Annotated in this window: 52 protein-coding genes, 1 tRNA gene and 1 other RNA gene (2 of these 54 cut by a window edge); 21 read left to right on the plus strand and 33 right to left on the minus strand. The window is 57.6% G+C overall.

What is annotated here, in order from left to right; translation table 11 throughout:
* Positions 1 to 687, minus strand: the 5' portion of a protein-coding gene (locus tag BM316_RS01805) for a DNA polymerase III subunit gamma/tau (RefSeq protein WP_090203254.1). 1,065 nt of this gene lie to the left of the window's left edge; only the first 687 of its 1,752 coding nucleotides appear in the window; the start codon lies at positions 685 to 687; its stop codon lies off the left edge, out of view.
* Positions 688 to 870: 183 nt separating this feature from the next.
* Between BM316_RS01805 and BM316_RS01810 the strand changes: the two genes are divergently transcribed.
* Positions 871 to 1,302: a phosphatase domain-containing protein gene (locus BM316_RS01810; RefSeq protein ID WP_165606571.1), complete on the plus strand. Its 432-nt coding sequence runs from the start codon at positions 871 to 873 to the stop codon at positions 1,300 to 1,302.
* Here BM316_RS01810 and rsgA read toward each other — a convergent pair.
* The 3 genes from rsgA to BM316_RS01825 all read right to left on the minus strand — a co-directional run bounded on the left by rsgA (position 1,299) and on the right by BM316_RS01825 (position 4,432).
* The gene (rsgA, locus tag BM316_RS01815) at positions 1,299 to 2,291 is read right to left on the minus strand and encodes a ribosome small subunit-dependent GTPase A (RefSeq protein WP_165606572.1); all 993 of its coding nucleotides are present in this window, start codon (positions 2,289 to 2,291) and stop codon (positions 1,299 to 1,301) included. The two genes, BM316_RS01810 and rsgA, sit on opposite strands and share 4 nt — an antisense overlap.
* Positions 2,292 to 2,513: 222 nt before the next feature.
* Positions 2,514 to 2,611: signal recognition particle sRNA small type (gene ffs, locus BM316_RS01820), an RNA gene on the minus strand.
* Between the two features lie 39 nt (positions 2,612 to 2,650).
* Complete coding sequence (locus BM316_RS01825; protein WP_165606523.1) at positions 2,651 to 4,432, minus strand: bifunctional metallophosphatase/5'-nucleotidase; 1,782 nt, start codon at positions 4,430 to 4,432, stop codon at positions 2,651 to 2,653.
* 104 nt (positions 4,433 to 4,536) lie between these two features.
* Here BM316_RS01825 and nudC point away from each other — a divergent pair, with 104 nt between their 5' ends.
* Together nudC and BM316_RS01835 are read left to right on the plus strand one after the other, a co-directional pair.
* Positions 4,537 to 5,484, plus strand: a complete 948-nt coding sequence (nudC, locus tag BM316_RS01830; RefSeq protein WP_090203265.1) for an NAD(+) diphosphatase — start codon at positions 4,537 to 4,539, stop codon at positions 5,482 to 5,484.
* 10 nt (positions 5,485 to 5,494) lie between these two features.
* Positions 5,495 to 5,965, plus strand: coding sequence for an SRPBCC family protein (locus BM316_RS01835; RefSeq protein WP_090203267.1), 471 nt, complete (start codon positions 5,495 to 5,497; stop codon positions 5,963 to 5,965).
* Positions 5,966 to 6,008: 43 nt separating this feature from the next.
* Here BM316_RS01835 and BM316_RS01840 read toward each other — a convergent pair whose 3' ends face one another.
* Positions 6,009 to 6,854 (minus strand): prephenate dehydratase, encoded by an 846-nt coding sequence (locus BM316_RS01840; RefSeq protein WP_090203270.1) that lies wholly within the window; start codon positions 6,852 to 6,854, stop codon positions 6,009 to 6,011.
* A gap of 110 nt (positions 6,855 to 6,964) precedes the next feature.
* Between BM316_RS01840 and BM316_RS01845 the strand changes: the two genes are divergently transcribed.
* The 6 genes from BM316_RS01845 to BM316_RS01870 all read left to right on the plus strand — a co-directional run bounded on the left by BM316_RS01845 (position 6,965) and on the right by BM316_RS01870 (position 14,102).
* On the plus strand, positions 6,965 to 7,486 hold the full coding sequence (locus tag BM316_RS01845; protein WP_207493602.1) for a c-type cytochrome: 522 nt from the start codon (positions 6,965 to 6,967) through the stop codon (positions 7,484 to 7,486).
* Positions 7,487 to 7,645: 159 nt separating this feature from the next.
* Positions 7,646 to 9,565, plus strand: coding sequence for an extracellular solute-binding protein (locus BM316_RS01850; RefSeq protein WP_090207367.1), 1,920 nt, complete (start codon positions 7,646 to 7,648; stop codon positions 9,563 to 9,565).
* A gap of 20 nt (positions 9,566 to 9,585) precedes the next feature.
* Complete coding sequence (locus BM316_RS01855) at positions 9,586 to 10,659, plus strand: microcin C ABC transporter permease YejB (protein ID WP_090203273.1); 1,074 nt, start codon at positions 9,586 to 9,588, stop codon at positions 10,657 to 10,659.
* Positions 10,659 to 11,840, plus strand: coding sequence for an ABC transporter permease (locus BM316_RS01860; RefSeq protein WP_242649708.1), 1,182 nt, complete (start codon positions 10,659 to 10,661; stop codon positions 11,838 to 11,840). The genes BM316_RS01855 and BM316_RS01860 overlap by 1 nt, the downstream gene beginning before the upstream one ends.
* Entirely contained in the window at positions 11,837 to 13,435 is a 1,599-nt protein-coding gene (locus BM316_RS01865) for an ABC transporter ATP-binding protein (protein ID WP_090203275.1), read from the plus strand. The genes BM316_RS01860 and BM316_RS01865 overlap by 4 nt, the downstream gene beginning before the upstream one ends.
* A 31-nt stretch (positions 13,436 to 13,466) precedes the next feature.
* Positions 13,467 to 14,102, plus strand: coding sequence for a LysE family translocator (locus BM316_RS01870; protein WP_090203278.1), 636 nt, complete (start codon positions 13,467 to 13,469; stop codon positions 14,100 to 14,102).
* Here the strand turns inward: BM316_RS01870 and BM316_RS01875 are convergent, their stop codons facing one another.
* On the minus strand, positions 14,103 to 15,464 hold the full coding sequence (locus tag BM316_RS01875) for a D-alanyl-D-alanine carboxypeptidase family protein (protein WP_090203281.1): 1,362 nt from the start codon (positions 15,462 to 15,464) through the stop codon (positions 14,103 to 14,105). It lies immediately after the preceding gene.
* Between the two features lie 387 nt (positions 15,465 to 15,851).
* Between BM316_RS01875 and clpS the strand changes: the two genes are divergently transcribed.
* The 3 genes from clpS to BM316_RS01890 are packed head-to-tail and all read left to right on the plus strand — an operon-like array spanning position 15,852 to position 18,011.
* Positions 15,852 to 16,193 (plus strand): ATP-dependent Clp protease adapter ClpS, encoded by a 342-nt coding sequence (clpS, locus tag BM316_RS01880; RefSeq protein WP_090207369.1) that lies wholly within the window; start codon positions 15,852 to 15,854, stop codon positions 16,191 to 16,193.
* A 25-nt stretch (positions 16,194 to 16,218) separates the two neighbouring features.
* Positions 16,219 to 17,187, plus strand: coding sequence for a class I SAM-dependent methyltransferase (locus tag BM316_RS01885; protein WP_090203282.1), 969 nt, complete (start codon positions 16,219 to 16,221; stop codon positions 17,185 to 17,187).
* Between the two features lie 20 nt (positions 17,188 to 17,207).
* A complete protein-coding gene (locus BM316_RS01890) occupies positions 17,208 to 18,011 on the plus strand; it encodes an SDR family NAD(P)-dependent oxidoreductase (protein WP_090203285.1) in 804 nt (267 codons plus the stop codon).
* Here BM316_RS01890 and BM316_RS01895 read toward each other — a convergent pair whose 3' ends face one another.
* Positions 18,012 to 18,398, minus strand: a complete 387-nt coding sequence (locus tag BM316_RS01895) for a hypothetical protein (protein WP_090203288.1) — start codon at positions 18,396 to 18,398, stop codon at positions 18,012 to 18,014.
* A 99-nt stretch (positions 18,399 to 18,497) separates the two neighbouring features.
* Here BM316_RS01895 and hemF point away from each other — a divergent pair, with 99 nt between their 5' ends.
* Entirely contained in the window at positions 18,498 to 19,376 is an 879-nt protein-coding gene (hemF, locus tag BM316_RS01900) for an oxygen-dependent coproporphyrinogen oxidase (RefSeq protein ID WP_090203290.1), read from the plus strand.
* A 1-nt stretch (position 19,377) separates the two neighbouring features.
* On the opposite strand, the gene BM316_RS01905 is transcribed toward hemF, so the two are convergent.
* Both BM316_RS01905 and hemE read right to left on the minus strand, forming a co-directional pair.
* Positions 19,378 to 19,749 carry a hypothetical protein gene (locus BM316_RS01905; protein WP_131802533.1) on the minus strand — a complete coding sequence of 124 codons (372 nt, stop codon included), beginning with the start codon at positions 19,747 to 19,749 and terminating at the stop codon, positions 19,378 to 19,380.
* A gap of 22 nt (positions 19,750 to 19,771) precedes the next feature.
* Positions 19,772 to 20,803 carry a uroporphyrinogen decarboxylase gene (hemE, locus tag BM316_RS01910; RefSeq protein WP_090203294.1) on the minus strand — a complete coding sequence of 344 codons (1,032 nt, stop codon included), beginning with the start codon at positions 20,801 to 20,803 and terminating at the stop codon, positions 19,772 to 19,774.
* A gap of 95 nt (positions 20,804 to 20,898) precedes the next feature.
* On the opposite strand from hemE, the gene hemC reads away from it, so the two are divergent.
* Both hemC and BM316_RS01920 read left to right on the plus strand, forming a co-directional pair.
* Entirely contained in the window at positions 20,899 to 21,834 is a 936-nt protein-coding gene (gene hemC, locus BM316_RS01915) for a hydroxymethylbilane synthase (RefSeq protein WP_090203297.1), read from the plus strand.
* 183 nt (positions 21,835 to 22,017) lie between these two features.
* A complete protein-coding gene (locus tag BM316_RS01920; protein WP_165606524.1) occupies positions 22,018 to 22,932 on the plus strand; it encodes an alpha/beta hydrolase family protein in 915 nt (304 codons plus the stop codon).
* A 142-nt stretch (positions 22,933 to 23,074) separates the two neighbouring features.
* Here the strand turns inward: BM316_RS01920 and BM316_RS01925 are convergent, their stop codons facing one another.
* From BM316_RS01925 to BM316_RS01990, 14 genes are all read right to left on the minus strand, one after another.
* A complete protein-coding gene (locus BM316_RS01925) occupies positions 23,075 to 24,487 on the minus strand; it encodes an FAD-binding oxidoreductase (RefSeq protein WP_090203301.1) in 1,413 nt (470 codons plus the stop codon).
* 57 nt (positions 24,488 to 24,544) lie between these two features.
* Entirely contained in the window at positions 24,545 to 25,087 is a 543-nt protein-coding gene (locus tag BM316_RS01930) for a GNAT family N-acetyltransferase (protein ID WP_090203304.1), read from the minus strand.
* 45 nt (positions 25,088 to 25,132) lie between these two features.
* Positions 25,133 to 25,209 (minus strand) — tRNA-Met (locus BM316_RS01935).
* Between the two features lie 82 nt (positions 25,210 to 25,291).
* Positions 25,292 to 26,302 carry a cytochrome d ubiquinol oxidase subunit II gene (locus tag BM316_RS01940; protein ID WP_090203307.1) on the minus strand — a complete coding sequence of 337 codons (1,011 nt, stop codon included), beginning with the start codon at positions 26,300 to 26,302 and terminating at the stop codon, positions 25,292 to 25,294.
* A 5-nt stretch (positions 26,303 to 26,307) separates the two neighbouring features.
* Complete coding sequence (locus BM316_RS01945) at positions 26,308 to 27,702, minus strand: cytochrome ubiquinol oxidase subunit I (protein WP_090203309.1); 1,395 nt, start codon at positions 27,700 to 27,702, stop codon at positions 26,308 to 26,310.
* A 178-nt stretch (positions 27,703 to 27,880) separates the two neighbouring features.
* Positions 27,881 to 28,849: an aldose epimerase family protein gene (locus tag BM316_RS01950; protein ID WP_090203312.1), complete on the minus strand. Its 969-nt coding sequence runs from the start codon at positions 28,847 to 28,849 to the stop codon at positions 27,881 to 27,883.
* A complete protein-coding gene (locus tag BM316_RS01955; protein WP_090203316.1) occupies positions 28,849 to 30,750 on the minus strand; it encodes a beta-galactosidase in 1,902 nt (633 codons plus the stop codon). The genes BM316_RS01950 and BM316_RS01955 overlap by 1 nt, the downstream gene beginning before the upstream one ends.
* Before the next feature lie 47 nt (positions 30,751 to 30,797).
* Positions 30,798 to 31,619 (minus strand): SMP-30/gluconolactonase/LRE family protein, encoded by an 822-nt coding sequence (locus tag BM316_RS01960; RefSeq protein WP_090203319.1) that lies wholly within the window; start codon positions 31,617 to 31,619, stop codon positions 30,798 to 30,800.
* On the minus strand, positions 31,616 to 32,224 hold the full coding sequence (locus BM316_RS01965; protein ID WP_090203322.1) for a 2-dehydro-3-deoxy-6-phosphogalactonate aldolase: 609 nt from the start codon (positions 32,222 to 32,224) through the stop codon (positions 31,616 to 31,618). Before BM316_RS01965 ends, BM316_RS01960 begins: the two co-directional genes overlap by 4 nt.
* A gap of 4 nt (positions 32,225 to 32,228) precedes the next feature.
* On the minus strand, positions 32,229 to 33,131 hold the full coding sequence (locus tag BM316_RS01970; protein ID WP_090203325.1) for a 2-dehydro-3-deoxygalactonokinase: 903 nt from the start codon (positions 33,129 to 33,131) through the stop codon (positions 32,229 to 32,231).
* Complete coding sequence (locus BM316_RS01975) at positions 33,128 to 35,209, minus strand: alpha-galactosidase (protein WP_090203328.1); 2,082 nt, start codon at positions 35,207 to 35,209, stop codon at positions 33,128 to 33,130. The genes BM316_RS01970 and BM316_RS01975 overlap by 4 nt, the downstream gene beginning before the upstream one ends.
* Before the next feature lies 1 nt (position 35,210).
* On the minus strand, positions 35,211 to 36,059 hold the full coding sequence (locus tag BM316_RS01980) for a carbohydrate ABC transporter permease (protein WP_090203331.1): 849 nt from the start codon (positions 36,057 to 36,059) through the stop codon (positions 35,211 to 35,213).
* On the minus strand, positions 36,059 to 37,012 hold the full coding sequence (locus BM316_RS01985) for a carbohydrate ABC transporter permease (protein ID WP_090203334.1): 954 nt from the start codon (positions 37,010 to 37,012) through the stop codon (positions 36,059 to 36,061). Before BM316_RS01985 ends, BM316_RS01980 begins: the two co-directional genes overlap by 1 nt.
* Before the next feature lie 135 nt (positions 37,013 to 37,147).
* Positions 37,148 to 38,413 carry an ABC transporter substrate-binding protein gene (locus BM316_RS01990; protein ID WP_090203337.1) on the minus strand — a complete coding sequence of 422 codons (1,266 nt, stop codon included), beginning with the start codon at positions 38,411 to 38,413 and terminating at the stop codon, positions 37,148 to 37,150.
* Between the two features lie 160 nt (positions 38,414 to 38,573).
* Here BM316_RS01990 and BM316_RS01995 point away from each other — a divergent pair, with 160 nt between their 5' ends.
* Entirely contained in the window at positions 38,574 to 39,377 is an 804-nt protein-coding gene (locus BM316_RS01995; protein ID WP_242649711.1) for an IclR family transcriptional regulator, read from the plus strand.
* A gap of 3 nt (positions 39,378 to 39,380) precedes the next feature.
* Positions 39,381 to 40,442 carry an ABC transporter ATP-binding protein gene (locus BM316_RS02000; protein WP_090203338.1) on the plus strand — a complete coding sequence of 354 codons (1,062 nt, stop codon included), beginning with the start codon at positions 39,381 to 39,383 and terminating at the stop codon, positions 40,440 to 40,442.
* Positions 40,443 to 40,509: 67 nt separating this feature from the next.
* Here the strand turns inward: BM316_RS02000 and BM316_RS02005 are convergent, their stop codons facing one another.
* The 10 genes from BM316_RS02005 to BM316_RS02050 all read right to left on the minus strand — a co-directional run bounded on the left by BM316_RS02005 (position 40,510) and on the right by BM316_RS02050 (position 52,632).
* Positions 40,510 to 41,382 carry a dimethyl sulfoxide reductase anchor subunit family protein gene (locus BM316_RS02005; protein ID WP_090203341.1) on the minus strand — a complete coding sequence of 291 codons (873 nt, stop codon included), beginning with the start codon at positions 41,380 to 41,382 and terminating at the stop codon, positions 40,510 to 40,512.
* Positions 41,382 to 42,143 carry a 4Fe-4S dicluster domain-containing protein gene (locus BM316_RS02010; protein WP_090203345.1) on the minus strand — a complete coding sequence of 254 codons (762 nt, stop codon included), beginning with the start codon at positions 42,141 to 42,143 and terminating at the stop codon, positions 41,382 to 41,384. Before BM316_RS02010 ends, BM316_RS02005 begins: the two co-directional genes overlap by 1 nt.
* Positions 42,140 to 42,331 (minus strand): hypothetical protein, encoded by a 192-nt coding sequence (locus tag BM316_RS02015; RefSeq protein ID WP_090203348.1) that lies wholly within the window; start codon positions 42,329 to 42,331, stop codon positions 42,140 to 42,142. The genes BM316_RS02010 and BM316_RS02015 overlap by 4 nt, the downstream gene beginning before the upstream one ends.
* A complete protein-coding gene (locus tag BM316_RS02020) occupies positions 42,328 to 45,153 on the minus strand; it encodes a molybdopterin oxidoreductase family protein (RefSeq protein WP_090203350.1) in 2,826 nt (941 codons plus the stop codon). The genes BM316_RS02015 and BM316_RS02020 overlap by 4 nt, the downstream gene beginning before the upstream one ends.
* Before the next feature lie 11 nt (positions 45,154 to 45,164).
* Positions 45,165 to 45,929 (minus strand): sulfite exporter TauE/SafE family protein, encoded by a 765-nt coding sequence (locus BM316_RS02025; RefSeq protein ID WP_090203352.1) that lies wholly within the window; start codon positions 45,927 to 45,929, stop codon positions 45,165 to 45,167.
* Positions 45,926 to 46,861, minus strand: coding sequence for a phosphate acyltransferase (locus BM316_RS02030; protein WP_090203354.1), 936 nt, complete (start codon positions 46,859 to 46,861; stop codon positions 45,926 to 45,928). Before BM316_RS02030 ends, BM316_RS02025 begins: the two co-directional genes overlap by 4 nt.
* Before the next feature lies 1 nt (position 46,862).
* Entirely contained in the window at positions 46,863 to 47,651 is a 789-nt protein-coding gene (locus tag BM316_RS02035; protein WP_375342229.1) for a sulfite exporter TauE/SafE family protein, read from the minus strand.
* Positions 47,611 to 49,383: a sulfoacetaldehyde acetyltransferase gene (gene xsc / locus BM316_RS02040; protein ID WP_090203357.1), complete on the minus strand. Its 1,773-nt coding sequence runs from the start codon at positions 49,381 to 49,383 to the stop codon at positions 47,611 to 47,613. Before xsc ends, BM316_RS02035 begins: the two co-directional genes overlap by 41 nt.
* Positions 49,384 to 49,544: 161 nt before the next feature.
* A complete protein-coding gene (pdxR, locus tag BM316_RS02045; protein ID WP_090203359.1) occupies positions 49,545 to 51,005 on the minus strand; it encodes a MocR-like pyridoxine biosynthesis transcription factor PdxR in 1,461 nt (486 codons plus the stop codon).
* 244 nt (positions 51,006 to 51,249) lie between these two features.
* On the minus strand, positions 51,250 to 52,632 hold the full coding sequence (locus tag BM316_RS02050) for an aminotransferase family protein (RefSeq protein WP_090207377.1): 1,383 nt from the start codon (positions 52,630 to 52,632) through the stop codon (positions 51,250 to 51,252).
* A gap of 433 nt (positions 52,633 to 53,065) precedes the next feature.
* Between BM316_RS02050 and BM316_RS02055 the strand changes: the two genes are divergently transcribed.
* The 4 genes from BM316_RS02055 to BM316_RS02070 form a co-directional block, all read left to right on the plus strand.
* A complete protein-coding gene (locus tag BM316_RS02055) occupies positions 53,066 to 54,070 on the plus strand; it encodes a taurine ABC transporter substrate-binding protein (RefSeq protein WP_090203362.1) in 1,005 nt (334 codons plus the stop codon).
* A gap of 102 nt (positions 54,071 to 54,172) precedes the next feature.
* Positions 54,173 to 54,976 carry a taurine ABC transporter ATP-binding protein gene (locus BM316_RS02060; RefSeq protein ID WP_090203365.1) on the plus strand — a complete coding sequence of 268 codons (804 nt, stop codon included), beginning with the start codon at positions 54,173 to 54,175 and terminating at the stop codon, positions 54,974 to 54,976.
* Positions 54,976 to 56,310: an ABC transporter permease gene (locus BM316_RS02065; protein ID WP_242649713.1), complete on the plus strand. Its 1,335-nt coding sequence runs from the start codon at positions 54,976 to 54,978 to the stop codon at positions 56,308 to 56,310. Before BM316_RS02060 ends, BM316_RS02065 begins: the two co-directional genes overlap by 1 nt.
* 109 nt (positions 56,311 to 56,419) lie before the next feature.
* A protein-coding gene (locus BM316_RS02070; protein WP_090203367.1) for an NYN domain-containing protein crosses the window boundary here: on the plus strand, positions 56,420 to 56,881 show its 5' portion. Its footprint extends 36 nt past the window's final position; 462 of the gene's 498 nt are visible here — the first part of the coding sequence; its start codon is at positions 56,420 to 56,422; its stop codon lies off the right edge, out of view.

The raw sequence follows: 56,881 nt of genomic DNA on the forward strand, positions 1-56,881 counted from the left end.
CAACGACTGCGCGTCACGTGCAGAGCCTTCGGCCGCGCGGGTGATCAGCGCAAGCGCTTCATCCGTAATTTCGGCACCCTCTGAATCTGAAATCTTACGAAGCAGAGCGATTTGTGTCTCAGGTTCGATCCGGCGCAGATCGAAGCGCTGGCACCGAGAGAGGATTGTCACCGGGACCTGCCGGATTTCGGTCGTAGCGAAGATGAATTTGACGTGGGCGGGCGGTTCCTCAAGCGTCTTCAAAAGCGCGTTGAACGCGTTCTTGGAGAGCATGTGCACCTCGTCAATGATGTAAATCTTGTAGCGGGCAGAGGCGGCGCGGTAGTGCACGGAGTCGATGATCTCGCGGATATCACCAACGCCGGTGCGCGATGCGGCGTCCATTTCCATCACGTCCACATGGCGGCCTTCCATGATTGCGACGCAATGCTCGCACTGGCCGCAAGGGTCGGTCGTCGGTCCGCCCTGACCATCAGGGCCGATGCAGTTCATGCCCTTGGCGATAATCCGCGCCGTGGTGGTTTTTCCGGTTCCGCGGATGCCAGTCATGATAAAAGCTTGCGCGATCCGGTCTGCGGCAAAGGCGTTGCGCAGCGTTCTGACCATTGCAGCCTGTCCTACAAGGTCCGCAAAGGTTTCCGGTCGGTATTTGCGGGCCAGGACTTGATATTGTGGTGTTTCGGACATTGGAGCCTTTGGACAGGAATCGTGGTTGGTTTAGACTAGGGGCAGGGCGTAAGAAGGTCTACCGTCTGGTGTCGGCGCACCGGACCGAGTTTTGAATGTGAAGCAATAGCCGGAGCTGACGTGTTGGATGCATTTGCAATCTACGATTTTCCTTGTGGAAACGGTACGTTGGCAATTTCACCAATGCCTGGTCGGACGCGGCACTATTATACCGATTGGCTCCACCTGATGGCTTGGAAGCCAAATTTGGTTGTAACAATGACCTTGCAGGCAGAGTTGGACCGAAAGGGCGCAGGCACACTTGGTGCAGATCTGACCAATGAGGGCATTGAGTGGGTGCATTTTCCTGTCCCGGACATGGGTGTGCCCTTGAAAGATCATTGGTCTGAGACGCGCAAACAGGCCCTTCGCACATTCAATGTAGGCGGCAAGGTCCTCGTGCATTGCTTTGGCGGCTGTGGCCGTTCTGGCATGATATGTTTGCGGCTGATGATTGCCGCTGGGGAGGAACCCCAAGCAGCGCTTGCCCGTCTGAGACGGGCAAGGCCGTGTGCCATTGAGACTGACGCACAGATGGACTGGGCAACGCAGGATGACGCCCCGGAGCGGCTTTAGCGGTTTTTCTTTTTAGTCTGCATGGCGCTCTTGACCATTTTGCCGAATTTCTTGGACCGGTCGCGGGCCTGCGCAATTGTTTCTGTCGCTTGCGCATTTTCACGTTTGAGTTTGTTGAAACGCCGCAGTCTCTCTGGGTCGATTTCGCCAGACGCAATCGCCGCCTGCACGGCACAGCCCGGTTCAGTTTCATGTGCGCAGTCTCGGAACTTGCATTGCGCGGCGCGTTCGGAAATCTCGGGGAAGGTCGCATCAATACCGAACGCGACCTCAGCGACGCCCAACCCGCGCATGCCGGGTGTGTCTATCAGCCAACCACCAGCTTTCATGCGATGCAACGAGCGTGCGGTTGTAGTATGACGTCCACGGGCGTCATCCTCGCGGATGTCTTGGGTCAATGCCGCCCCACCGGTAAGCGCGTTGGCAATCGTCGTTTTTCCAACACCGGACGAGCCAGTCAGGGCGATCGTCTGGCCTTTGCCACACCAAGGCCCCAGAATTTCGGTGATGTCGTCTGACTTCGCGTCCAAAAGGATGACCTCCAGATGTCGCCCGAGTGACATGGCCTGATCGCGGTAGCCGTCAGCGTCCTCTGTTTGGTCCGCCTTTGTGATCAGAATGACAGGCGCGATCATCGCATCATGTGCCAACGCAAGGTAGCGTTCCAGACGCGCGGGATTAAAGTCGTTGTTGCAGGATGTGGTGATAAACAAAGTGTTCAGGTTGGCCGCAATCAATTGCTTGTCGCCGGTGTGGTATTCCGTTCCGCGAGAAAGCTCAGTTTGTCGCTCCAGAACGCCCGTCAACCGGTGCTGGTCTGGCAGGCACAAGACCCAGTCACCGACAGCAACGGTCGCGGTCGTGATCCCGGGGTCGAGCGTTAGTTCGAGCGGGCCAGTTTCTGAAAGGGCATTCACGCGGTCACGGTGGACTTCGGTGATGCGCGCGGGAGTATGGGTTTCCAACTCGTCGATTTCGAGTTGGGACATAAAAAAGGGCGACCATCCAAGGTCGGCAAGTGTCAGGTCAGTCAATGATCTGTCCTCGTCATAAGGGTAATCTGCGTCGACCTGAGATCAGGATCAACGGGAACCGGACGAGGATGCGGGAAATGCTCAGCGCACCCCGAACCGGAGGCAATGGCTTACGACAATCATAAACATCCTCCTGTTGCTGGATGCGGCATATCTCGCTTGCGTGCGCAAGCAGCGAGGTGAGAGGCTGACAACGACCCAAGCGGGGCTCGTTATGGCTGCTACCTTCCGGTCCTGACCAGGTTGGCGAGGCGCCTGCCCGCGCCAACCTCTCAATGGTCGATATAGTCGCGGGCATCCGAGTCTGCAAGTCATCAGAAGTTCAGGATGAAACGACCGTCAGCGTGTTCAAGAGCGATGTTTGAACCGGAAGGAATGACCTCTGTCGCCTGTGAATTTCCTTGAAACAGCGCCGAGGTCTCAGGCATCTCGCGAAATTGCCAGACGTCTTGTGACGTGAATTCTAACGTCGTCTTGGTTACAATATACTGATTGATGATATCGCGAAAACTTGTCGAAGACGTCCAGATGATGTCTTTCTCCGCAACAGGTCTGAATCCACCACCGCCGCGCGCGCGGAAGTCGGTTGTACCGACGATATATGATGCAGAGGGCAGGACTGGCTCACCGTTCAAACTGATCTCGCTTATCCGTCGCTTACGCAGTTTGGGTGGTTGCCATGTCGCGCGTGGGTTTGCCGCCTTTGAAAGGTCGATCTTGTAGCGCAGGCCATACATCGCGTCGCAGTGGTAAGCGGGATAGTCTGTGTTGAAGAGTGGCTGATCCAATAGGCCTTGTTTGATTGTGTTGTACCTGCCAGCGCTTTGCTCAAGCCATGCCGCAACCTCTGCGCCCGTTCGGCGAACGGCGCAGAGTTTATCCGAAAACGAAAACAGCCTTTGAACGTCACCTACTGTGATTTCTCCTGGCCGGATATCGATCGTCAGCCCGCCTTCGGATGCAGTCGTCGGCACAAACGGGGCAACTGCGGCGATCGCTGTGAGACCGACTTTAGATTTGACTTCTTGCCGGATGATATCTGCCAAGAGTTGTGCAACAGGATCAGGGCATACCGTCGCCAAGTGGTTGTGCAGTCTCAGCGACGTGTGGCCGACAGCCATCCTTTGTTTTTCCAAGGTTTTGCGGTGGGCCGGAAGGGTCGTCCTCTCGATTGCTCGTCTGGCAGGACTGTAAGGCAGTATGTGTCGTCCCGTTTCGTGAATCCGGACTTGATGGCCTGCGATCTGCCAGCCTTGAGGGCCATATCGCAAGTCGAGATCAATTTCCCCCAAAGATGTGCCGTAAGCGCCTGCCATCACAGCGGGTTTGCCGTGCAGCGTGCCGTCATGCTGGTTGACGATGAGAGACGATTTGCGTCGCAGGTCAGGAAACCGGTCATGGGTATGGCCCAGAAGCAGAACATCAACTTCGCCTTCGGCTGCCAGTGACAGCGCTGCACCTGCCGCATCGCCGTGGTCATTGTTGACCCCAGCATGGCAAAGGGCAATGACAAGGTCTGCGCCAGCCTTGAGCATTCTCGGAAGCGTCTCTCGCGCCGCTGTCCCAGCGTTGATGGTGGTAAATTGCTTGTCACTTCTGGCAAGTGGAGGGGCAAAACCGGTCACTCCGATTTTGATCGTGGCACGGCTTCCGTCGCTGCAAATGACATCACGAGGCAAGATCGCGAACCTGTCCCACGGAGTATCGTTTGCCGAAGCCGACAAATTTGCGCTCACGACTGCGGGGCGCAGTGTTTTGACAAAACCAGAAAGTGCCGCAATGCCATAGTCACAGTCATGGTTGCCAAGGGTTACGGCGTCGTAGTGAAGAGTATTGAGCGCAAGGGCCATCGGATGTTCAGACGTGCCTCTGCCGTCGTGCATCAGGTCGTCGGCGAGCGGTGTGCCTTGCAGAAAGTCGCCATTGTCAAATAGCAGGGTCGTGGCGCCGCTTTCAGCCCTGCGCGCAGTGATCAGATCGGCCAGTGGACCCAAACCACGATAGGGGTCGGCGCGATCCAGACCGTAATCATAGCCAACGAGATGCATGTGCAAATCAGTTGTTTCCAGAATTCTTAGGCGCGCGCTGCGGATCATTGGCATTCCTCCCGCAGCGCAACCATAGGGTGATTATCGCAAAATTCCACACGCGATTTGCATCCCAAATTGCACTTACCCTCTGACCATGGCATTTCCGCTGAATGAAAATTGCAGAGACAGTGACATTTGGCGGGTCCGGCCTTGATCGGGCTGCGCATCTCCGCGCTGACGCGGCGGGCTTGCACAAACATGCAAGCGCGACGACGCTTCTTCTGTGGCGTGGCAAACCAATGATCACGGGCGACGATCTGGTGCGCGTTGCCCTGGATCACCCTGTCCTCCAAGATGCAGTTGACGATCTTGTCTTTCTGGGACTTGAGGAAAACAATCCGGTCTTCGCGGCGGACCTTTCAGGATGGGTGCCTGCGTCACTGGATGACAGCGCACTTGACCAGTTTCTCGATCCCTCGGAACAGCACCATCCCGCAGTTGAAGGCGCAGTCTTTGCAGAACTGCGTGCGATCATGACGCGGCTAGGCCGCCGTGACGCAGAACTGGCAGCAACCGCAAAGGCTATTTTCGGCTGGCACCAGTCGCATAGGTTCTGTGCCAAATGTGGGGCGGAAAGCCATTTTGCGATGGCAGGTTGGCAACGGGACTGTGCCACTTGCGGCGGTCATCATTTTCCGCGCACCGATCCCGTCGTCATCATGTTGATCACACACGGCAATGCTGTTCTGATGGGCCGTTCGCCGGGTTGGCCTGACGGAATGTATTCGCTCTTGGCTGGCTTTGTCGAACCCGGGGAGACATTGGAGGCTGCGGTCAGGCGCGAAGTCTTCGAGGAAGCAGGGATCCGTGTTGGTGCGGTAAGCTATCTTTCAAGCCAGCCATGGCCTTTTCCGTCGTCTTTGATGTTCGGGTGTGCTGGTGAGGCGCTCGACACTCACATCACAATTGATCCTCTGGAAATCGAGGATGCAAAATGGGTGTCTCGTGAAGAGATGTCTTTGGCGTTCTCGGGAAACCATCCTCAGATGCTGCCAGCGCGCAAAGGTGCGATTGCGCATTTCCTGCTCGAGGCATGGCTCTCTGATCGGTTGGATTAGGAAAGAACTAATGAAATTTACGACCAGAGAAGATATCGAAGCCCCGATTAATGCGGTGTTCGAACGCGTGAGTGACTTCGCCACGTATGAGAAGCGCGCCATGCGGCAAGGCGCTGACGTGACACGGCGGTCTGGTGATCCCGTCAATGTTGGCACAATCTGGGACGTCAAGTTCGACTTTCGGGGCCGGCCTCGCGCACTGGAAGCAGAGATCATTCGATTGGATGACCCGACAAATCTCATGATCGAAAGCCGCTCCGAAGGTCTTGATGCCGTGACAGAGATTGATCTGGTTGCACTTTCTCAGACGCGGACGCGCGTGATGGTGTCCATTGATGTCAAAGCAAAAACGCTGACCGCTCGGTTATTGCTGCAATCACTGAAACTGGCGAAAGCTAAGCTTACCAAGCGTTTCAAGGGCCGTGTCCGCACGATGGCAGAAGACATCGAGGATGAGTATCGTCGCAGCGTGCCACGATAGCAGGGTTTGCACAATGACCAGCGCCATACCTGCAGATTTGTGATCAGTGCGCCTTTTCATGCCGGCGCGCGGCCGCTGGATAAACACCCATAATCAACAAGTGATCGGTGAAGTAAGCCAGTTCTTCCAACGCCAGCTTGACGTTGGCATCATCTGGATGACCCTCGATTTCAGCGTAGAACTGGGTTGCCATGAAATCACCGCCGACCATGTAGCTTTCCAGCTTGGTCATGTTGACGCCGTTCGTGGCAAAACCGCCCATCGCCTTGTAGAGCGCGGCAGGAATGTTGCGGACCCGAAAAACAAAGCTCGTCATCATGCCGTGATCGCCACGTCGCGTATAATCCGGATCACGGGCCATGATGAGAAAGCGGGTCGTGTTGCGGGCATGATCCTCAATGTGGCGTGCCAGCAACTCCAGACCATAGATGTCAGCGGCCAACTCTGAGGCCAGCGCGGCTTGAGACGGATCACCGCCGTCAGCGACTTCGCGGGCTGCGCGTGCATTGTCGGAACTTGTGCGGCCACGGATGCCGTGCTCTTTCAAAAATGCAGCGCACTGGGGCAGGATCACAGGATGACCATGTGCCTCTTTCACATCCGAAAGCGATGCTCCGGGCGTGCCAAGCAGATTGATGTGCACTCTGACGAACGTCTCATCCACGATGTGCAGTCCGCTTTCGGGCAACAATGAATGCACATCAGCGACACGGCCATAGGTGGAATTCTCGACTGCAATCATACCCAGATCTGCCTCTCCATCACGCACAGCCGAGATGGCAGAATCGAAAGTCGGGCAAGGAAGTGGGTCAAAATCTGGGCGGGCCGTCACACAAGCCTCATGCCCGTAGGCACCCAATTCACCCTGAAATGCGATCTTCTGCACCATCACTGTGTCCTCCTTACCCGCTAACATTAAAAAATGGGCACTTAGTCGCGGCTCTATACCTTGCAACCAAGTGTGGGAAGCGGATACATAGCCGCAAAATTGGGAACGGAATGGAACGCGACATGTTCGACACAATGACAATGACAAAAGCGGTGGGCGGTCTTTGCAGCACCTTCCTGGTCTTTTTGCTTGGCGCTTGGCTGGCTGAGGAAATTTATCACTCTGGCGGGCACTACGGAGAGCAGGCCTATGTGATTGAAGTCGCGGACGCCGGCGCTGTCGAGGAAGTGGTTGAAGAAATTCCGTTCGATGTGGTCTTTGCATCTGCCAGTGCAGAAGACGGAGAGGGTCTCTGGCGGGCCTGCCGGTCTTGCCACGCGCTTGAGGCAGGGCAGCATGGTACAGGTCCTGCACTATACGGCGTTGTGAACCGTCCTGTCGCATTCTACGACGACTTCAACTACTCCGGCGCTCTCGCAGCAGTCGCTGAGGTCTGGACACCTGATAACCTGAATGCCTTCCTCGAAAACCCACGTGGCTACGCGCCTGGCACAGCCATGAGCTACAACGGAATGCGCGATGTTGAAGATCGTGCAAACCTGATCGCCTACCTAGCAACTTTCGGCGAATAATACCGCTCAATCAGCGAACGTGATCAAGGGCTGCCTTTTGGCGGCCCTTTTCTTTTGCGCGATCACTTCATGATCACGCAAACTCAACTTGAACATTTGCCATTCTATCATTTTACTTCATCTATTCAGGCAAACATCACTCAATTCGCGGAGAAGAAGATGCAGAATCGTCCCAAGGCGCGCGCTAAGGCGGAACGGATTAATCCTCGTGAGGTATCGACCAAACAGTGGGTGATCGGATCTTTGATTGGCGTCGCGACACTCTGGGGCGCATCTGAGGTTTTTGCCGACGGGCATGAAAATGTGACCGTCAGCCATGGTTATACAAATTTCGGCGAATTGAAGTACGAGCCTGACAGCGTTCTTGATTACGTCAATCCTGATGCGCCAAAGGGTGGCGAATTCTCTCAGTGGGCCCAAGGGACATTTGACAGCTTCAACCTTTCGACACGCAAAGGTGTGCCTGCTGCTTTGTCCACGATCGGCTACGAAAGCATTTTGACAGGCACAGCTGACGATCCCTACGGCGCTTATTGCTATCTGTGCACAACGCTGGAATATCCGGACAGCCGTGACTGGGTGATCTTCAACTTGCGTGACGACGTGATGTTCTGGGACGGCACATTTATGGATGCCGAAGACATCAAGTTCACTTTTGAACTTTATCTTGAGCAGGGCATCACCGAATACCGCAGTGTCTATTCGCAGTTCATCGACAGTGTTGAGGTGCTGGACACGCACCGCATTCGTTTCAACTTCACCGATGAGGCCCCGCGCCGTGATGTCGTGACCTGGGTCGGCGGCACATCCGCGTTTTCGAAAGACTGGTTCGAAGAAACAGGTACGCGTTTGGACGAGGCATCGACAGAGCCCTTCATGGCCACTGGCCCATACCGTTTGGACGAGGTCGATATCGGGCGTCAGATCATCTATCGCCTTGACCCGAATTGGTGGGGGGCTGACTTGCCCATCAACCAAGGCCGCAACAACTTTGAAACCATCAGGGTTGAGTATTTCGCCGACAGCGCCGCTGCGTTCGAAGGTTTCAAGAGTGGCGTTTATACGTTCCGGTCCGAGAATAGCTCACTGCAGTGGGCGACGGGCTATGACTTCCCGGCAGTCCAGAATGGCTGGGTCAACGTTGAGGAGCTGCCTGATGGGTCGATTGGGACGGGGCAGGGCTTTGTTTTCAATCTCAACCAAGAAAAATTTCAAGATCCGCGCGTCCGCGAGGCCATCACATACATGGTCAATTTCGAATGGATGAATGAATCGCTATTCTACGGCCTTTACGAACGCCCCGAGTCCTTTTGGGACAATTCAGACCTGAAGGCCAATGGTGCACCTTCGGATGAAGAGGTTGCCTTGCTGCAACCACTGGTCGATGAGGGCCTTTTGGATGCCGCGATCCTGACTGACGATGCAGTCGTCGCACCCGTCTCGGAAACCACCGACCGACCACTTGACCGCCGCTCTTTGCGGGCTGCCTCCGCCTTGCTTGACGAGGCAGGCTGGATTGCAGGAGATGACGGCTTGCGGCGCAAGGACGGGGAGGTCTTGACAGTGACTTTCCTTGAACGTTCCCCGCAATTCGATCGTATCATCAACCCGATCGTGGAAAACCTGACCCGTCTCGGGGTGGACGCCAAGCTGGATCGTGTTGATACAGCACAGTGGATTGAGCGTCGCCGGTCGGGTGAATTCGATATCGTGAACGGTTCTTTGGGCCAAGGCTACGAACCGGGTCAGCAGTTGGCGCAATTCTTCGGGTCTGAGGCCGCAGATGATAGCTCGCGCAACCCGATGCGTCTCAAGAATCCGGCTGTTGATCGTCTGATTGAAATCATCGTTGACGCTGAAAACCTCGAAGAATTGACGGTTGCCACGCGCGCTTTGGACCGCGTGCTGCGGGCAGAGCGCTTTTGGATTCCGCAGTGGCAGAAGGGCGTCCACACGGTAGCCTACTACGATATGTTTGAATTCGAGGAAGTGCCGCCTCTGGCGCTGTCGCCGATTGATAACTGGTGGTACAACGCCGATCGCGCCGCAGAGCTGCGCGAAGCAGGCGCGTTCCAATAATCGCTTAGGTATCGGATCTCATGGGCGCCTATATTATCAGGCGATTGTTGCTCGTGATCCCCACACTGTTGGGGATCATGATCATCAACTTCGCATTGACCCAATTCGTCCCTGGTGGACCGATTGAACAAATCCTTGCCGAAATGGAAGGGCAGGGAGACGTGTTCGAGGGGATATCCGGTGGTGGCAGCGAAATCTCTGAAGGCGGCGGCGATGACTACATTGGCGGCCGTGGATTGCCGGCGGATTTCATTGCAGAATTGGAGCGTGAATTCGGTTTTGACAAACCACCGTTAGAACGTTTCCTGACGATGATGTGGAACTATGTCCGCTTCGATTTCGGCGAGAGCTATTTCCGATCGATCAGCGTTTTTGATCTGGTCATGGAGAAAATGCCGGTCTCGATCACGCTGGGTCTTTGGTCAACGTTGATTGCCTATCTGATCTCCATTCCTCTGGGTATCAAGAAAGCCGTCCGCGACGGTTCACCGTTTGATACATGGACCTCGGGTGCGATCATCGTAGGCTATGCCATTCCGGGATTTCTGTTCGCGATCTTGCTGATCGTGCTTTTTGCCGGTGGCAGCTACTGGCGCATCTTCCCCCTGCGGGGCCTGACATCGGCTAACTGGGAAGAATTGAGTATGATTGGTAAGGTGCTGGACTATTTCTGGCACATCACATTGCCAGTGTTGGCATCGACCATTTCTGCTTTTGCCACGCTGACGCTTCTGACGAAAAACAGCTTCTTGGATGAGATCAAGAAGCAGTATGTGATGACTGCGCGGGCCAAAGGGCTGACGGAACGCCGTGTCCTTTACGGCCACGTTTTCCGCAACGGGATGTTGATCGTCATTTCCGGCTTTCCTGCCTTGTTCATTGGCGTGTTCTTCGGCGGATCACTCATTATCGAGACGCTGTTCTCGCTCGATGGTCTGGGGCGGCTCGGGTTTGAAGCTGCGGTCGCGCGGGACTATCCGGTCGTCTTCGGTACACTCTTTGCTTTCTCGCTCATCGGTTTGATTGTCGGGATCATCACCGACCTGACCTATGTGCTGATTGACCCTCGCATTGATTTTGAGGCGCGAAACTGATGGCGTGGCTTTCCCCTCTCAACCAACGGCGGGTGCGCAACTTTAAGCGCAACCGTCGCGCCTATTGGTCGCTTGTCATCTTTAGTGTGCTCTTCGGGTTGTCACTTTTGGCCGAGTTCATAGCCAACGACAAACCCATTCTCGTTAGCTACCGCGACGAAATCCGAATGCCGATTTTCAGCTTCTATTCGGAGCAGGATTTCGGCGGGGATTTCCCGACCGAAGCCGGATATGGCGAGCCGGAGGTTGATTGCCTCATCGTCACCGGCGGGTTGCTTGAATGTTTCGACGAGCCCGAAGAGCTTATTCAGCTCGTCGAAGATGGCGGCAATCCGGGTATCGAGGGTTTCGAGCCGGGCTGGATGCTCTGGCCGATTATCCCTTACTCCTACAATACGATTGTCGATGTGCCCGGTGTTGCACCATCGCCTCCCAGCGCCGAGAACTGGTTAGGCACAGATGACACCAAGCGGGATGTTGTCGCGCGTGTGATCTACGGCTTCCGCCTGTCGATCACCTTTGCCCTGACGGTCACCGTGGCAGCCTCGATCATCGGGATCATGGCCGGTGCGGTGCAGGGCTATTTTGGTGGCTGGACAGACCTGCTGTTCCAACGCTTCATTGAAATCTGGACAGGGATGCCATCGCTTTACGTGATTATCATTGTCTTTGCGATCTTGGGGCGAAGTTACTGGCTCCTTGTATTTTTGACAGTGCTGTTCGGCTGGCCTGCGCTTGTTGGCGTTGTCAGGGCAGAATTTTTGCGCGCACGCAATCTGGAGTATGTGCGCGCGGCCAAGGCTTTGGGCGTCAAAGACCGGACGATCATGTTCCGTCACATGCTGCCGAATGCGATGGTCGCCACGGTGACAATGCTACCGTTCCTTGTCACAGGAGCTATCGGCGGTCTTGCTTCACTTGATTTCCTCGGTTTCGGATTGCCATCGTCTGCGCCCTCGTTGGGTGAGATGACCTTGCAGGCGAAACAGAACCTGCAAGCGCCCTGGCTTGGCTTCACGGCATTCTTTACTTTCGCGATCATGCTGTCGCTGCTTGTCTTTATCTTTGAAGGCGTGAGGGATGCGTTCGATCCCCGAAAGACGTTCGTCGCTGAAAGTGCCACGGCAGTCGATGAGACGGTGTTTGAAGGTGCTACAAAGATCGAGGCAAACAAGTCATGAGTGCCAAGGTCCTTGATGTGCAAAACCTGCGGATCGCGTTTCGGCAGGATGCAGCGACAACACACGCCGTTCGTGGCGTATCGTTTTACGTCGGCAAAGGCGAGACGGTGGCTCTCGTCGGCGAAAGCGGGTCGGGAAAGTCCGTTACGGCGCTGTCGACGGTGCAGTTGCTTGGCGACAGCGCCGTCATGGCCGGCTCGATCAAATACCTTGGTGAGGAAATGGTTGGTGCCGATGAGGCCGCCCTGCGCCGTGTGCGTGGCAATGATATCAGTTTTATCTTCCAGGAGCCTATGACTTCGCTCAATCCGCTCCATACGATTGAGAAGCAATTGGCAGAGAGTATCGAACTTCATCAGGGTCTTCGTGGTTCGGCCGTCAGGGCACGTATCCTCGAACTTTTGGACAAGGTTGGTATCCGCGATGCTGAGAGCCGCCTGACCTCATACCCTCACCAGTTATCGGGTGGTCAGCGGCAGCGCGTCATGATCGCGATGGCGCTGGCAAACGGTCCTGAACTGCTGATTGCGGACGAACCAACAACCGCACTCGATGTTACGATCCAGGCACAAATCCTTGAGTTGCTTGAGGATCTGAAGCGTGATGAGGGTATGTCGATGCTCTTTATCACCCATGATCTGACGATTGTCCGCAAGATCGCAGATCGGGTCTGCGTGATGAAGGATGGCGAAATTGTCGAAACAGGACCCACTGCAGAAATTTTTGAAAAGCCGCAACATCCCTACACCCAGATGCTGCTCGCCGCAGAATCAACAGGCGTGCCGGCACCTGTTCAAGATTCTGCGCCGGTCGTACTTGAGACAGATCATGCAAAGATCTGGTTCCCGATCCAGCGCGGTTTGCTGAAGCGGACCGTCGGTTACGTAAAGGCTGTGAACGACGCCACGCTATCGGTGAGAGCGGGCGAGACAATCGGCATCGTCGGCGAAAGCGGATCAGGCAAAACGACGTTGGCGCTCGCGATTATGCGTCTGATCCGGTCTGAGGGTCGCATCGTCTTTCAAGGCCGCGAGATCGACAACTACTCGCAACGGCAGATGCGGCCTTTGCGGAGCGACATGCAGATCGTTTTTCAGGACCCCTACGGCAGCCTCAGTCCACGCATGACCGTCGCCGAGATTATCGCCGAAGGTCTTGGCGTGCATGGGGTCGAACCGGGGCGGGACCGGCGCGATATGGTGTCTGAAATCATGCGGGAAGTCGGGCTTGATCCCGCTCTGATGGACCGCTATCCGCACGAGTTTTCAGGCGGACAGCGCCAGCGTATCGCAATCGCACGTGCGATGATTTTGCGCCCGAAGTTGCTTGTTCTGGATGAGCCCACATCTGCGCTTGATATGACAGTGCAGGTGCAGATCGTTCATCTTTTGAGAGACCTGCAACAACGCTATGGTCTGGCCTATCTATTCATCAGTCATGATCTGAAGGTTGTGCGGGCTCTGTCTCACAAGGTGATGGTGATGAAACAAGGGGACGTCGTCGAAGCCGGGGACGCAGATGCTATCTTTGATAGTCCCAAATCGGACTATACCCGCGCATTGATGGCAGCCGCCTTTGAGGGCAAAGTCGCCTAGACAAACATCCATTTGGGTGAAACTGTCCGGCATGGATATCCTTTCTTTGCTGCCGCTTCTCCTCGCTTTTCTTGTCGTTGCAGTTTCGCCGGGCCCGGCGAACATCGCAGTTGCGACGATTGCGACGATTGCGACGATTGCGATGAGCAATGGTCGTGCCTCCGCTATGCGGTTTGGCCTTGGACTAGGTGTCGGCCTCGCATTTTGGGGTCTCATCGCTGCGACGGGTCTTGGGGCGATCCTTCAGGGATCGGCAGTCTTTTTGACGGGGCTGAAACTCTTTGGCGGGTGTTACCTTCTGTGGTTGGCATGGAAGTCTTTGAAATCCGCACGCTCGGGAAATACGATCGCGAAGACCGCCATCAAAGGTCAGCGCTGGTTTTTGCGTGGCCTGTTACTGAACCTCTCAAATCCGAAAGCTGTCGTCGCTTGGATGGCGGCGCTCTCGATGGGATTGGGGCAGGGCGCTGAGTGGCAGATGATCGCCATTGCGACACTGCTGTGCATGGCAATTGGATTTGCCAATTACGTCGGGCACGCCTACGCGTTTTCAATCTCGGGCTTTATGGCCGCCTATGCCAGATTGCGGGCCGTGATTGAGGGAACCGTCGCGCTTTTTTTCGCCGGGGGAGGGCTGGGTTTGATTAGATCAGCGCTGTCGCGCTGATCATCCGTCAGACCCAATCATGAAACACTGCGTCCCGCGCGCTTGAAGACGCCGGCAAGCAAGGTCAGCACCTTCACGGGTCAGCCCCATAAAGTTGGCATCAAACCCGCCGCTGCGCTGAACAACCCTGCGCAACGCACCATCCAGTGAACTCATTTCGTTGAGCGCGACTTGCAGTAACACACGTTCTGCCTGAAAGCGGGAATTGTATCGTCCGACATTAATGCCCCAATGCCGGCCTCCTGACGTCGAGATACGCGTGACGACCTCTGCCGGGGCCGGGTCAAGCACATCTGCCGGCTGCGGCACAGCTGCCAGCACAACAGTCTCTGGCGCAGGCGAGGCGGTCGGGGATGGTCTTGCGATTGGCTTAACCGCTGGCTCACCCGTCGCCAGCAAACCGTTTCCCGGTTCTTCCAGTGGTGCGACGATGGCTGCAGCGACCGCCGCTGTGACAGTTTCGGCCACGAGCGCATCAATCACGTCAGTTTCGACCGATGATAACAGAATGTCAGCGGTTGGGGCTTCTGGCTGCGGTCGGGCGATGGGGCGCATGCTCGTCGATACCAGCCCGTTTGGTCGGATGGTCCGTCCGCCGTTGCCAATCATCGCGCCAGGTGGCGTCGGCCTGCGGAGGCTTGCGTTGGTTGGAGCCCGCTGGAACCCCATGTTCATCAACTCGGTGATACGGGCGTTTCTGGCAGCGGTCGACGAACCACCAAAGACAGTTGCAATCACGCGCTCCTGTCCACGTTGTGCGGATGCGACAAGATTGAAACCCGCGGCGCGGGTATAGCCCGTCTTAATGCCGTCGCCGCCGCGATAACTGTCCAGCCAACGCCGGTTGGTGTGACGGACCGTAGCGATGCCTGCATCAGCGGATCGGCGTGAGAAAAGGTTATAGTACTGCGGAAAGTCATAAATCACGTGGCGACCAAGAAGCGTCATGTCACGCGCGGTCGACATATGGCCCGATTGGGTCAGGCCATGCGCGTTGCGGAATGTCGTATTCGTCATACCCATGGCCCGGGCAGTGCGGTTCATTCGTGTCGCGAAGGCCTCTTCTGATCCTGAGATCGCCTCAGCGATAGCGGTGGACGCGTCATTTGCGGATTTTACCGCAGCCGCGCGGAGAAGGAAGCGCAGGCGGATAGATTGCCCGGCGCGCAAACCTAGCTTTGAAGGAGGCTCAGCAGCGGCGTTCCGGCTAATTCTGACAGGCGTATCGAGCGTAATTTCACCACGCTCGACTGCTTGGAAAGCGATGTATAGCGTCATCATCTTGGTCAATGATGCTGGGTGAAGGCGGGTGTCGGCGTTGCGCGAATGAAGAACCTCGCCGGTTCGGGCATCCATCACCATCGCTGCATACGGTGCAGCGAATGACCGTGCCGGGCCAATAAGAACCAGACACAAAACCACGCATAGAAATAGCCCATTACGGGCCCAATATCCCAGACGACCTGCCACGTCGTTGCCTCTTTTTCTGCCTCGGTGATCCCGGGTTTGCCCGTCGATCTTTTGTTATGACACAACGCTAACACAGGGTCTGAAATCAGAAAACACCTTATTTTCTAAGGCTTTGATCCTCGTTTCTGGATGCATGTTCTACATTTTGTGCTGAAGTTTGGGCAATATACCATATCGGCGATTATGTCGGTGGTGATCAGCATTTCCCTTTCTGATTTGGTGGGGTTTTCATGTCTGATCTGTGGCTTATATATTACGCCAGCAAACAGGGGCGTTTGGATGCAATCTGATTTCTACATGATGGCTAATCGGAAGGGTGACGACGACAGTGATGTCGGTGTCGCACTTGAGACCAAGCCAAAGACGAAGCGTCCGCCGATGTACAAGGTGCTGATCCTCAACGACGATTTCACACCGATGGAATTCGTCGTGCATGTGCTTGAACGCTTCTTTGGTTTGACGCACGCACAAGCCTTTGAACTGATGCTGACCGTGCACAAAAAAGGTGTGGCGGTCGTTGGTGTGTTCAGCCACGAGATCGCTGAAACCAAGGTCGCGCTCGTCATGGATTTCGCGCAACGTCATCAGCACCCGCTGCAATGCACGATGGAGAAAGAATAGCGCGCGACCGCTATTCCGGTGTCTGATGTCGACCTCCCGCCTGAGCACAGCCCTTGCCGACGGATCACTGCGGCTTCCGACCGGCGACGTTACCTTGATCCGCCCTCCAGCCACCTATGATGTTTCTTCGCTTCAGCGTGAGTCCGTGCGCGTTGTGCACGGGTTCTACCCCGATGCAACGGCATGGCAGGCGGCGGGTTTTCCGGTATCGCGAAACGTCGAGGGCTGTGCGGTTGCGGTCGTCATCCCGCCGCGATCAAAGACGCTTGGCCGCGCGCTGGTGGCGGAGGCCTGCCGCAACGCGGATTTGGTCGTCGTTGACGGCCAGAAGACGGACGGTGTCGATAGCTTGTTCAAGGCCTGCCGGCAGCGCCTCGGAAATCTTCTTTCGATCACCAAGGCGCATGGCCGCATCTTTTGGTTTCCGACATCCGATGAGTTCGAAGACTGGACAGCTCCGCCTCCTGCGGTTGGTCCTTATGGTTTCGTAACGACGGCAGGGGTATTCTCCGACGGCACAGTTGATCCCGGGTCCGCCTTGCTCGTTGATGCGCTGCCAGAAAAGCTTCCAGCGCGCATGGCGGATCTGGGTGCTGGTTGGGGGTATCTTTCACATCACGTTCTGAAGCGCGCCAGCGTGGCGGCGCTGGACCTGATTGAGGCCGAAGCTCTCTCGCTGGATTGCGCACGGCAGAACGTGACTGACATGCGCGCAAGTTTCCATTGGAATGACGCGAAAAGCTTCGAAGCGCCTGCCTACGATGGTATCGTGATGAACCCGCCATTCCACACCGGGCGACAGGCAGACCCTGCCTTGGGGCGTGCATTCATTGCCGCGGCAGCGCGGTTGTTGGCGCCGCAAGGCAAATTGTGGATGGTGGCAAATCGACACCTGCCGTATGAGGCAACGCTTTCAGAACTTTTCCGCAATGTGGACATCATCGGTGGAAATAGTGCATTCAAACTTTTCCACGCGACAAAACCGAAGCGCTAGGTCAGCAAAAGGATAAATCCATGTCATTTTCGATTGCAGGCAAGACTGCCATTGTGACCGGTGCCGCCAATGGTGTGGGTTTGGCCATCGGCCGCCATTTCATCGAAATGGGCGCAAATGTTGTCTTTGCCGATATGGATGAAAAAAGGCTATGCCACGAAATGGGCGATCAGGCCGACAAAGAAGAAAATGTCAGAATTTTCTCCGGCGATCTGCGTAAAAGGCTGACAATTGCAAATCTGCTTTCGGCGACCGTAGATGCGTTCGAGCGTGTCGATATTCTGGTCAATGCATCACGACAGGTGATGGAGACTGACCCACTTGATCCCGATGACACTTCTGTGGACGAGTTGCTGCAGCAAAACACGCTGACGGCCCTGCGCGTCAGTCAGGCCGTCGCGCGCCGGATGATCAAACAAGCCGACGGCGAAGACGAGGCGAATATCGGTTCCATCGTGAATATCAGTTCGATCGCGGCCCGCCGAACGCATCCTGACTTGCTGGCCTATTCAATGAGCACAGCAGCGCTTGATCAGATGACGCGTTCGCTGGCTGTTGCTCTCGCCCCGAACGGCATCCGCGTCAACGCGGTTGCCTTCGGAAGCGTGATGAGTGCCAGCCTTAAGGGTTCTTTGAAGGATCAGGATGACGTGCGTGAGGCCATTGTGGACAACACGCCTCTACATCGCATCGCAAGCCCCGGCGAGGTTTCCGACGCTGTGCAGTATTTGGCATCGGATGCCTCGGCATTTGTCACTGGACAAATTATTACAGTCGACGGCGGGCGTACCTTGATTGACCCCGCCGCCGTTGCAGCACACTGATCACTCAGGGTTTGCGGCGATGCACTGTGCGACCGCTGCGTCGGCCGCACGGCGTTCTGTGGCGAGCCGTTCACGCAGCGATGTGAGCTTGGCCTGCTCGGCATTCAGGTCAATTGCGACTGGGACTGTTCGGTTGACCGTTTCGGTTTCTTCACAGCTAAACAGAAAAACTGTGCCGTCAGGATTACGGCCACGGCAAGTGTCTGACACCGTCCGTACCTCTTGGCGCGTTTCAAGCGCGTAGCCTCTTGCGAGGTTTCCTTCAGTCTCCGCAATGAGTGCCGACAGGACGCGGCTGTCGCGTGTGACTTGGTTGATACATTGCTCGCGCGGTGTCGCGCATGCCGCCAGGAAAGCCAGCGGCAAAATGATGATGGCAGGGCGCATCTAATTCTCCGGTTTTGTTCTGGATCATCTTAGGTCGATCGTTATGGTGCTCTACGAGCAAAGGATTTGCTATCCAATAACAGCGACTAGGAACGGCCAATGTCAGACGACTTCGAAGCGGAAAAGAGTAAAGCATCAGCGTGGTTCCGCACGCTCCGCGATGAAATTGTTGCAGCATTTGAGGGGCTTGAAGACAGCCACACCGGCGGCGGTGAGGCTGGCCGATTTGAAGTGACCGAAACCAAACGCCATTCAGACGACGGATCGGATGCCGGCGGTGGCCTGATGTCGGTGATGCGAGGCGGCCGGGTCTTTGAGAAGGTGGGTGTGAATGTCTCAACTGTCTATGGCCAGTTGGGCGAGGCTGCGCAAAAGGCGATGGCTGCCCGCGGCGTGCCTGGCATGGACAGCGATCCACGGTTCTGGGCGTCAGGTATTTCGCTGGTCGCGCATATGCAGAACCCTCATGCCCCCGCTGTTCATATGAACACGCGCATGTTCTGGACCCCGCACGCGTGGTGGTTCGGTGGCGGATCGGACTTGAACCCATGCATTGAGTATGATGAGGACACGGCCCATTTCCACGCCACGCAGAAGGCGCATCTCGATCCTCATGGCGAAGCGCATTATCCGCGCCTGAAGGCATGGGCCGACGAATACTTCTACGTCCCACATCGCGGGCGCGCGCGCGGTGTTGGGGGCATCTTTATGGATGATTACTGTACGGGCGATTGGGAGGCGGATTTTCAGCTCACCCAGGACATCGGCAAGGCCTTCTTGCCAGCTTATGTCCCGCTCGTTGAAAAACGAAAGGAAGCCCCGTGGGACGCGGCGGACAAGGACGTCCAACTCATTCACCGCGGGCTCTACGCGGAATACAATCTTGTCTATGATCGCGGGACCAAGTTTGGATTGGCCACAGGGCACGACGCCAACGCGGTATTGATGAGCCTGCCGCCACTCGCGAAATGGGTGTAACCTAGTCGACCTGAATAAATCGGGGTCCGGCGATCTCGCGGTTGGATGAACGTTGTTGCTCGTGCAATTGCGGCACATTTCCTGCCGCGACTTGCGTGAGTATGAGTCTGACCATCCAACCGGAAACCTCAGGGCCGATACTGCGGGCCGCAAGTTCGTATGCGGTGTCGGGCGCAATCGCGAGAATTATCCGCGCGGCCCGCATTGCCCGTAATCCCTCAGGGAAACCATCACCGGCAGCAGCGTCGAGCGCAGCGGCTTCGGCACTGTTTGCAGGGATAAACGCAATCCACCCCGCCATCAGGATCAGCGCACCGATAATTGCCGCGCGCAGACCGTGAAACATAAGGCGCACCGTGAGGGGCAGTTGCATAAAATGCCGCCTCCAGTGCGGTCTATCCGCCGCGGACGGTATCAATCATCAATTGCACATTTTCCGGATCGGCATCGGGCGTAATCCCGTGGCCAAGATTGAAGATATGTGGCCCACCAGAGAGTGCCTTGCAGATACGGCGTGTTTCATCGACCAGTGCTTGACCACCTGTCACCATATGCGAAGATTTGAGGTTGCCCTGCACACAGCCGTCTTTCTGCACATGTTCCGCAACCCACGCTGCATCGACACCATCGTCGACGGCGACGCAGTCAGCACCGGTCGCGGCATGTACGCCAGCATACTTCGTACCGGCCCCGCGTGGGAATGCGATGACCGGGATGCCTGGATGCATTTCCTTGATTGCCGCTGTGATGCGTTGCATCGGCTTGATCGAGAATTCGGTGAAATCGTCGCCTTCAAGCGAGCCTGCCCAACTGTCAAAGATTTTGACCACCTCGGCACCCGCTTCGATCTGTTTGGAGAGATAGAGGATTGTGCCCTCTGTCAGCTGGTTGATGATGCCTTCAAAGACAGGACGGTTCTCGGCCTTAAGCGCATGGGCCGGGCCCTGATCCGGTGTGCCGCGTCCGGCGATCATGTAGGTGGCCACGGTCCACGGTGCGCCTGCAAATCCGATCAGCGTCGTCTCATCAGGCAATTCGCGGGACAGGATTTTCACCGTTTCATAGACGGGGTTGAGGGTCTCGTGGATCTCTTCCAGCGGCTTCAACTTGGCCAGTTCATCTGCGGTCGTAATGGTTGAAAGGCGCGGGCCTTCCCCGGTGACAAACCACAAATCTGCCCCCATCGCCTGCGGCAAAAGCAGGATATCGGCAAAGAGGATTGCGGCATCAAAACCGTAGCGACGGATTGGTTGCAACGTGACCTCAGCAGCGAGTTCCGGATTATAGCAAAGCGACAGGAAATCACCGGCTTCAGCGCGGGTGGCGCGATATTCTGGCAGGTATCGTCCGGCTTGGCGCATCATCCAGATCGGCGGAGTTGGAAGTGTTTCGCCGGCAAGGGCCCTCAGAATCGTTTTTTGCGCCATAGTCTGTCCTTTTTCACTGCATCTGTGGTCCCAATTGGCGAAGATGAAGTCAAGGGGAGTTGTCAGGCTAGATTGACAGGTCTAACACTCCTAACATGACATTTGCACGACCCACCCCCGCATCACCATTCAACATCGGCACCCGTGGTTCTCCGCTGGCCTTGGCGCAAGCACATGAGACGCGCGCGCGGCTGATGGCCGCGTATGACCTGCCAGAGGATGCCTTTGCGATCTGCATCATCAAGGTGACGGGCGACGCCATTCAGGACCGCCCGCTGAAGGAAATCGGCGGCAAGGGCCTGTTCACCCGCGAGATTGAAGAGGCGCTGCTCGATGGCTCTATCGACATCGCGGTGCATTCGATGAAGGACATGCCGGTGGAACAGCCCGGCGGGTTGCTGCTCGACACCTATCTGCCGCGCGAGGACGTGCGGGATGCCTTTGTCTCGCTCACCGCCAAGGGGCTAAGCGATCTGGCCGAGGGTGCGACGGTCGGCACCTCATCCCTGCGGCGGCGGTCGCAACTGCTGGCACAGCGGCCTGATCTGAACGTGGTGGAGTTCCGCGGCAACGTGCAGACCCGCCTGCGCAAGCTGAACGAAGGCGTGGCCGAGGCGACGTTTCTTGCCATGGCGGGGCTGAACCGGTTGAACATGACCGATGTGCCGCGCACGGCGATTGACCCTGACGAGATGCTGCCAGCGGTGGCGCAAGGGGCCATCGGGATCGAACGGCGCGGCGATGATATGCGCGCGGCCGAGATGCTGGCCGCGATCCATGACGGCCCCACAGGGCAGAGGCTCGCGGCCGAACGCAGCTTCCTCGCGCATCTGGACGGGTCCTGCGAGACGCCCATCGGCGGGCTGGCGGAACTCGACGGCGGGTCGCTGCGGCTGCGGGGAGAGATCCTGCGGACCGACGGGACAGCGGTTTACAGCGATGATGTGACCGGAGCCATCGAGGACGGGGCCGAGATGGGGCGCGTTATGGCGGAGAAGCTGCTGGCACAGGCGGGGCCGGGGTTCTTTTAGAGACACACCGATCAGCGAACGGCGGGTTTGAGCCCATCCTGTCCCGCGCCCGCCCGGCGCGTGAATGGGTTCAGGATTCAGAGAGCGGGCCTCGCGTATTGATGTCGCGACACAAACCAGCCAAACTTAAACTGGATAGGAATGGCGCCGCGTTGCGGCACGGCTAGTACAGGGAGCCTGGAAATGCGTCGCGCGTTACTCGTTTTCCTCGCGATTTCGGTGGGCCTGGTACTGCTTCTCATGGCCCCTCGCGCATTCAAGGATTTCTCGCGTCATCCCTTGGCCGGCCCGACACTTGATCAGCTGGAATACGCCGAAGTCAGTTTTCTCAACGGTGATCTCCGCCTTGGCGGGATGATGTTTCTTCCCGACGGCGAAGGGCCATTTCCGGCGGCGGTCCTCATTCGCGGATCGGGACCAAGTCGTCGCGACCACACCTGGTATCTGATAATCGCTCAGGAGCTTCAATCCAAGGGAATAGCGATCTTACTGCCTGACAAGCGCGGGTCCGAACAATCCGGTGGAGACTGGCGCGACACGAGCCTTGAAGAGCTTGCAACCGATACAGAGGCTGCGTTCCGATATGCAACGCAGGTTCCGGCAATTGATCCACAACGAATTGGCTTGCTAGGAATGAGTCAGGGGGGATGGATCGCTCCTGTTGCTGCGTCGAACAATCCGGACGTCTCGTTTGTCGTCAGCATGTCTGGCGCGGGTGTCACAACTGATGAACAATTGCTTTTCGAAGAGATCAACAACATCGAAGAGATTGGAACCTATCGTTTCGTCGCCAAGTTGGTGGCACCGATCACAGTGCGAGGCATCAAGCAGCGCGACACATGGCGCGCTCTGGCTGGGTTCGACCCGATGATGTATTGGGCCAAGGTTTATGCTCCCGTGTTCGCAGCGTTTGGCGAGGGCGATCGCAGTGTCCCGGTAGACGAAAGCGTCCAGCGTTTTGAAGCCCTTCCCTACGATATCACGCTGAGGATCTATCCGGACGGCGGGCATGGCCTGACTGATCCCGACACAGGACGCGTTCAGCAATCCTATCTCGACGATCTGATTGCTTTCGTGTCGAGCGCGACATCCCAATGACCTCGGCACTGGCGAGCACGTGATCAGGAACTGGTGACGCGGCATCCCATCAAAAAAAGGCCGGTTGTCGCAGATACCGGGCGTTCGATTATTGGAATCGAACGACGGCTTCGTCCGCAGAGCCGCCATTCCAATCTCCTTTCTAGACCCCCGGAATCACCTTCCCCGGGTTCAGAATATTATGCGGGTCGAGCGCCCGTTTCACCGCCCGCATCGCCTCCAGCGCCACGGGGTCTTTGCGCCTGCGCATGGTCTCTAGCTTGGATACCCCGATCCCGTGTTCGGCGCTGAACGACCCGCCGAGTTCCTGCACCACGTCCTCGACCGCTTCGGTCAGCGCATCAATCACCGCCGGATCATTGCGGCTGATGTAGCTGGTGTGGTGGATGTTTCCGTCGCCCAAGTGCGCCACGATCACCTCGGACGCGCCCGCGTCGATGGCCTTGATGCGCGGCGTCAGCCGCCGTTCGAATTCGGCGATCTTGTCCAGCGGCAGGCAGACGTCGGTATTCACGAAGACCCCGCCGAAAAAGGCGACCTCTCCCGCGTCCTCGCGCCGTTTCCACATCTCGCGCCGTTGGGTTTCGTTCTGCGCGATCACTGTGTCCAGCACGGTGCCGTCCTCCAGCATGGCCCCCAGCGTGTCTTCCAGTAGCGCGGTCACCGGCAGGCTGCCGTCGTCATTTGGCACCGCGTCGCGGGCAAGGGTGGCGGCAACCTCGACCATGATGTTGACGTCATAGCTTTGGTCAAAGGGGGCGGCGGCATCGGGGAAGAGCTCGCGGTGTTTGTCAATATAGCTGCGCGGCATGTATTCGAACGCTTCAACCCCGCCGCCGGTTTCGTCTTGCAGCTTGTGCAGGAGCGACAGCGCATCGGCGAGGCTGGCAACGGCCACCATCGCGGTCGCATAGGCGCGGGGTTTGGGTTTCAGCTTCAGCACCGCTGCAGTGATGATGCCCAGCGTGCCCTCGGCCCCGATCATCAGGTTGCGCAGATCAAGGCCAGAGTTGTCCTTGTGCAACGCCGACATCAGGTTCATCACCCGCCCGTCTGCCAGCACGACCTCCAGCCCGAGGCACAGCCCACGCGTACTGCCATAACGCACCACATTGATCCCGCCTGCGTTGGTGGACAGCAGCCCGCCGATCATGGCCGATCCCTTGGCACCAAGCGTGAGCGGAAAGATCAGGCCATGTTCGGACGCCGCATCGTGCAGGTCCGACAGGATCACACCTGCACCGACAGTTGCCGTGCGGGCCTCGGGGTTGATTTCGGTGATTTTGTTGAGGCGTTCGACCGACAACATGATCGCCCCATCCGCCTTGGTTGCGCCTGTGAGTCCCGTACGGCCTGATGCTGGCACAACAGGGGTTTTCGTTGCATTGGCAATCTTTAGCACAGCCGAGACTTCGCCCGTGTTCGCGGGCTTCACGACCGCAAGCGGAGTGGACGTATAGCCCCCTGTCCAGTCCTTGCCATAGGGGGCGGCGTCCGGTCCGGTCAGAACACGGTCTGCGCCAATCTCCTTCGCAATTTGGTCGAGAACAGTCATGGCTTCCCCCTCACGTATCGTGGTTAACGCTAGCGCCTAACGCGCGCGGGCGGAAGCTCATGATCGGGTCAGATCGGCCTTGTGCAGCACATAGGTTGTGCAGTCCTCATCATAATGCCTTTCGATGCTGCGAAACTGCATCCCGATGCGTTTCATGACCCTGTGAGAGTTGATGTTGCGCTGGTCTGCAACCGCGATGACATGATCAACACCGACCACATCAAAGGCATACCGCGCCGCGGCAAGCCCTGCCTCGGTCGCATATCCTTTTCCGGTTGCTGCGGTCGCGAGCCGCCAGCCGATCTCCAGTTCGGCGCCTTCGATGAGACTTACATTTTGGACGCAGGCGGCGCCGATAATGGTGTCGGTTTTGCGCAAAAAGATCGACCACCAGCCATAGCCAAGCCTCGCCCACCGCTCTTGCACTCGTGCGATGCCCGCCCGCGTTTCGTCAAGGGATTGCGGGTCTCCGCTTGACAGGAACTCCATCACTTCCGGCTCATTGTTAATCGCGTTCAAAGCAGTCGCGTGATCCGGTGCAAACGGTTCAAGCCGCAGGCGCTTCGTTGTGATGGTCGTGTTTGGGGAAAGCTCGGACATGCAGACTAATCTGTCATGCTGTCGTTGCATAGGGAAGAGTGGTGGTGGTGGCGTGGGGGAGATTTGAACTCCCGACCTAACGATTATGAGTCGTTCGCTCTAACCAACTGAGCTACCGCGCCGAACCACGAGCGACCGATTACGAAATGCCGCTCTGGGTGTCAAACCGATTCTGACCGCTGCGTGATCGAAATTCGTATCCACTCAGTCGTACCGCAGCTCGGACGCCTTTCCCCTGAAGACGAAGTAGGACAATACCGTGTACCCCATGATCGTCGGCAAGACGATGCAGGTGCCGATGAGGATGATAAACAGGCTTTCAGGCGCGCTTGCTGCCTCGTAAATCGTGATCTGATCGGGAACCACAAACGGATAGAAGCTGTAGGCCATGCCTCCGAATGCCATGACCCAAAGCGCGGTCGCAGCCGCAAAAGGCAACCAGGAGAAGCGGTCCTCGGCGAAAGGCATCTTCCGCAACATCGCCCAGAGCGCGTAGACGAGGGCTGCGGAGAGGATTGGCAAAGGTGACAGGTAAAGCGCTTCGGGCCAACTGAACCATTTGTCAAAAATCCGCGCGCTCACGAAAGGTGTCGCCAGCGAAATCGCACCGATACCCAACACAAGCCCCCAGATGCCGCCCTTGGCCCACTCAACGGCTTTGATCTGCAATGCGCCAGCCGTTTTATGGATCACCCAAGTCGCACCGATGAAGCTATAGCCAACCGTGAGGAACACTGCTGTCAGCAATGCAAATCCGACGTTGATCCATGTCCACTCCAGCCCCATGACATACATGCCGAGCATGAAACCTTGGCTAAGCGACGTCATCAGCGACCCGACGAAGAAGGCGTTGTTCCAAAGTCGTTTATGCGGCGTTGGAGCCTTTGCGCGGAACTCGAAGGCAACCCCGCGCAGAATAAGGCCAATCAGCATGATGGCCACCGGCAGATACAGCGCGGTCAGGATTGCGCCATGTGCCGAGGGAAAGGCGACCAGCAAGAGCCCCACTGCCAAGACCAACCACGTTTCGTTGGCGTCCCAGAACGGGCCGATTGAGGCGATCATCCTGTCTTTTTCATCCTCTCCGGCGAGAGGGAACAGAACCCCGACGCCCAGGTCAAACCCGTCCAGAACGACGTAGATAAGGATCGAGACACCCATTAACCCGGCAAAGACGAAGGGCAGCCAGATCGCAGGGTCACCAAAGTAATACATTATCGTTACTCCGCTGGAACGGCTTTGGGTGCCGCTTTAGGGGCTGGAGGAATACGACCGTCGATGCTTTCGCCTTTCGCGGCTTTCCGCGCCAGATAGAAGATGACGAAGATGTAGGCCGCCAGAAGAGCCGCATAGACAGCCAAGTAGGCGATCAGGGTCGACAGCACCATCGGCGCAGGAACATCAGCGACTGCTTCCTTGGTTGTCATGACTCCTTGCACCAACCACGGCTGGCGCCCGATCTCGGTCGTGTACCAGCCTGCCAGCGTGGCCAACCAGCCACTGAAGCTCATGCCGACAAGAGCGTAAAGCATCGGCTTTGGCAGTCCTTCGATCCCGCGCTTCTTACGGATCATCATCGTCGCAGCTGCCCAGCTGACCAGCAACATCAGTAGCCCTGTTCCGACCATAATGCGGAACGACCAGAACACCGGTGCGACGCGTGGATGCAGGACTTCACCATCTTCAGTGACAAAGTCGTTCAGACCCTGCACTTCGCCGTTCCAGTCGTGCGTCAGAATGAAAGACGCAAGTTTGGGGATGCCGATCTCAAAATTGTTTTCGCGCGCCTCTTCATCAGGGATTGCAAACAGGATCAGCGGCACGCCGGTGTCGGTCTCCCAGTTGCCTTCCATGGCCGCGACTTTTGCAGGCTGGTACTCTTTGGTGTTCAAGCCGTGCAAGTCGCCAACAAGGATCTGCAGCGGGATCAACATTGCAGCACCGAAGATCGCAGTCTTCATAGCGACGCGAACACCTTCGGTGCGACCACCGATCAACCAACGGAACGCACTGACACCGGCAATCAGGAAGCTGACGGTCAGGAAGCTTGCCAAGACCATATGCACGAAGCGGTAGGGCATCGAGGGGTTGAAGATAATCGCAGACCAGTCGGTCGCATGCGCCACGCCATCAATCATCTCGAACCCCTGCGGCGTATGCATCCAGGAATTCAAAACGATGATCCAGAAGGCTGACATCATGGTGCCAAAGGCGACCAAGAAGGTCGCAAGCGTATGCAGCCAGTTTGGAACACGGCTGAAGCCAAACAGCATGATCCCGAGGAAAACCGCTTCAAGGAAGAACGCTGTCATAATTTCATATGCCAGCAGCGGTCCTGCGATATTGCCGACCTTTTCCATAAAGCCCGGCCAGTTCGTGCCAAACTGGAACGACATCGTGATCCCTGACACAACGCCCATGGCGAACGAAAGGGCGAAGATTTTCACCCAGAAACGGTATGCTTCCATCCAGCGCATATCGCCGGTGCTGTTGTAGCGTAATTTGAAAAACAACAGGACCCAGCCCAATGCGATCGTGATCGTCGGGAAGAGAATATGAAACGAAATGTTTGCCGCAAACTGAATGCGGGAGAGCAGGAATGTATCAAATTCCATGAGGTGCCTTCGGCTTTCTGTACTGTTCTATTTTCTTGAAAGACAGATAGGGCGAAGCGGCAGGGTTTCATCCCCATGCGACAGCAAGGCGCGGTGCGACAATCCGTTCGGCGGAAGCTATATAAAATGTAGAATTTCCAAAGGGTTATACCCTTCGCCTGTTATCTGTGCACCAAAGTCACTGCTTCGTGAAACGCCACTGGGTAGTTTGCATAAACGTTTGATCTTTTGCGAACTTTATCGAAGGAAATGCGGGATTATTCGGGGCATCAGGCCAACGCTGCGCCTCAATGGCAAGCCCTTCGTAATTTGACCTTTCCGGTCGCGCGGCATTCTTGGCGTCGTAGATCTGGATGCCGGGGCTGGTCGTTGCGACGGCCATGCTTGCCCCGGTTCTTCCAGTGAGCCGAAGAACCTCGCGCAGCGGCCTGTCAGTGGTTGAAAGACAGAAATTGTTGTCAAACGCGGGTGCTCTGGGCGCAATTTCACGTTCAACCCTGAAATCCATCTGGGTGCCGGCCACATCGGCAATCTCGCCAGTGGGGTAATCGTCCGCGTTGGCTGGCAGATAATGATCGGCATCAATCCACAACCGATGTCCGCCATAGTCGGCGGTGCCATCAAGGTTCCAATAGCTGTGATTGGCGAAATTCATCAAAGTTGTCGCGTCCGTCGTGGCCTCGGCTTTCATCTCAAGTGTCGATGGCGCAAGCACAGTATAGCGAACCGTCACGTGTCGATTTCCTGGCAACCCACACATCCCATCGGGCAGCGCAAGCGAAAGCTGCAAGCTTTCGTCCGACACGTCATCAATGTCCCAGACCTGCAGATGGGCAGCCTGCGCGCCAGAATGCAGATGGATGCGCGCATCCTGATTGCGCTCCAATTCATAGACCATGCCATCAAGCCTGGCGCGTGCATTGCTGATCCTGTTGACGACAGGCCCGATCAGTGACCCGTGATGGCGCATCGGTCCTTCGTAGTCTGACAATTTGTCCGATCCTAAGGTCAGGCTGTAAGGCAAACCAGCAAACCGCACATCCTGCAAGACAGCGCCCCAGGTCAGAAGTCCGACCTTCAGGCCGTGGGCCGAGAGAATAACGCGATGAACGTCCTCACCCTTTGAGGTTCGGCCAAAGATCTCCATCAAAGCGGCTCCCAATGGACGCCCGCTGGTGCGATGCGTGTCCCGTTCCAGGTCAGCGGTTCAGGTGCGTAATTGAAGATAAATCTGTGGGTGTCTGTGTCGCGAATGCGGAGACCATGAGGCAACTCATGTGTCGAAAGACCGATTTCTTCAGCGGCTGCGCGGATCATCCTCTCGAATGTCGGATCATCAGGCCAACCTGCCAAATAGCGGAGTTTCCGGGATCCCATAACCGCTGGCTGCCCCGAATGGGTGGACTCCAGGGTTTGAGCGTCGCCTTCAAGATGTTCGAACCAGTGCAGAAATTGTCCGCCCTCTGAAAGCGGGATCGCAGCATCCGGTGGAAGGCTCTCGGTCAGGGTAGCCGTTACATCCAAGCCCGGTATGTTCGGGCCCATCGGCGTCGGGATACTCAGCTCGTCTGTTTTGGTGTCTGTCCGGGGGCCAATGAGCGCTATTCCATCAAACCGCTCCAACGCTGCGCGAAGCTCATCGCTCAGGTGCATGATCCCCGGCGCAAGGACGAGCTTATAGCCGGACAAATCCGAGATGTTCGGGGGGAGGATGTCGACGTTCAGCCCCACCCTCCGCAGAGCGCGATAGGCCGCGAAGGCCAATCGGAACATCTCAAAGTCGGCACCTTGCGGCTGCGCATCCCACGCCCATGCGCTTTCGTAATCAAAGATCAGCGCGGCACCGGACTTTGCGGTGCCGACCTCGGGGAGGTTTCCAATTTCATCCGCAACTTGTCGCGCCTCAGCCAGTGCAGGTGCCGCCGCACTATCCGGCCGCAATAACCCTGCGTGCATCTGTTCCTGTGCGAACGGTGCCTGCCGCCAGCGGAAATAGCAGACGGTCTCAGCGCCATGGGCAAAGGCCTCCCATGCCCAAAGACGCGCCATCCCGGGTAAGGGGGCAGGGTTGTAAGGAGCCCAATTCACCGGGCCAGGCTGTTGCTCCATCACCCAAAGGCGACCCTTGCCGACGGCACGGTAAAGATCATGGTGAAAGGCCTGCATGTCAGGATGGCCCTGCCGCAGAAAGGCTTGTTTGAATTCTGATGATCCCTCAAGGCGATCCGAAAGAAAGCCGATCGGGTAACTATCCCAAGATGCGATATCGAGGTCGGCACCGACCTTCCAATGATCAAAACTGGTGATCCTGCCCATATAATTGTGGATCAACGGCGCATCTGTGTGGCGGCGTAACTCATCGGCTTGCACTTTGTTGAAGGCGACAACTTGATCGGACGAATAGCGCCGGAATGCCAATTGGTGCGGATGGTTGGGTTCGGTGACCGTGAGGTTGGGCAAATCAATCTGGTCGAAGCTGTCGTATTCCATCGACCAAAACACATTTCCCCACGCGCGGTTCAGTGCGTCGGTGCTTTGGTATCTTTGCGCAAGCCAATGCTGAAATCCTTTCCGGGCAGCGTCAGAGTAGCTCAGAGTGGTATCATGGCAGTCGTATTCGTTGTCGATCTGCCAAGCGGCAATGTGGGGGTTTTTGCCGTATCTTTCGCCCATCAACCGCGCGATCCGGCGGCATTCCTCGCGATAAGGCAAATGGCTGAAATCATAGTGTCGGCGCGAGCCGAACTTTCGGGGTCGACCTTCAGCATCAACAGCGAGCATATCGGGATGTTTGTCGAGCATCCAACGCGGCGGTGTGGCGGTCGGCGTGCCAAGGATAATCTTGAGGCCGGCAGACCCCAGGACATCAATCGCGCGATCCAGCCAGTCCCAGGTGAATATTCCGGGCTTTGGCTCCATCCGGCTCCAGCCAAACTCGCCGATACGCACCCATGATAGACCAGTCTCCACCATCCGTGTCGCGTCTTGGACCCATTGTTCTTCTGGCCAGTGTTCGGGGTAGTAACAAACGCCTAAGCTGCGTCTCATTGCGGGACCTTTTGAGTTTTTTTGACCAAGATGAAGAAAAGAGCGGGTTAGAGCTGCACCCGATGCTCTTTCTGCCCAGTGTAAGAAGTCGGGGTCGTGAAGGTTTTGCCCTGATCTGCGCCATCAAGGCCGACTGCGGCAGATGTGCAGAAGAGCGTTGAGAGCCCGTCACCACCAAATGCGGGACAGGATGTTTGCTTGCCAGCAAAACTGAAACTCTCGATGAAGTCGCCACCAGGATCGTAGACAGCGACACGTCCCACTCCCCATTGCGCATTCCAGAGATTACCCGCTGCATCAACAACGGCCCCGTCGGGGCGGAACTCCGTGCCGCGCAGGTCGATATGCAAAGAAGGTTCACCTGCTGGCCAACCATCTTCGTCGAGGGGCACACGCATGATCATCTGCGTCGGGGTGTCTGTGAAATAGGCTGTCTTGCCGTCTGGCGCAAAACAGATCGCATTGGAAATCGTGATCGGCGCAAAGAGCTGTCGTAGCTCGCCTTTATAGTAGCGGTAGATCGCGCCCGCCCCATGCTCGGCATCGATCCCCATCGTTCCGATCCAGAAACCGCCCTTTGGGTCGGCACGGCCATCGTTGGATCGTGTGACGGGATTATCTGCCTCCAAGGGGCAAACTTCTTCGGCCTTGCCGGTCGATATCGAAAACCGGCTGAGCGCATTGGCAGATGCAATAAGCAATGTGTCCTCATCGACCCAGCCTGCGGCGCTGACATATTCATCAAATTGCCAATGGCGGTCTTTGCAGCGCAACTGTTTGCTCAGGATATCGAACCAGAACAGCGTATTGCGCAAAGGGTGCCAAAGCGGCCCTTCGCCCAATTGGCACTTTGTCTCGTCAAAGATCATTGGCCAGCGGCCTTGTCATAGGCCGCGACCATCTCGCGGGCGCGTTTGCCAACTTCCTCGGCCGAGAAACCCGCCTTGTAGAGTGCAGAGCCGATCCCGAAACCGTCAGCAGATGCCGCCATCCACTCTGCAAAGTTGTCGGCGCCTGCGCCGCCCACTGCGTAAACCTGCGTGCCATTGGGGAGCACAGCACGGATCGCCTTGATCCCTTCGGGCCCAAGCAGGCTGGCAGGAAATATCTTGAGCCCGTCCGCGCCTGCCTTGAGGGCGGCAAAGCATTCGCTCGGGGTCATCACGCCCGGCCAGCTTTCCATGCCTGCAGTCTTGGTCGCCACGATCACCCGTTGGTCACAGTTGGGCGAGACGACCAGCTTGCCTCCCGCTTGCGCCACGCGGCCTACATCTTCGACCGACAGAACCGTACCGGCACCGATGAGCGCGCGATCGCCAAATGCATCGGCCATGGCTTTAATACTGTTGAACGGGTCGGGCGAATTGAGCGGCACTTCAATTTTGGTGATCCCTGCAGCGATCAGGGTTTCGGCAACAGCCACAGCCTCAGGAGGCGTGATACCGCGCAGGATCGCGATCAGTGGTCGGTCCATCGGTCTATCCTTTCAAGCGTCGGTAGGCGGCGGTCAAACCGGCGAGAGTTGCAGCGGACGCATTTACCTGTGTTGCAGGGGCCGCCTGAGCAGCCAGCGCGCGCACATAATGCCCCGCAAGTCCCCCGTCGCCAATCACCGCAATTTGCTGCCCCAGCCAATATGGTTTTGCACCGGCAAGTTCAGCCCCGATTAACAACCCCGACAGGCGCGCACGCGCAGATGCACCATCAAGGCCATTCAAAAGACCTTCGGCACGCAAAGAGAAAAGCCGAGAGGCAAGGCGCTCTGGGCGCGCCATTGCGATGCTTACACCATCGTCGAAAGCGTCGGCATCCCAGCCATCGGTTGCCACGGAATGACGCAGCACGGTTTGTGCTGCGATCACGTTGAACAACTCGCCGGTCATGTAAGTCTGGAAGCTGACCACTTCGTCTGCGCTCACGTGGACCCATTTTGTATGTGTGCCAGGGAGGCAGATGACCCCGTCCCAGTTTTTGTTGAGCGCAAGAAACCCGGCGATCTGGGTTTCCTCGCCACGCATCACATCGGCCGGCTCAGCCTGTTTGATACCGGAAATCACCGAGACCTGTAGCCGGTCGTCTCTTGTCGGCGCAGCGGTCATGCCTTCGGGGAGTGCGGCACAGGGTGTTGCGGCATAGGGTGCCTCGACCCAGCCTTGACGTGATCCTACCATGCCACAGGCAACAACAGGCGTCGGCCCTTCCAACCAGTCAGCGATCACATCTAAAAGCGCGTCCTCGAAACCGTCGCGGCTCAGCTTGCCCATGCCCTGATCTGATGACGCTTCGGCCAATACCGTGCCTGAGGACGTCATCGCCCAGGCCCGCATATTGCTGGTCCCCCAGTCAACGGCGATCCAGTCGGGTGACACTGTTGCGTTCATAGCTTCTGTCCTTCAAGCACCCACATACGCTCGGGGAAGGACCACGGCAATGTCACGCCATGGTGCATCAGGTAGGCCCCTGACAGTTCAAGCGTGTCGGTCTTGAGTGCCGTCGGACCTCTCGAAAGGCGATGCAGCGTATTCCGGTTGGCAAGCGTAATGCGATAGCTTGCCTGCGGGTCCAATCCCGTCAGGCGCAGCGGGCGGGGGGCAATCTGTGAACTGGTCGCAGCTTTGCCAGCAAAAACGACAAAGCGGCTCTGGTCCCTGGCGAGTTGCTGTTCGGCCAGAACGGATGGGTCAGCGCTATCCAAGCGCAGAATATCGGCGCGCTCCATCCATGTGCGATTGTTCTTCCACCACCGGGTGACCTCTTTCAGAACAGCGGTTTCTGTTTCATCCAACTCCCGGGGGTCCATCTCGAAGCCCATGTGGCGCTGGGCGGCGACCCATGCGCGGAAAGAGATGTCGAGCACACGGCCCGAAGTATGACAATGGCGTGGGCCGACATGGCTGCCGGTCACGACCAATGGCAGGAAGAGGGCCGCGTCATGCTGGATGCGCAGCCTTTCCAACGCATCGTTGCTGTCAGACAGCCAGACGCGCTGCGTTCGTTTCAGAATGCCAAAGTCGATCCGCCCGCCACCGGAGGCGCAGCTTTCGATCTCGACCTTCGGGAAATCTGCGCGCAGCTGGTCAATCAGCGCATAGGATCCGCGCGTCTGTGATGCATCCGGCATTGGCAGGACGCGGTTGTGGTCCCATTTGATGTAGTCGATCTCGTATTCGCTGAGGATCGCTGACATCCGCTCATAAAGGTACTCCCGCACCTCTGGCAACGCCATGTTAAGCGCCTTTTGCTGGCGGCCCAGCGTCTGGTCCTCGCTGCCTAGAACCCAGTCGGGGCGGGCGCGGTGGATGTCGCTGTCTTCATTGATCATCTCGGGCTCAAACCAGATACCAAAGCTCATGCCAAGACCATGAACATGGTCGATCAGTGGGTGCAGCCCGTCTGGGTACTTGCGGGGATCCACGGTCCAGTCTGACAGGCTGCGGGTGTCATCGTCGCGCTGACCGAACCAGCCGTCATCCAAAACAAACCGTTCAGCACCGAGTGCTGCGGCACGGTTGGCGATGTCCTGCAGCACGGGGATCTTGTGGTCGAAGTAGACCGCTTCCCAGCAGTTGTAATGCACCGGGCGCGGGGCGTCAGGCTTCGGCCAGGTCACGATCCGGTCGCGCAGGTGGCGCTGGAAGGCGGTGGCACAGCCGTTCAGGCCGCTGTTGGAATAGGTGATGTAAAGCGGCGCCGTTGTGAACCGTGTGGCGGGCGCGGTTTCCATCCGTGCGGCATGGCCCCACTGGATCTGGCGGCGGCCGTCGGGCAATTCCTCGGCAATCATCCGGTGACCGCCGGACCAGCCGTAGTGAAAGCCGTATGCCTCTCCTTGAGTATTCGTTGTGCCGCGACACGGCACGATGAGGCCCGGAAAATGCTCATGTCCTGTCCGACCTGTCCGGTTTTCGCGATAGCGCATCCCTGCTGACCACGCGGTGCGATTTGTCTGAAACTCACCGATCCAGCGGCCGGCGAAGTCAATCATCTCGTCCGACTGCTGCGGACCGGGCAGAACGGGTGCGGCGAGCCAGTGCAGATGCACGGGCCGTGATGCGTCAAGGGCCGATTGGCAGGTGATAATATGCGTTTCGGGGTCACAGGCGAAAGTGAAGGTCAGGGTCAGGCCATTCTCTTCGTCCGCGTAGATCAACTCCAGCGCGTCGCCCTGACTGTGGTCCTTGTAGCAGAACTTGGGCAAGAGCGGCGTGCCGTCACTATCACGCAGGATCAGGCCGGGCTGTCCCGGGAAACTCCGCGTCGCCTCCGGGCAAAGCGAGAGGTCAGGGTTCTCATCCAGCATACCGCCCGTCACATCAATCGCGTGGGCTGCATGCACCGTCTGCAGATCCTCACCATCTGGCAATCGCGCGCCCCAATAAACGACCTGCGGCAGGCGGTCTCCTTGGGCCGCCAGCACCAGTGTCTGGCGGGCGTCATCAATCCGAAATGTCCGGTTCATCTTATTTGACAGCTCCGAGGGTCAGACCCGCGATAAAGTGTTTCTGCATCAAAAAGAACATCAGCACAGGTGGCAGGGCCGCGACGATCGAACCGGCGCTCATCAGGTGATAGGCGGCACGGAACTGAGAGTTGAATTCCGTGATCCCTGCGGTGACAGGCTGTGCATCAGGCCCTTGGGTCAGAACCACCGCCCAAAAGTAATCGTTCCAGATGAATGTAAAGATGAGAACCGACAGCGCGGCCAGCGCAGGCTTCATCAGCGGCAGCACCACGTATAGGAAAATGCGCCACTCAGAGATGCCCTCAACCCGCGCCGCTTCGATCAGCGGGAAGGGCAGGGCACGGATGAAATTGCGCATGAAGAGCGTGCAGAACCCCGTCTGGAAAGCAATGTGGAACAGGACCAGTCCCAGGTTGGTGTCATAGAGGTTCAGGCTCACGGTCATGTCGCGGACAGGCACCATGAGGATCTGGAAAGGCACAAAGTTGCCTGCGATGAACATAAAAAAGATCGGCAGGTTCGACTTGAATTTGTAGATGCCAAGCGCAAAACCCGCCATGCAGGACAAGGCCACCGCTCCGATCACGGTAGGGATCGTGATCCAGAGCGAATTCCACAGATATCGCGGCATGTTGGATTCAAAGAACACCTTACCGTAGTTGTTCAGCGCCTCAAAGCTGCCCGGCAACCCCCAGTAGTTGCCGTTGACGAAATCCGACTCCGGCTTGATCGAGAAGTTTGCGACTGCAATCAGCGGCAAAAGCCAGATGATAAGCGCGATTGGCAAAAGTACCTGATAGGAAATTTGCCAACTGCGTGAGGTCTTTTCGAGCGGTGTCGGAAACATCAGCGTGCCCCCTTTTCGTCACGGTACATCGAATAGAGGAAATAGGTGATGAACCCGAGCATGATGAAAAACAGGACAACCGCGATCGCGGCGCCGTAGCCCATCCGGAAACCGAATTCCGACAGCGACTCCTCGAACATGTAGAAGGACAGCACACGGGTCGACCCGAATGGTCCGCCGTTTGTCATCACGCTGATCAGATCGAACGAGCGCAGCGCGCCGATGATTGTGACAACGAATGCAATGAAGGTTGCCGGTTTCAATTGCGGCAGGATCACATACCACAGCATTTTCCAGCCCTTCGCCCCGTCGAGCCGTGCCGCCTCAACCTGCTCAGGATCAACCGCATTCAGGCCCGTCAGATAAAGGATCATACAATAGGCCGTCTGCGGCCAGAGCCCCGCAGCGATAATCCCGTAGGTGGCAAGCGTCGGATCACCGAGGATGTTGACCGGACCCGCCCCGAAGAACCCCAGTATCGCATTCAACAGGCCCTCGCGCGGCAGGTAGAACCACGAAAACACCAGACCAACAACGACTTGGCTGATCACGAAGGGGAAGAAAAACATCGACTTGTAGAAACGGATGCCAGTGACAGTCTGATTGAGAAAAAGCGCGATAAACAATCCCGCCGGGATGGCGAGCAGATATAGCACCAGCCACTTGATATTGTTCCAGAACGACGTTTCGAACTTGCGATCCATATTCTGGTCGCCCCAGCCAAGCAGACGCTCGTAATTGGCGGTGCCGACCCATGTCTTTTCGCCCAGACCGTCCCATTCGTGAAAGGAAATCCAGAAGGACTGTCCAATCGGAATGATCACATAGACGGCAAAGAACAGGATCGCCGGTGCGAGAAACAGCCATGGGGTGATGGCAATCTCGTTGCGCTTATACCAGCCGCGCTGGGGTTCGGAAGCGTGCGTGCTCGGCACGGCCGGCGTCACCGACATGGCGTTTCTCCTGCTGGGTCAACACATGTGGAAGCGGCGGCACGCGGCTTGCAGATGGGTTGAAGGCGCGGGTCAGCCCCGCCCCGATATGGGGCGAGGCTTCTGAGGCGAGGGGTTTCCCTCGCCGCCTGAGATTTAGTTGTAGATACGCTGGCGTGTCTCTTCGAGGCGCTCAAGGATGTCATCCAGGTTGTCTGGGAACACCATGAACTCCTGCAGACCTTCCATCCCGACGGACGCCATTTCTGCGTCGAAGTCACGGTCGAAGAACTGCATGATGCCGCCGCCTGCATTGTTGGACAGCATGTCAAAGCCTTGCTCAAGGAACTTGTCGTCATCAATTGACGAGTTCGCGTTGACAGGCAGCTGACCAAGCGCGTCGCCAGCGTTGATCGCCGTCTGCACTTCGGCAGATGTCACGTAGCGCAGGAATTCCTTCGCAGCATCCACGTTTGTGGCGCCCGATGCGATGTGGAATGTGTCAGTTGGCGCATCTTCTGCGTAGTCGACATCAGGGTTGATGACCGGGAACTGGTAGAAGTCCAGTTGATCGTCACCGAGCCCGCCATCACGCATCGCAGCAACAGCAAAGTTACCCATCAGATATGCAGCGGCTTCACCATTGACCATGAATGGCAGAGCTTCCTGCCAGCTGTAGGTCTGGTGATCGTCAATGAAGGCACCCATGTCGATCAGCTGACGCCAGTTGGCGAATGTCTGGCGCACGCGGTCGTCTGTCCAAGGCACTTCGCCACGGGCAAGCTCCATGTGGAAGTCATAGCCGTTTGTGCGGCTGTTGATGTAGTCAAACCAACCGCCAGCGGTCCAAAGGAATTTGGTGCCGATCGTGTAGCACTTGATGCCGTTGTCCAGCAGTGTCTGGCAGTTTGCCAGCTCTTCTTCCCAGTTGGTTGGCTCTTCGAGGCCGAACTGGTCAAAGATGTCTTTGCGGTAGTAAACACCCCACTGATAGTAGGTGTAGGGCACGCCCCACTGGGCGCCGTCGAGTGTCATGGCGCCTTTGGTGGAAGCCAATGCGTCAAACGCCTCTTCTTCCCACACATCGGAGATGTCCATGAACAGGCCCGCGTCAACATAGGGACGCATGCGGTTGGCAGCATACCAGTTTACAACGTCAGGCGGGTTCGCGCTGAGTGCGTTGCGGATCTGTGTCTTCCATGCTTCGCGGTCGACGATCGTCAGGTTCACTGTCAGATCGGGGTGCATCGCGTCAAAGTCCGCCGCGAGACCTTCCATCACCGCACGCGGTGCAGGGTTTGACATGTCAGAGATGATGTTGAGCTCGCCAGACAGGCTTGCGTGGCCATCTGCGAAACCGGCTGTCGCTGTTACGCCAGCGGCAACCAACGCCGCGAACGACGTTTTCAAAGTGGAATGCATGGTGTCCTCCCAGTATGCTTCCGTATGTAACTTTGTTTCATTATTTGAAACTTAGTTTTGGATGTTGATACTAAACCGCGACTCGGCTAGCGTTGTCAACACTCGAAGGCTGCATCGGTGGGGAGGCCGCTGTCAAAGCACTTCGACGTTGGGAGGACGCATGGGACGAGTGACCGGAGACGGCACAGTCGGTAAAGCGCTGGAGGTGCTGGATCAGGTCGCGGCCTTCGGGCGCCCGGTCCGCTTTGCCGAATTGCTTGCAGACTCGCCCTTTCCCAAGCCGACGCTCTATCGCTTTGTCCAGACGCTGACGAGCCAGCAGATGCTGGCGTATGACCCAGAGCGGCAAACCTATAGTCCCGGCCTACGCCTTGTGCGGCTGGCACATGCGGCATGGGATCAATCGACGCTGGCACCGATGGCGCGCCCTCATCTTGATGCGTTGAGTGCTGCCGTAGGCGAAACCGTCCATCTGGCACAACTTGACCACGCACAGGTGCTCTATATCGACAAGCGCAACGCCAACAAGCCGGTGGAAATGTACAGTCAGGCAGGCAAAATCGGCCCTGCCTATTGCACCGGTGTCGGCAAGGTGATGCTGGCGCATGTCGACCCGGTCGTGGCAGAAAATGCCATCGGCCAGCAATCATTTCACCGCTTTACAGAGCATACGCTGCCCGACGCTGACGCACTGCGCGCCGAGTTAGCGGAGATCCGCGCCAATGGTTACGGTTTTGACCGTGAGGAACATGAGCCGGGGATCATCTGCATCGCCATGCCAATCCTGAGTGACACCGGCCGTCTGCTTGGCGCTCTCTCTGTCACGAGCACGACAGGTCGGACCAATCTGGCCGGTCTGGAAAGTTTCGAACCGGTCCTGCGGGAAACGGCCCGCAAGATCGCCAGGGATGCCGCAAACTGGAATTTTCCCGATTACAACGCAAAAGAAGCAACAAGGATGTAGGCCATGTCTGGTGTGACACTGAACAAGGTGATCAAGCGCTACGGCGATGTACAGGTGATCCACGGCGTCGATCTTGAGATTGAGGACGGCGAATTCTGCGTCTTCGTCGGGCCATCAGGCTGCGGCAAGTCCACATTGCTGCGCATGGTTGCAGGGCTTGAGGAAACAACGGAAGGCGCCATCCACATCGGCAGTCGCGATGTGACCCGGATGGACCCCGCCCAGCGTGGCGTGGCAATGGTGTTCCAGACCTACGCGCTCTATCCGCATATGACCGTGAAGGATAACATGGGGTTCGGCCTGAAAATGAACGGCCACCCCAAGTCCGAAATCGACGCCAAAGTGGCTGAGGCCACACGCATCCTCAAGCTGGAGCCCTATCTGGACCGCAAGCCCGCCGCCCTGTCGGGTGGCCAGCGCCAACGCGTTTCCATCGGTCGCGCGATTGTACGCGGACCGGAGGTTTTTCTTTTCGACGAACCGCTCTCGAACCTTGATGCCGAGTTGCGAGTCGAAATGCGGGTCGAGATTGCACGGCTGCACAAGGAAATCGGCGCCACGATGATCTACGTGACCCACGATCAGGTCGAGGCGATGACGCTGGCCGACAAGATCGTTGTGCTGCGTCTTGGAAATATCGAGCAGGTCGGTGCCCCGATGGACCTCTACCGCGATCCTGACAACAAGTTTGTCGCGGGCTTTATCGGCTCACCGGCGATGAACTTTGTGGCGGGGACGATTTCAGGCGGTGGCGTTGATGCGCCTGGTCTCGGCGGGCGGATTGACGGTGTTCCGGGGGCCGCGTCAGAAGGGCGTTCCGTCAGCATTGGTGCGCGCCCTGAGCACATCACAATCGATCCGAATGGCAACACGCATACGGTCGAGTTGACCGAAAGCCTCGGTGGCGTCTCATATGCTTATCTCACCAGCGCATCCGGAGAGCGGGTGATCGTGGAAGAACGCGGCGATATCCGCAGTTCAGAAGGGGACAGCGTCGGGATCACTATCGAGGCGGGGCGCATCTACCTTTTCGATGCCGAAACAGAGTTGCGGATCAGAGGTTAAGGTGAGGGGCTTTGCCCCTCGCCGCTTTGCGGCTCACCCCAGGATATTTGCGGGCCGATAATACCGGTCAGCGTTTGCCGTAGTAGAGGCCGACGACGTGCTCTGCCTGTGCAAAGAAAAGCCAGCGGAGTGTCAGGACACCAGCGATATGGCTGAGCACGGCCAATGATGCCAAGATGTGATTGAAAGGCAGCAACAGCAGGATGACAGGCACAACAAAGGCCAGCACGATGGTGATCACACGCAGCTTCTGCGCGTGCTTGCGCCCCACCTGATGAATAAACTCGCGCATCAGATAGTTGGTGCCAGTGTGCGGGGGTTCAAACGCACGGACCTTGCCGATCCCGCCAAGCCCGGTCGCTGTCTCCATCGTGGTACCGGACGCTTTGAAACGCCCATCACCGATGAGCCAAGAAAGACATTGCAGCGCTGCACCGGCAGACAGCAGAACGATCGCATAAGCGATCTGGCCTGACAGCAGCGCACCGCCACCGACAGACAGAAGCAGATACATCGCCGGCGTCGTCCAATGCCGCCAACGCGGGACGGTCTTCATCTGGGTGTAAATCATGGATGTCGTGAAGACGACACCAAGCGAGGCGAGCCCGCCAACGATGCCGAAAATGGCATAGCGCGTGCCAAGGAAGACCAGACCGGCACCATAAAGCGCCATCACGATCAGGGCGAAAACCGCGCAGACACCTTCACGGCTGAGCCAGCTTGTTTTCCACTGGCTGAAGGCCTTGATCGCACGTTCGGGGTGGCCAAGGTGAAATGTCGACGAGATCAAACCGCCAACTGCAAAAATATAGGCGATCGTAAACCAGATGAAGGCGCCAATGCCGGTGGGCACAATCGCCCCCATGCCAAGCCAGAACAGCAGGCCGAAGCCCAGACCGGAGAAGGTATTGAAGATGATTACACTTGGTGCCGGGTGCATTATTTCGCTCCTCCTGGCAGGGCAGAGAGCGCCTTGTCGAGCCAACCGACAAAGCCTTTGCCATCGCTTGCGACCGGCTCAAGGTAGGGTGCCAGAACGTCAAACTCCGGCATCTCGTCTTTTGGCCGTGGGGGAAGGTATTTGTTGACGGGTTTGGTCCCTTGCTCTGGCATCAGGTCGAAGCCACCGCGTTCGGCCACCAGTTGGCTGACGTCGCTGTCGGGATCGCCCAGATCGCCAAAATGCCGCGCGCCGGCAGGGCAGGTGCGCACACAGGCAGGCTGGCGGTCTTCCTCTGGCAGGTTCTCGTTATAGATCCGGTCAACACAGAGCGTGCATTTCTTCATCACCCCCTCTTTGGCGTCAAGTTCCCGCGCACCGTAAGGACAGGCCCAGGCGCAAAGCCCACACCCGATACAGTCGCTTTCGTTGACCAGCACGATCCCGTCGTCGGCACGTTTGTAGCTGGCCCCTGTTGGGCAGACGGTGACACAGGGTGCGTCTTCGCAATGCAGACAGGATTTGGGAAAGTGGATCAATTGTGCTTCGCCCTGGGCAGGCTGCACTTCGTAGGAGTGTACGCGATTGAGAAACGTACCAGAGGGATTGGCACCATATGCGTCTTGGTCAGACAGAGGGGCACCATAGTTTTCGGTGTTCCAGCCTTTGCAGGAAACAACGCAGGCGTGACAGCCCACGCAGGTATCAAGGTCGATCACCAGACCAAGCTTTTTGGCGGATGGCGGAGGGAGTTGGGTCATGCGTTTGCTCCTGTTGAGAAGGCAGATGCCTCCGGCGGGAGTTTTTGGGCCAAGATGAAAATGGGGGCGTGACCTGAGGTATGGCCGACGCGTTCATCAGCGTCCCATGTGGCGATGTACCAGATGAAACTGCCCAATGTGAGCGCCACGAAAGCAGCGATCAGAAGGAGGACTTGGCGGTTGCTCATTGTCCCACCTTCCAGCCGAGTTCCTTTGGCCCTTTGCCCACAGGCGATTTGATCGGCGGCAGGGCCGGTTGCGCCTCATTCGGCACGTCGGATTTCTCGATCTTCACGCGCAGGTCGAACCAAGCGGCTTGCCCTGTGATCGGATCGGAGTTGGCCCACCGCAGCCCGTCGCCTTTTGGTGGCAGCAATTCGTGGATCAGGTGATTAAGCAGAAAGCCTTTGGTTGCCTCTGGCGCGTTTTCATCCAGCGCCCATGCGCCTTTGCGTTTGCCGATGGCGTTCCACGTCCAGATTGTACTGCTGTTGAGCGAGGCCTGATGCGCGACCGGTACGACAATCGAACCGTGCGCCGAGGTGACCTTGGCCCAATCGCCGTCTTTAAAACCGTTGGCCTCCCAGATCTTGGTGGGCACGTAAAGCGGGTTGTGGCCATGGATCTGGCGCAGCCATGCGTTCTGCGTGCCCCATGAGTGATACATTGCCATCGGGCGCTGGGTCAGCGCGTGAATAGGGTATTCGACGGGGTCAACATGTCCGTCCTCGAACGGCAGATACCAGATCGGGAGCGGGTCCATGGTGGTCTTGATACGCTCACGCAGATGCTCGGGCGGCTGGCGCTGGCCCACACCTTCGGCGGCAAGCTGGAACTTGCGCAGCGGCTCCACATAAAGCTGGAAGATGTAGGGCTGCACAGCATCGTAAAAGCCCATCTCGACCGCCCAGTCCTGATATTCATTGCTGAACGGTTTGTAGTAGGCGGCGTTTTCGGGAACGTGCTCGATCCAGAAGCCGCCGTTGTCGATATAGGCCTGAATCTGGTTCGGATTGACCTCACCACGGCCGGACTTCTGTCCGTCTTCGCCGCGAAAACCGGCCAGCGGGCCGACGCCGGGGCGGCGGATGTGGTTGGTGATGTAGTCGGCGTAGTCTTTATATTTGGCACTGCCGTCCTCGTTCACGAAGCCGGGCATCCCAAGGCGTGCACCCAGATCGCACAGCACCGACTGGAAACCGCGCACATTGCGGTCAGGTTCGACCACAGGCCAGCGGATCGCGTCGGCAACGCCGTCGGCCTCGCAGATCGGGCGGTCGAGAAGCGAGATACAATCATGCCGTTCCAAATAGGTGGTGTCGGGCAGGATCAGGTCGGCATAGGCCACCATTTCGGAGGAATAGGCATCCGAGTAGATGATGCGCGGGATCACATATTCGCCGCTTTCGTCCTTGTCCGTCAGCATCTTCATGACGCCCGATGTGTTCATGGACGAGTTCCACGACATATTCGCCATATACATGAACAGCGTTTCGATCTTGTAGGGATCACCCGCATAGGCGTTGGAGATCACCATATGCATCAGCCCGTGAGCCGACATCGGGTTGTCCCATGAATAGGCTTTGTCGATGCGCTTGGGGTTGCCTTCATTGTCGATGATGAGGTCCTCAGGCCCATGCGTGTAACCGAGGTGCGGGCCGTCGAGTGCCGCTCCCGGTGTGACCTTGCCATGCGGCTTGGGGTGGGCGGTGGCTGGCTTGGGGTAGGGCGGTTTGAAGCGCATGCCGCCCGGTGTTTCGACCGAGCCGAGGATGATCTGCAGGGTGTGCAGCGCGCGGCAGGTCTGGAACCCGTTGGAATGCGCCGAAATCCCGCGCATCGCGTGGAAGGACACCGGACGCCCGATCATCTTGTCATGTTTCTTGCCGCGGAAGTCTGTCCATGCGCGGTCGAGTTCAATCGCCTCGTCAAAGGCGACGCGCGCCAGTTCGGCGGCAATCGCACGGATTCGCTCCGGTGTGAGACCGCAGGTCTCGGCCACATTTTCCGGTGCATATTCATCCGACAGATAACGGTCCGCCATAAGATGGAACACAGGCCGGTGGGTCACGCCCGCGTTGCGATACGTGGCAGAGAGATCCGGCTCTACACCCTGCCCATTCCACGCAGCAAGCTCACCTGTCCGGCGGTCGATCACCTGCGGTTGGCCGTTCTCGTCACGAATGAAAAGGCCATATTGCTCAGAGCCGGGGTCTTCGTTGATCAGCACAGAGGCATTTGTGAACCGGGCCAGATAGTCGAGGTCAATTTTACCCGCCTTCATCAGGCAGTGGATCAGCGAAAGAATGAACAGACCGTCGGTGCCTGGCGTGATGCCGACCCATTCGTCAGCCACGGCGTTGTAACCCGTGCGGATCGGGTTCACGCCAATCAGTTTCGCGCCGCGCTTCTTGATCTTGCCGATGCCCATCTTGATCGGGTTGCTGTCGTGATCCTCGGCCACGCCGAAGATCATCAGCATCTTGGTGCGGTCCCAGTCCGGCTGCCCGAATTCCCAGAAGGCGCCGCCCATCGTGTAGATGCCCGCCGCTGCCATATTGACCGAACAGAAACCGCCGTGTGCGGCAAAGTTCGGCGTGCCGTAGCTCTGTGCCCAAAGGCCCGTGAAAGACTGCGACTGGTCGCGGCCTGTGAAAAAGGCCAGCTTCTCGGGGGCAGTCTCGCGGATGGGTTTCAGCCAGCTCACCGCCAGTTCCAGCGCCTCGTCCCATGAAATCTCTTCAAACTCGCCCGATCCGCGCTCGCCCACGCGCTTGAGCGGTGCCCGCAGTCGCGATGGGGCGTTGTGCTGCATGATCCCTGCGCTGCCCTTGGCGCAAAGGACACCCTGGTTCACCGGATGGTCCTTGTTGCCTTCGATATAGGCGACTTTGCCGTCCTTCATGTGAACGTTGATCCCGCAGCGGCAGGCGCACATGTAGCATGTCGTCTTACGCACTTCGTCTGAAACCTTTGGGGATAAGTCCAGTTGCGGCTGATCGAGTGACATGGGCAGACCTTTCAGGCGATTTGCGTGCGAATAAGGGCGGCACCGGCCAATGCACAAAGCAATGACAGGCAAAACGGACGATAGTAGGCGGCAAAGCGTGGCGTAAAGAGCATCTGACCCAAAAAGACGCCGAATGCCGTGGGCAACGCAAGGGCAAGTCCGCGCATCACGGCGGACCCATCCATGACACCAAAAAGAAGGAGCGTGATCAGCGAGGTGAAGGAGCTGAAGAACAGGAAAAGGACCAAGGCTGCCCGCATCTTGCCCGCCACAGCATCTTGCGCCAACACATAAAGAGCAATGACCATACCGCCGACACTGGCTAATCCTGTGACGACCCCGGCGGTAAAGCCTGATCCGTAAAGCCCCGGCTTGGTCGCCAGAAACGGCAGCCGCACCTTGGCCAGTTGTGACGCAGCAAGCGCGATAATGATCACCAGCGCAATGGTCTTGCTGGTGTCCACAGGCAGTGATGTCGTCAGCCAGAGACCGACTGGCACGCCAGCCGTCGATCCGATGACAAGGCCCAAGACAATACCACGATCTGCCTCTGCCCAGCCGCCCTTTGCCATCAGCACCGAGGCGGTCATTTCAAGCCACCAGCAGATCGGGATCAGTTGCACGGGCGGCAGGATGATCACAGCACTTGCCATGACAATCGCCGAAAGCGCAAAACCCGAAAAACCCCGCACGATCCCCGCAAGGATCACGATACCCGTCAGGATCGCGAATTCATTGCCCGTGAGATCGGTGGCTGAGAGGATTGTGTCGATCACTTGGGCAACCCACAACTGATTGCTGCCAACGCAGCCGAGGCGATCCGCGCCGCAGGTGGGTCCGCGCGCGAGGTCAGCAGGATCGGAACCTTGGCCCCTGTCACCAGCCCTGCAGCACAGCCACCTGCCAGATAGACCAATGACTTGAAGATTGCGTTGCCCGACACGATGTCCGGCACAATGATCGCATCCGCCCGACCCGCAACGGGGTCATCGGTCAGACCCTTTGTAGCAACGGACTTCGGAGACAGGATCAGGTCCAGCGCGAGCGGGCCCGAGACATCGGCGTTTGGCACGTTCCCTGCCGCCCAGTCCGCCAGTTCCTTGGCCTCCATCGACGATGGCACTGACGGGATCGCGCTTTCGGTGGCAGAAAGGATCGCAATTTTAGGGCGCGTATTGCCAAGGGCGTTCAGGAGTTTCTTGACCTCAAGAATAGCTGATTGTCGGGTCGTGAGATCGGGTGAGACGTTGAGGGCAGCATCAGAGACCAAAAGCGGCCTGCCGCCGTCAGGATGTGTGATGTGGAAGATATGCACAAAGCGATTGCCTGTGCGCAAACCAGCGTCCCGACTGACAGCGGTTTTCATAAACACATCTGTGTGGAGCTGGCCCTTCATCAGGGCATCAGCCTCGCCCGCGCCACACAAACCAGCGGCGGTTTTGCCGGCTTCTTCCTCGCCAGTCGTGTCATGCAGGGCGTAGGCCGAGATGTCCCAGCCCAGCTTGTCCGCTTCGGCGCGGATCATATCGGCCTCGCCCACAAAGACGGGGATCATGAGGCCGGCCTCGGTCGCCTGCTTTGCGGCTTCCATCGGCAGGGGCGCACCGGCGCGGGCGATGGCGACACGCGGGGCGGCGAACTCTTGTGCCTTGGCGATCAGATCGGCGGGGGCCACGGCCTCGCGCGCGGATAGGAACGGGGTTGTCATATCATCCTCCGAAGAAAGCGCGGATCAGGCCGAGCAGTGATAGGGCCAAAAGCAGCAAAACGGCAAAGCGACGGAACGTTGTGGGCGAGGCGCTCAAAAAGCGGCGACCGCCCAGCCAGACACCCAAACCAAGCAGCGGAAAGGCCATGGCGGCGGCAAGTGCGGTATCCCAACTGACCAGCCCGCCATACCACATGAGCGGCAACGTCATCAGATCGATGCCGGTCAGAAAGACGATCATGGTTGCCCTGAATGTGGCCGCCTCGACCGGTTGTGCCGACAGGAACGCGGCCACCGGCAATCCGCCAACGCCCGCGCTGTTGCACAGGCCTGACAGCACACCCACTCCGCCGTGTCCCAGCGGGCCGATGCGCCGTTGCAAGGTCCAGCCGGACAAAAGCACTAGCGACATCAGCAGAATAATCGACGAGACTACCGCCCGCGCCGTATCTGCCCCGACCGAGACCATCACAGAGACCGAAAAAGGCAGCGCAATCGCCGCCCCCAACAAAAGCCAGCCGACACGACGCCAGTCCACATGACCGCGGATGCCGCGGGCCTGGAAAGCTGTCATGAGGATTTCGCATGTGAAAACCACCGGTATCAGCGGGAGCGGGTTCGTCAGCAAAGCCGCAAAGGCGATGAAGATCGCCGAGAACCCGAAACCCGAATAGCCCCGCACAAAAGCGGCGACCAGCAGACCGACTGCCAGCGCCGCCGCTGTCGCGGGGCCAAGGTCGAATGGCAACTTACTCGGCTGCCATGTCGGATGCGTCGATGCCTGCCACACGGACCGGCTTCTTCATTGCATCGCGGCGGAAAGGCTCGCCCAGCTCCTGGTTCAGGATGACTTCGATCAGGGTCGTTGTGTTGTTTTCCATCTGATCCTTGATCGCCTGGTTGAGCACCTCGGTCAGCTCGTCCATCGTCTTGGCCTGCACGCCCTTCAGACCGCAGGCGTTGGCGATACCGGCATAGGACACTTTCATATCCAGTTCGGTGCCGACAAAGTTGTCATCGAACCACAGGGTCGAGTTCCGCTTTTCCGCACCCCACTGGTAGTTGCGGAAGACGATCTGCGTGATCGCTGGCCACTCGTCACGGCCAATCGCGGTCAGTTCGTTCACGGCAATGCCGAAGGCGCCGTCACCGGCAAAACCGATCACTGGCACGTCTGGCTGGCCGATCTTGGCGCCGATGATCGCAGGCAGACCGTAGCCGCATGGACCGAAAAGGCCGGGGGCCAGATACTTGCGGCCTGTCGGGAACGACGGATAGGCGTTGCCGATGGCGCAGTTGTTGCCGATGTCGGATGAAATGATCGCGTTTTCGGGCATTGCTGCCTGAATGGCGCGCCACGCCTGACGGGGCGACATCCAGTCTGGACGTGCAGCGCGCGCACGCTCGTTCCATGTGGTGCCGGGATCGTCCTGCTCGTGATCGAGGCTGGAGAGTTCCTGTGCCCAGGCTGACTTGGTCTGTGCGATCATTGCCTTGCGCTCGTCACGGCCAGCGTCGCCAGCGGTGTCAGAGAGATTGGCCTGAATGCCTTTGGCAACCTTGGCCGCATCACCGACGATGCCGACCGAGACCTTCTTGGTCAGGCCGATGCGATCAGGGTTGATGTCGACCTGAATGACCTTTGCATTTGTTGGCCAATAGTCGATTCCGTAGCCGGGCAAGGTGGAGAAGGGGTTCAGACGGGTGCCAAGCGCCAGAACGACGTCAGCCTTGCTGATCAGCTCCATACCGGCCTTCGAGCCGTTATAGCCCAGAGGGCCAGCAAACAGCGGGTGGTTGCCGGGAAAGGCGTCGTTGTGCTGGTAGCCGACGCAGACAGGGGCGTCGAGTTGCTCGGCCAGCGCTTTGGAAGCTTCGATGCCGCCTTCTGCCAGAACCACGCCTGCGCCGTTCAGGATCACAGGGAACTTGGCGTTCGACAGAAGCTCGGCTGCTTTGGCGATCGAGGATTCACCGCCGGGGCTGGCTTCGAATTCGATGGGATCAGGGATTTCGACGTCGATGACTTGTGTCCAGAAATCGCGCGGGATGTTCAGTTGCGCAGGGCCGGACAGACGCTTGGCCTTTGCGATCACGCGGGCCAGAACCTCACACACGCGCGATGGGTCGCGGACTTCTTCCTGATAGGCGACCATGTCTTCGAACAGCTTCATCTGCTCGACTTCCTGGAAGCCGCCCTGACCGATGGTCTTGTTCGCGGCCTGTGGTGTGACCAGCAACAGCGGGGTGTGGTTCCAGTAAGCGGTCTTCACGGCTGTGACGAAGTTTGTGATGCCGGGTCCGTTCTGGGCGATCATCATCGACATCTCGCCAGTGGCGCGGGTGTAGCCGTCAGCCATCATACCGGCAGAGCCTTCGTGCGCGCAGTCCCAGAAAGTAATGCCAGCGGCAGGAAAGATGTCAGAAATCGGCATCATGGCAGAGCCGATAATCCCGAAAGCATGGCGGATGCCGTGCGCTTGCAGGGTTTTGACGAAGGCTTCTTCGGTGGTCATCTTCATGGGTGTGGTTCCTCCCCCTCAAAATAGATGAACGCGTAGGACGGGAATCCCCCGCGCGTGGCTGTGGCGACAGTAGGTTTTCAGCGGCCAACCCGTTAGGTCCAGAATCTCGATGACATTAAGACCAGCGTTGTAATTATTGAGACAAAGAGTCTCAATAATCAACTTTCTCGGACTGCTTTTGCGATCAAGTGCACCCCTTCGGCAATGCGGGACTCAGGGATCGAGGAATAGGCAAGCCGCATGTAATTCTTCGGGATATCGTCACCAGCAAAGAACGGTGCGCCTGGTTCAATCAGCACACCATCGTCGCGCAGTCTGGCCGCCAATTCGGTCGTGTCAGTCCCGAATGGCGCGCGCACCCAGACGGATGATCCACCATAAGTGCCTTGGCCAGCGATTGTCATACCGTAAGCATGCAGGGCTTCACCCATGGCCTGCCGCCGCTGGTGATAGGTCTTGCTCATCCGCCGGACGAGCGCATCGTAGTGACCAAGGGACAAGTAATAGCTTACCGTGCGTTGAATATGGCCCGGCGGGTGGCGCAAGACAGTCGCGCGCAAGGCGCGGGCCTCTGCAATAAATGGGGCAGGGCCGACGAGGTACCCAAGACGCAAGCCGGGAAAGAGCGATTTTGAAAACGATCCCACATAAATGACCCGTCCGTTTTTATCGAGTGACTTCAGTGACGGAGATGGCGACTTGAGGAACGACATTTCGAATTCATAGTCATCCTCGACAATGATGAAGTCTTCCTTTTCGGCCTTCTCAAGCAACGCATGCCGACGGGACAATGGCATCGTGGCCGTCGTCGGGCATTGATGACTGGGTGTTGTAAAAACCACGTCGGTGTCACCGGGTAGGGCATCTGGCGGCAGTCCATCGCCATCGACCGGAACCATGCTGAGTTGGCAACGCGATTGCGTCAGGATGTTGCGCAGTGCGGGATAGCAGGGGTTTTCGATTGCGGCGCGCCGACGGCTGTTCAGCAGCACCTGTGCCGAAAGCCAAAGTGCGTTCTGCGCCCCCATGGTCACCAGTATTTCGTCGGTGTTCGCGAGAATCCCACGGCGCGGCAAGGTCTGCCGGGCGATGAAATCCACCAGCATAGGGTCGTCGCCATCGTAGTAGTCAGAAGTGAGCGCATTGAAATCGCGCATCCCCAGCGCCCGCAACGCGCAAAGTCGCCAGTTTGCACTGTCGAACAATGTCTTGTCTGCCTGTCCGTAAATGAACGGGTAGCGGTACTTCGCCCAGTCGGAAGGTTTTTCCAGACTTAGACCGGGCGTGAACCGTTGCCCGATCGCGCGTGTCCAATCGACGGTGCCCTGATTGAAACGCTGCGCGGGAAAGGCGGGTGGCTCGGGCGCATTGTCTGAGACAAAGTAGCCCGACCGCCCTCGAGAGGTCAGATAGTCGTCGGCCACGAGTTCGGTGTAGGCCAGCGTGACAGTGATCCGGCTGACGCCAAGATGCTTTGCCATCAATCGCGATGAGGGCAGCCGTTCTCCGGGCCGGAAACGCCCTGCCAAAATACCTTGCGCAACCATCTGTTGGATGCGGGCCTGCAGAGTGCCCTCGGCTGACGGATCCAGAAAAAAGGTTTCGACTGAAATTGACATGATCTGGCCTTAGATTGGTGGCCAATTGGACTTATGTCAATTTTTCTGTCGAACAATGCGACGGAAGCCGCACGATCCTGCGTTGAAAAGGCATCTCAATGCGGAAGGTTGCGATGCGGCGACTTCAACTCATCGTTCTTTTTATTCTGACGGCCGCAAGCTTTGCGACCGTTCTGACGTCAGCGACCCTACAGGGGTCCGGCAGTGGAGTTGGGCAACCTGACACAGTTGCCCAACGTGCCAATTAGCCAAGCACACGCGAAATCGCGCCATCAACCGCGTCTGTGACGTGGTCGAGGTCGTCAGCGGTCGCAATCAAAGACGGCGCAAACAACAACGTGTTGTTGTAGCCCGGCAGGGAGCGGTTCGTGGCACCGATGATCACACCCTGCGCCATACAGTCAGCAACGATGGCACCGATGTGCTTTTCATCAACGGGTTCTTTGGTTTCGCGGTCTGTGACCAGCTCGGCCCCGGCGAAAAGCCCCATCCCACGCACGTCACCAATCCACGCATGCTTGTCCATCAAGGCATGCAAATTGCCTTTCAGGTGCTCGCCCATCTTGGCTGAATTGCCGCGCAGGTCTTCTTCTTCGATGATCTTCATGTTTTCGATGGCTGCTGCGGGTCCGGCAGTGCAGCCGCCGAAGGTCGAGATATCGCGGAAGTAGCCCATTTTGTCGGTGTCGTCCTTGAACATATCGAAGACGCGGTTCGTGGTGACGCAGCAGGAGATCGCCGCATAGCCAGAGGCCACACCCTTAGCCATGGTCACGATATCTGGCTGGATGCCGAACTGCTGGTATCCAAACCACGTGCCGGTCCGTCCGATGCCACAGACCACTTCGTCGATATGGAGAAGGATATCGTACTTCTTGCAGATTTCCTGCACGCGGTCCCAATAGCCCTGCGGTGGGACAATGATGCCACCGCCTGCGGTGATCGGTTCAAGGCAAAGCGCGCCGATGGTGTCCGGTCCCTCTGCAAGGATCACATCCTCGATGGCTTGGGCAGCATAATGGCCGTAGGCCTCTCCGGTTTCACCGTTCTGGCTGCGGTATTCAAGGCAGTGCGGCACGCGGATGAAGCCCGGTGTAAAGGGCCCATATTGTGCGTTGCGCTCGTCCTGACCACCGGCTGACATCGTGGCGATGGTGGAGCCGTGGTAGTCTCGCTCACGGTAGAGGATCTTGTTCTTCTTGCCGCCATAGTGCTTGTGGCTGATCTGGCGGACCATCTTGAAAGCCTTCTCGTTGGCCTCAGACCCAGAGTTGGCGTAATAGACGCGGTCCAGACCCGGCATCTTGTCGATCAGCATTTCGGCAAACTGCGCGCCGGGAATTGTGCCAAGGCTACCACCGAAGAAGCACATCTTCGTCACAGCGTCAGAGATTGCCTTGCCCATCCGCTCACGGCCATAGCCGATGTTGACGGTCCACACGCCGCCGGAGACTGCATCAACGTGTTCTTTGCCCTTGATATCCCATAGGCGCAGACCTTTACCTTCAACAATAATCCGGGGGTCGATTGTCTCATACGGTTTGTGTTGGCTGAGGTGATGCCAGACATGTGCGCGATCCGCCTCGACGACGTGTTCGGGATCATTAGCAAAGTTCAGCGTGTCCATTTCCGTGACTCCAAAAAACGAAAAACCAGGCAGCTCGAATCCATGTCGTAGCGCGCCTCCTTGATAAGAAAGTGTCATAGGGAAATGGCTTCCCCAATAGGGCCAGTTGAAGCGCAAACATAATGCCAATTTTGCTCATGTTCACAGCGCCAGAAATGAGGGTTTGTTTCTAAAATTCTGAAATCAATAAATTATTTCTACACTTTTGCCGAAACTATGACAAACTGAACCCCAAGGCTGGGGAAAATCCATGATTGACGCAAGGGGATGAATTTCCTTGGCTTTGTATGTGCTTTCCGTCGCGACAGGGGTGGAAAGAAACAGATGTCGCGCAGCGGCAGATGAAAAGGGCCGCAAGGGCCAAAATGATAAAGCCGGAAAATCCGGCGATTGGATCATCCCGATCATCGGGTGACAACATGGGAGAACTTTAATGAAGATCAAATCCGCTTTGATGGGTGCAGCTGCTGGTGTGGCGCTGATGACCGGTGCTTCGCAGGCGCTGGCTGACGGGCATGAAATCACAGTAGGCTACTTCCTCGAATGGCCGATGCCATTTCAGTACGCAAAGGTGAATGGCACCTACGACGAAGCACTTGGCATGACAGTCAACTGGGTCAGCTTTGACACTGGTACTGCGATGTCCGCTGCTATGGCGTCAGGCGATGTGCAGATTTCTGTGAGCCAAGGTGTACCGCCTTTCGTGGTTGCGACATCGGCTGGTCAGGATCTCCAGATCATCGACGTGGCCGTGTCTTACGCTGAAAACGACAACTGTGTCGTCTCGTCCTCACTTGAGATCGACAAGGACAGCGCAGGCGAGTTGGCTGGAAAGACAGTCGCTGTTCCACTCGGTACCGCAGCTCACTATGGCTTCTTGCGTCAGATGGACCACTTCGGCGTGGACCTTGCATCTCTGAACGTCGTCGACATGGCCCCTGCTGAGGGTGCTGCCGCATTGGCTCAGGAACAGGTCGACATGGCTTGTGGTTGGGGCGGCGCGCTGCGCACGATGAAGGAATACGGGAACGTTCTTCTGACCGGCGCTGAAAAAGAAGCGCTGGGTATCCTTGTCTTTGACGTGACATCTGCTCCGGCCGCTTTCGTTGCAGAAAACTCCGAACTGGTCTCGAAATTCCTGGCCGTCACGGCAGAAGCAAACGCAGCCTGGAACGATGGTTCCGGTGTCGCGGAAATGCTGCCGGTGATCGCACAGGACGCCGGTATGGACGAGCAGGCGACAGCCGAAACAATGGCAACATTTGTCTTCCCAGACGTGGATGCACAGTTGTCAGAGGCTTGGCTGGGTGGCGCTGCCCAGACCTTCATGAAGGGTGTGGCTGACGTCTTCGTCGAGAGCGGTTCGATCCCTGCATCGCTTGATAGCTATGCCGGTGCCGTCGAAACCGGTCCGCTGATGGCTGCAAACGACATGTAAGATCATTTTGCTGGCGCGGGGTTCCCGCGCCAGCATCTCGTTTTCCGTGACAAGCCTTGCGCCGCCACGCAAGGTTTTTGAGGGAAAACAGCAGGGAACGTCATGTCAGGGTTACATATAGACAAGATATCAATGCGCTTTGACTTGCCGAATGGCAGTTCAGTGCAGGCGCTGAAGGATGTCTCGCTCGATCTCAAGGCGGGCGAGCTTCTGTCTGTGCTCGGTCCTTCGGGGTGTGGCAAGACAACGTTGCTCAATATCGTGGCCGGGTTTCTCGCACCCACAGAAGGCCAGATCACACTGAACGGGCATAAGGTTGTTGGACCAGCCGCCGAACGTGGCATGGTTTTCCAGCAAGGTGCGCTCTTCGAATGGATGAGCGTGCGTGAGAACGTGGGCTTTGGTCCCTCGATGAAGGGTATGCCCAAAGCCGAGAAGGCCGAGATCGTCGATCATCTTTTGGATGTCGTCGGTCTGCAGGACTTCAAAGAAAAGGCGGTTTACGAACTGTCCGGCGGGATGCAGCAGCGTGTAGCTCTGGCCCGTTGTCTGGCCAACGACCCAGATGTCATCCTGATGGATGAACCTTTGGGTGCGCTTGACGCGCTGACTCGGGAAAAGATGCAAGGTCTTGTTCTCAAGCTCTGGAAAGAGACCGGCAAGACGATCATCCTGATCACGCACTCAGTGGAAGAAGCGTTGCTTCTGGGCGAGCGCCTCTTGGTCATGGCACCACGGCCCGGGCGTATCCATAAGGAATACCGTCTGCCATTTGCGGAAATGGGTGTCGGGCAGGATCTGCGCGAAGTGAAAAAGCATCCTGATTTTGGCACGACCCGCGAAGAAATCCTCAGCATGATCTGGGACATGGAAGAAGAAATCATGGGCCGGACGGAGAACGCATAATGGAATTGCTTGGAAACCTCTGGGGAGAGCTTTGGGCCGTGTTGGTCACGCTTGTCACGGCGGCCCCCTATATCATCGGCTATGTCCTGCTGATCCTTCTGACGTTGGTCATCTACAGCTTTGTGAAACGCATGCTGACACCAAAGAGGGATTACGGATCGCTCAAGACGGTCACGTTCGGTGATGAATCTGCCGTGTCTTCCAACACGGCTGCTTCGGTCGTGTCTGTCGTTCTGATCTTCGTCCTTTGGGCAGCCTTCACCGGATCAAAGCTCTTGCCCGGTTTTTTGCACGCTCCTGGTCCGTTTATCGGGGAGGGGAGTTTTGAATACACGATCACGACGCCAGCAGGTGAAAGCGATACGGCAACAGTGGCCGTCGTCGTCCATCCCACAGGCGAAGAGGTGGACGCACCGACGGTCGAGGCCGGTGAGGGGATCGCCAAGAATGATGCAACCGCCATCCCCGTCTATCGGTCAGAGCTTCTGCGCGTGGACCGCAATGACGAAATGGGGCGCGACGAAGAAACCTTTATCACGGCAGTGAACGGGCAAGCCATCGCGCCTGGCGGTTCGGTCGATGTTGCCTTTGGCCGTGTCGCCATGTCGGACAAAGGGACGTTGAACATCATCCCCGCGACAGGTGTGCAGATGGAGCCGATCTGGTTGCCAGCGCCTGAAGCGGTCTGGGCGCGTATGACGGAAATCGCAACCGAGGGGTTCCGTAACTCAACTCTTGCCGAGCATTTGGGATACTCGCTCTTCCGCGTGATTGTGGGCTTTGTTCTGGGGGCTTTGGTCGGCATCCCGCTTGGTTATGCGATGGGCCTGTCAAACTGGTTCCGGGGTTGGTTCGATCCGATCGTTGAATTCATGCGCCCTGTGCCGCCTCTGGCGCTGATCCCTCTGGTGATCATCTGGGCCGGCATCGGGGAGGTCGGCAAGATCATCCTTCTGTTCCTCGCTGCCCTCTGGATCATGGCCATTGCCGCCCGTTCAGGGGTGTCAGGTGTCCGGATTTCCAAGGTTCACGCGGCTTATTCGCTGGGCGCGTCGAAGTGGCAGATCATGCGCCACGTGATCATTCCCAACTCGTTGCCTGAGATTTTCACCGGTGCGCGTGTGGCGATGGGTGTTTGCTGGGGCACAGTTGTGGCCGCCGAACTGGTCGCCGCCGAAAAAGGTGCAGGCATGATGATCATGGTCGCTTCCAAGTTTCAGAGCACCGACATCGTTCTGATGGGGATCATCCTGATCGGCATCATCGGCTTCAGTATCGATATGTTGATGCGGCAGGCCGAAAAATGGCTCGTGCCTTGGAAAGGCAAAGGCTGAGAAAGCCGCACAGTTGATTTGACTGAGGGCAGCGGGGATCTCGCTGCCCTTATTATTTTATCGATGCGTTTGCGATTGTGGCTCCCGCATACACGTGTAAGTTGACGAAATGCTCACCGATATCCTGATCATTCTGCTGCCAGCTCTCATTGCCTTCGGGGTGCTGCTTATCGCGCGCCCGGCAAAGCCGCTGAAGACCGGACCAGCGCCGAACGCCATCGTGGTAGACGGATCGAACGTCCTGCACTGGGGTGGCGAGCCATCACTGCTGGTGCTGCGGCGCGTGCTTGGGAGCCTGTCCGACAAAGGTTACGCGCCTATCGTCTTTTTCGATGCAAATGTCGGGTATCTGTTGGGGGATCGCTATTTTGACGAGGCAAAGCTGGCCTCGCTCACCGGGCTTCCCAAGGAGAGCATCTGCGTGGTGGACAAGGGTGTCGTGGCTGACGAAGCGATCCTGATGTTTGCCACTGATCATGGTCTGCGTGTGGTGACGAATGACCGCTATCGTGACTGGCGTGTGCGGTTTCCGTTGGCTGGTCAGAAGGGTGCATTGCTCGGTGGCAAATGG

Origin of the sequence: Yoonia litorea (assembly GCF_900114675.1) — a bacterium.
GTDB lineage: Bacteria > Pseudomonadota > Alphaproteobacteria > Rhodobacterales > Rhodobacteraceae > Yoonia > Yoonia litorea.

What these genes read in the sequence shown, in the direction of transcription:
- BM316_RS01810 (WP_165606571.1), top strand. Translation starts at nt 871, where the DNA reads ATGCCTGGTCGGACGCGGCACTATTATACCGATTGGCTCCACCTGATG.
- rsgA (WP_165606572.1), bottom strand. Translation starts at nt 2,291, where the DNA reads ATGTCCCAACTCGAAATCGACGAGTTGGAAACCCATACTCCCGCGCGC.
- BM316_RS01825 (WP_165606523.1), bottom strand. Translation starts at nt 4,432, where the DNA reads ATGATCCGCAGCGCGCGCCTAAGAATTCTGGAAACAACTGATTTGCAC.
- nudC (WP_090203265.1), top strand. Translation starts at nt 4,537, where the DNA reads ATGAAAATTGCAGAGACAGTGACATTTGGCGGGTCCGGCCTTGATCGG.
- BM316_RS01835 (WP_090203267.1), top strand. Translation starts at nt 5,495, where the DNA reads ATGAAATTTACGACCAGAGAAGATATCGAAGCCCCGATTAATGCGGTG.
- BM316_RS01840 (WP_090203270.1), bottom strand. Translation starts at nt 6,854, where the DNA reads ATGGTGCAGAAGATCGCATTTCAGGGTGAATTGGGTGCCTACGGGCAT.
- BM316_RS01845 (WP_207493602.1), top strand. Translation starts at nt 6,965, where the DNA reads ATGGAACGCGACATGTTCGACACAATGACAATGACAAAAGCGGTGGGC.
- BM316_RS01850 (WP_090207367.1), top strand. Translation starts at nt 7,646, where the DNA reads ATGCAGAATCGTCCCAAGGCGCGCGCTAAGGCGGAACGGATTAATCCT.
- BM316_RS01855 (WP_090203273.1), top strand. Translation starts at nt 9,586, where the DNA reads ATGGGCGCCTATATTATCAGGCGATTGTTGCTCGTGATCCCCACACTG.
- BM316_RS01860 (WP_242649708.1), top strand. Translation starts at nt 10,659, where the DNA reads ATGGCGTGGCTTTCCCCTCTCAACCAACGGCGGGTGCGCAACTTTAAG.
- BM316_RS01865 (WP_090203275.1), top strand. Translation starts at nt 11,837, where the DNA reads ATGAGTGCCAAGGTCCTTGATGTGCAAAACCTGCGGATCGCGTTTCGG.
- BM316_RS01870 (WP_090203278.1), top strand. Translation starts at nt 13,467, where the DNA reads ATGGATATCCTTTCTTTGCTGCCGCTTCTCCTCGCTTTTCTTGTCGTT.
- BM316_RS01875 (WP_090203281.1), bottom strand. Translation starts at nt 15,464, where the DNA reads ATGGTGATGGATGCCCGAACCGGCGAGGTTCTTCATTCGCGCAACGCC.
- clpS (WP_090207369.1), top strand. Translation starts at nt 15,852, where the DNA reads ATGCAATCTGATTTCTACATGATGGCTAATCGGAAGGGTGACGACGAC.
- BM316_RS01885 (WP_090203282.1), top strand. Translation starts at nt 16,219, where the DNA reads ATGTCGACCTCCCGCCTGAGCACAGCCCTTGCCGACGGATCACTGCGG.
- BM316_RS01890 (WP_090203285.1), top strand. Translation starts at nt 17,208, where the DNA reads ATGTCATTTTCGATTGCAGGCAAGACTGCCATTGTGACCGGTGCCGCC.
- BM316_RS01895 (WP_090203288.1), bottom strand. Translation starts at nt 18,398, where the DNA reads ATGCGCCCTGCCATCATCATTTTGCCGCTGGCTTTCCTGGCGGCATGC.
- hemF (WP_090203290.1), top strand. Translation starts at nt 18,498, where the DNA reads ATGTCAGACGACTTCGAAGCGGAAAAGAGTAAAGCATCAGCGTGGTTC.
- BM316_RS01905 (WP_131802533.1), bottom strand. Translation starts at nt 19,749, where the DNA reads ATGCAACTGCCCCTCACGGTGCGCCTTATGTTTCACGGTCTGCGCGCG.
- hemE (WP_090203294.1), bottom strand. Translation starts at nt 20,803, where the DNA reads ATGGCGCAAAAAACGATTCTGAGGGCCCTTGCCGGCGAAACACTTCCA.
- hemC (WP_090203297.1), top strand. Translation starts at nt 20,899, where the DNA reads ATGACATTTGCACGACCCACCCCCGCATCACCATTCAACATCGGCACC.
- BM316_RS01920 (WP_165606524.1), top strand. Translation starts at nt 22,018, where the DNA reads ATGCGTCGCGCGTTACTCGTTTTCCTCGCGATTTCGGTGGGCCTGGTA.
- BM316_RS01925 (WP_090203301.1), bottom strand. Translation starts at nt 24,487, where the DNA reads ATGACTGTTCTCGACCAAATTGCGAAGGAGATTGGCGCAGACCGTGTT.
- BM316_RS01930 (WP_090203304.1), bottom strand. Translation starts at nt 25,087, where the DNA reads ATGTCCGAGCTTTCCCCAAACACGACCATCACAACGAAGCGCCTGCGG.
- BM316_RS01940 (WP_090203307.1), bottom strand. Translation starts at nt 26,302, where the DNA reads ATGTATTACTTTGGTGACCCTGCGATCTGGCTGCCCTTCGTCTTTGCC.
- BM316_RS01945 (WP_090203309.1), bottom strand. Translation starts at nt 27,702, where the DNA reads ATGGAATTTGATACATTCCTGCTCTCCCGCATTCAGTTTGCGGCAAAC.
- BM316_RS01950 (WP_090203312.1), bottom strand. Translation starts at nt 28,849, where the DNA reads ATGGAGATCTTTGGCCGAACCTCAAAGGGTGAGGACGTTCATCGCGTT.
- BM316_RS01955 (WP_090203316.1), bottom strand. Translation starts at nt 30,750, where the DNA reads ATGAGACGCAGCTTAGGCGTTTGTTACTACCCCGAACACTGGCCAGAA.
- BM316_RS01960 (WP_090203319.1), bottom strand. Translation starts at nt 31,619, where the DNA reads ATGATCTTTGACGAGACAAAGTGCCAATTGGGCGAAGGGCCGCTTTGG.
- BM316_RS01965 (WP_090203322.1), bottom strand. Translation starts at nt 32,224, where the DNA reads ATGGACCGACCACTGATCGCGATCCTGCGCGGTATCACGCCTCCTGAG.
- BM316_RS01970 (WP_090203325.1), bottom strand. Translation starts at nt 33,131, where the DNA reads ATGAACGCAACAGTGTCACCCGACTGGATCGCCGTTGACTGGGGGACC.
- BM316_RS01975 (WP_090203328.1), bottom strand. Translation starts at nt 35,209, where the DNA reads ATGAACCGGACATTTCGGATTGATGACGCCCGCCAGACACTGGTGCTG.
- BM316_RS01980 (WP_090203331.1), bottom strand. Translation starts at nt 36,059, where the DNA reads ATGTTTCCGACACCGCTCGAAAAGACCTCACGCAGTTGGCAAATTTCC.
- BM316_RS01985 (WP_090203334.1), bottom strand. Translation starts at nt 37,012, where the DNA reads ATGTCGGTGACGCCGGCCGTGCCGAGCACGCACGCTTCCGAACCCCAG.
- BM316_RS01990 (WP_090203337.1), bottom strand. Translation starts at nt 38,413, where the DNA reads ATGCATTCCACTTTGAAAACGTCGTTCGCGGCGTTGGTTGCCGCTGGC.
- BM316_RS01995 (WP_242649711.1), top strand. Translation starts at nt 38,574, where the DNA reads ATGGGACGAGTGACCGGAGACGGCACAGTCGGTAAAGCGCTGGAGGTG.
- BM316_RS02000 (WP_090203338.1), top strand. Translation starts at nt 39,381, where the DNA reads ATGTCTGGTGTGACACTGAACAAGGTGATCAAGCGCTACGGCGATGTA.
- BM316_RS02005 (WP_090203341.1), bottom strand. Translation starts at nt 41,382, where the DNA reads ATGCACCCGGCACCAAGTGTAATCATCTTCAATACCTTCTCCGGTCTG.
- BM316_RS02010 (WP_090203345.1), bottom strand. Translation starts at nt 42,143, where the DNA reads ATGACCCAACTCCCTCCGCCATCCGCCAAAAAGCTTGGTCTGGTGATC.
- BM316_RS02015 (WP_090203348.1), bottom strand. Translation starts at nt 42,331, where the DNA reads ATGAGCAACCGCCAAGTCCTCCTTCTGATCGCTGCTTTCGTGGCGCTC.
- BM316_RS02020 (WP_090203350.1), bottom strand. Translation starts at nt 45,153, where the DNA reads ATGTCACTCGATCAGCCGCAACTGGACTTATCCCCAAAGGTTTCAGAC.
- BM316_RS02030 (WP_090203354.1), bottom strand. Translation starts at nt 46,861, where the DNA reads ATGACAACCCCGTTCCTATCCGCGCGCGAGGCCGTGGCCCCCGCCGAT.
- xsc (WP_090203357.1), bottom strand. Translation starts at nt 49,383, where the DNA reads ATGAAGATGACCACCGAAGAAGCCTTCGTCAAAACCCTGCAAGCGCAC.
- pdxR (WP_090203359.1), bottom strand. Translation starts at nt 51,005, where the DNA reads ATGTCAATTTCAGTCGAAACCTTTTTTCTGGATCCGTCAGCCGAGGGC.
- BM316_RS02050 (WP_090207377.1), bottom strand. Translation starts at nt 52,632, where the DNA reads ATGGACACGCTGAACTTTGCTAATGATCCCGAACACGTCGTCGAGGCG.
- BM316_RS02055 (WP_090203362.1), top strand. Translation starts at nt 53,066, where the DNA reads ATGAAGATCAAATCCGCTTTGATGGGTGCAGCTGCTGGTGTGGCGCTG.
- BM316_RS02060 (WP_090203365.1), top strand. Translation starts at nt 54,173, where the DNA reads ATGTCAGGGTTACATATAGACAAGATATCAATGCGCTTTGACTTGCCG.
- BM316_RS02065 (WP_242649713.1), top strand. Translation starts at nt 54,976, where the DNA reads ATGGAATTGCTTGGAAACCTCTGGGGAGAGCTTTGGGCCGTGTTGGTC.